This is a genomic window from Paracoccus sp. JM45, from assembly GCF_003590715.1.
In the GTDB taxonomy this organism is placed as follows: domain Bacteria; phylum Pseudomonadota; class Alphaproteobacteria; order Rhodobacterales; family Rhodobacteraceae; genus Paracoccus.
Map to the genome: position 1 here is coordinate 1 of NZ_QQVY01000013.1, position 57,671 is coordinate 57,671.

Below are 57,671 nucleotides of genomic sequence, written 5' to 3' on the forward strand. Positions count from 1 at the left end.
TTGAAAAATGGCAGAAGAATTACAACTGTCGCAGACCACATTCAGCATTGAGCAACCTCACCCCGATGGAATTTTTGCAGAGAAAGGCAATGGACAAGATGGCGGCCTAACGCCGAAGATTTAACCCCAAGGACTCCGCGCAAGGCTGGAGAAGACTTGGGGCTCAGGTCGGGCCGTCAACTTATTGACGTAGCAGAGCTAGGGCCTGTGGACAATCATACTTCCCATAGGTTTTGATTTCTGATTCAAATCTCCCAAACGGAGGTTGGGATGAACGAGCAGCGCTTTGTGGTGACGGATCGTGTGTGGCGGCGGCTTGAGCCGCATTTGCCGGGGAAAGCCAGCGACGCGGGGGCGACGGCAAATGATAACCGTCTGTTTCTGGAAGCGGTGTTCTGGCGCGTTCGCACCGGGTCTCCATGGCGCGATCTGCCGCCCGCCTTTGGCAATTGGAACAGCCAGTTCCGCCGCTTCCGCAGATGGGCGAAAGCAGGGGTTTTCGAGAGCCTTTTCATAACCATGAGTGGTGACCCCGACCTTGAATATGCCCTCATCGACGGCACCATCGTTCAGGTTCACCAGAAGGCAACCGGCGCAAAAGGGGGACTCAGGCTCAGGCCATCGGACGCTCGCGTGGCGGTCTGACGACTAAAATCGTCGCGCTTGTGGATGCGCTCGGCAATCTGATCCGTTTCCTATTATTGCCCGGGCAGGCACATGACACAAAAGGCGTCGCGCCTCTGATCCGTAACGTTCCCTTCGGGGCTCTTCTGGCAGACAAAGCGTTTGACGCGAACTGGCTTCTGGAAGAACTGGATGCACGTGGGGCACACGCCGTGATCCCACCGAAATCAAACCGAAAGCAACAGCGTAACTACGACGCAGACGCTTACAAGTGGCGCCATATGGTTGAAAACTACTTCGCAAAGATCAAGGAATTCCGAGGCATAGCAACACGCTATGACAAGACCGATTGCAGCTACACCGCCAATTGGAACCTCGCCGCAGCCTTGATTGCTTCAAGATGAATGTCCACGGGCCCTAGTTGTATGCTTCAAATATCTGCGACTTCCAATCAGTGTGAAGCGTTTTGCGATCAGGGAAGCTGGTGTTCGGCAAAGCTGATATCCTCGGCGGGAATATCCTGCATCAGTATTGAACGACGGTAGAGTGCTTCGTATCGGTCTAGCATCCTGTCTATGCTGAACAGTTCAGCAGCACGTGCGTGCACGGATAACCGGTCGATCTGCATTGCCTGCAACAATGCTTGGTCAAGGTCTTGTCCGTCTGCGGCAGCATAAGCCCCGCAGGGACCAATGACCTCGTGCACAGCGCCCCTGCGGATGGCAGCAACCGGGGTACCGCAAGCCATTGCTTCGATAGCGGCCAGACCAAATGGTTCCTCCCATTGCGGCGTAAATAGCAACGCAGATGCGCGGGAAAATTCGTCGGCAAGCTCATCGCTTACGATATGGCCACCAAAACGGATGTTATTGCTCAAAGCAGGGCGTACGGCAGACTCAAAGTAATCTGTATCTTCGACCACTCCGAAAATGTTCAATGGTACGCTGGCCTTTTGGGCCGCGCGTATAGCCAAGTGCGTACCTTTGTTCGGCGTTATCCGCCCTGCCCAAACGGCATTCCCATTACCCTCGTTCCGATACGTCCATGCGTTCAGATCGATACCGTTAGGTACGATATGGCAACTGTCAGGCGCACCTTCGGGCCAATAACCTGCCAGATGCGTGGATGAGCATCCGGTGATTTGGTGCCAAGGGGCGACGGCTTCGCGAACCGCGCGGCGCAAGACGTCGAATGGCGGGACATGCAACGATGTCACCATTGGTATTCGATCACGTCGCGCCATTCGGGGCGGATAGCGGTGTAAACCGTTGTTATGGACCACGTCAAAGTCCTGACTCGCAATCCATTCAAGGGCACCTTGATGAGATTGGTCCAGATAGTCGTTCAGCTTCGGGGTGCCGTGAAAGCGGTGCCACGGCATGTCGGCATCGTAATGGCGCGGCATCATCGCATGCAGGGGAACTTGCGGCGTGCTATCCCCCGCAGCAATCAGAGTTACGTCATGGCCTCTGCGTTTCAATCCGTGAACCAGATGCCAGCTATGCGCCTCCATCCCGCCCATAAAGGGGGGCGCGATCGGGTGACGGGGATGCGATAGAACCGCGATCTTCAGCGGGCGCATATCATTCCGCCGCTGGAAGCAAAAACGTTGACTGGTCACGTTCAACCTGCGCCGCGCGCTTGGCTGACAGTTCGGGGTCATTTTGCAGGGCGTCAATGACCCGACGCGTATTGGCGTAGGGCATATCCGACTGTTGCGCGCAAAGGTCAAAATCCGCCTGTACGGGCTGTCGGAGGACGGTCAGACCATCAGGATCATTGCGGATCAACCCCATCAGCTGGAACGCATATAACCAGTGCTCCATGGTCCGGTGTCCCCATTTTTCGGCAAATAAATCAGCATTGCGCATCACGGATTCCATATGGTGAACCGGAGGCATATAATGCGGGTGGTATTGGTGGAACACACGTCCCCCTTTAATCCACCAGATAGGAATATCGGCGTCCGACAGGTTGCGCCCGAAGTCCGTATCCTCACCGCCATAACCGGTGAAGCGTTCATCAAAGCGTGGGCAGGTTTCCCAATCGCTTCGATGCATGGCGAAGTTCAGCGACCAGAAGCAGCGGTAATCCGGACAAGGGGCAATTCCGGCAGCAGGTGGACCCTGACGATCCGAATGGCGCACAGAGACGCGATTGAAATGGTCAAAATCCAGCCCGTTTTGTGTGGCACCGTCGGGAAGGTACTGCACTTCGCCCATGAACAGGCCGTGACGGCCTTGCATACGGTCAAGATAGGTTGCCACGAAATCCGGTGCCGGAATGCAATCAACGTCGACGAACATCAGCACGTCACCGGTGGCAGCATCTGCAACGGTATTTCTTGCCGCCGCTAGACACAGATCGGCGCGCGACAGATTGATCTGACGGACAATGAAATCGGTTTCTGGCAAATCGGTATAGTCATCGGGCTGCATCACGCCGATGATCAGTTCGTCCACTGGATGGTTCTGTTGCTGGAAACCTTTGATGACGTTCTTCAGGTGGTTTTCACGTCCCGAAGCGATGGTAAGTGCAGAAATGCGCGTCATGAAAATACCTTGTCTTTTGTGGTTATCGGATCGGACCATAGCTTTGAGGAAAGATCCTCCAGCCATTGCGCCGTGCCAAGCGCAGGGTCGGTGTCTAGCAAAGCAGCCTGCGAATTCCTGTCGTGACGTTGGATCGCTTCGGCAATCGCCTGCTTCCATGCATGAGCGCTGGACGGCAAATGAGGCAGATGCAATGCTGCGCCCGCGATACCCAATGCTTGTGCCTTGAACAGCTGCTCATCGAAATAACGCCATTCGGGAACAGCGATCCAAGGAACACCAGCGGTCAAAACTTGGGCGCAGGTCGTATTGCCGGTCGAGGATACGACCAGATCAGCCGCTGCGATGTAAGTCGCCGGATCATCGACCCATCCCATGTTTTTCAGATTGCCGCCTTGCGTTGCATGCCATTCACCTTGCAGTTTGCCAATGGTCATCCACTGCCAGTCCGGAAACGCACGCGCCGCAACACCCAGAGGTGCGGACGAAAAACCGGTGCCCCCGCCCCCTGACACGACGATTGCCAATTTCCGGTCAGGCAGGCAGCCAAGCTTCTGGCGGGAAATATCGCGGTCTGGCAGGTTTGCCGATACGCCCAAGCCCGCAGCGAAATGGATCTTATCCAACCATCCACGCCATTCCGGTTGTGCCAGATGGCTTGAGAATGGCGCAAGCAAACCGACTGCCCCGTCATAGGCCGCTACATGTCCCGGATCACTGCGATCACCATGTTGCATGACCTTTACATGCGGGACGGAACATATGCGGGACAGCTGCGCAACCTCGGCACTGACATCACAGATCATCAGGGCGGGATTGGCCGTGCTGAACCAGTCTGCGATTACCGCCATCGCTTGCCGGATGCCCGGCCAACCAAGCGGGGCGCAGTGAAGGGTATCCGGTGTCCGCACGTGATCCATGTCACATTCCGCACCCTGCCGTTCAAAAAGCGATGGAATTTTGCGGATGTTCACGTGATCGGGCATGGCGGGGAAGATATCGTCACGCGCACAAAAAATGGTAACAGGTCGCGTAACCGGCAGCGCATTTACAATGGCTGCACAGCGTTCCGCATGGCCCCGTCCCTGATGATGCACGAAATAACCGAAAGGCTGCATTCCAGCGATATCACGCATGGTGAAGGTCCCCACCGATGACGCTGCCTGTCAGACCCAGTCTTTGCAGTCCGTCCAGCACCCCCGCAGCATGTGCAAAAGAACTGCGATAGATCGCGGGACCCGCGATATGCGCCAATTCGGAATACGCGTTCGATGGCAGAATCGACGCCCCGCCGACTGCAAGCATATCTGCGTCATTGCCACTGTCGCCTGCAGTGATGCAATCGTCCAACGTCAGGCCTATGCGCTTGGCTTCGAACGCCAAGGCTGCCGCTTTTCCGGCGTTTGCAGGAAGAATATCAATAAAGCGGCCGTGCGAAGCAATAACATGCGCGGAAAGTCCTGCTGTGTCTAACGCCGTACGCACAGATGACGCGTCATTTGCATCGCCCAGCAGGCTTAATTTCCAGCGGCGCTGTTCATAATGTTGTTGCCAGTGAAGCTTTAAACCCGCCAGACAGGCAGCAACATCTGACCTGATCCAATGCTGATCCAGATATGCAGCGTAATCCGGGCACAGATAGAGGTTCCCGCAGGCGCCATGCCGCCAAATCTCGCTTCCGACCGAGGTGATGAACACCTCAGGCTGCGGCAAAGACCAAAGATTCAAGACACGCCGCGCCTCGGTCACCGAACGACCTGTCGCGATGGCAAACATCAGATTGGTCGGCTTCTGCTGTCCATGCCAGTATCCGAACCGACGCGCGGCATCGTTACATCCTGTCAACGTACCGTCGATATCGCTGGCAAACAGCCGATCGACACCCTTAGGTGCCGTCGTTCGTGGCGTTTGCAAACGTTCGTAAACCAGCAGTGCCGCATCCGCCCACGTGTTCCAGCTGAACGAGGCTTTGGCGCGATGCTGCGCTTTCTTTGCCAGCCACGTTTTTCGCGGATGGTTCAGCATAGCAAGACAACCCTGTGCGATATCTTCCGGATCGCTTGGGTCGACCAGCTTACCCGCATCAAGCTCGGCCAGAATGTCGATCGGGCCACCGTTGCGCGTTGCGACAACCGGCACACCGGCCTGCGCTGCCTCTACAATGGTCAGACCGAACGGTTCATGCAACGCCGGATTCACAAAGGCCCCGCCTTCTGCTGCCAAGGCATAAAGCGACCGCAATTGCGCCCCGTCATGTCGTGCAGGCAAAGCAACTTTGCCCCAAAGATTGTGGCGGTCAATACAATCGAACAATCTCCGGATAACCAAGGATTGCTCTGCGGGGCCGGTTTCGGTTCCGTGGCGCAATCCGGCAAGAATGACCAGATTGCACTGCTGTTGCAGGTCCTTTGACCCCGCATAAGCCTCGACCAGCGCGATCAGGTTTTTCTTACGGACCGGGCGGGCGACAGCCAGCAAAACCGGCTTTCCGGGATCGCGCAAGAAGGGTGCAATCAATTTTTTCGCGGCCACTGTCCCGTTATCATTTGCCAAGGTCACGCCCGGATTTATCCGGTAGCTGCGTCCTTCACTGTCAGGACAATACGGGCGTAGCTGTGACTCAGCCTCATCGCGCGATGACACAATAATCGCGCCCGCCTTTGTCACGGCCTGACGTTCCGTGGCGATGCGCGATTGCAGGTCAGGGCGCGTGGCAGCGTCCGCTCCTTTTTGCAACGCCAGCGAATGGGGGGTATATACCCATGGAATACCAAACATTTTCTCGGCAGCATGGGCTAGTCGGGCAGCATCTGCAAAATGCGCGTGAATGACATCGGGCTGGTGGTCCATATCTGCAAGCAGCTGACAAAATGCGGCTTCCAGTGCGGGAATTTCCGCTTCTAGTGCTTCTTTGCTAAGATAGCCGGTGTTCTTTGTGAACAGACGGTGGATCGTGCACGACGGGGCGACCTGTTCAACTGCCTGATTGTGGACCGGATCCAGGCCGTCTTGTAAAAAGCCGCGTGTGACGATCTGGACAGATTGCACGGCGGGTTGGCAAGCCTGTGCCATGGCCGCCCCCAGCACATAGGCAATGTGGCCGCCGGTATCTTCGGTAATGCCATATTCGACCGGCGGCGCCTTCAAGCAACCACCCAAAGCGATGTGAAGAATCCGCATCCGCTGCCCCTCCGCTAAATATCAATGTGTTCAGGGACGGGCCAGTTCTGCCCGATATGTCGCTTAACCCCACAGCGGGCATCGGGTTCACGGTCAAGCAGTCTGATAAAAGTTAACCGTGAATTCCGGCCAAAGGACGGGACTATTTGCGATCTGCTGCGTTTAGGGCCGGAATCTGATAGGTAACGCAATGTCCCATCGCTATGTGTTTGTCGGCGGCCTGCACCGGTCCGGAACTTCGTTGCTGACCCGTTTGATCGGCAACCACCCGCAGGTGGCCAGCATTACGGACGCTCCGGTTCCTGAAAATGAAGGTTGTTATCTTCAGGGTGCCATTCCCCATACTGCCCGCCATGGCAGACCGATGCATTTTGCGACTGATCCGTCGCAGCATCTGCGGGAAGGTTGCCGTTTCGACAATCTGGACACCCGCCTGCGGATCGAGGCGGATTGGTGCCCGTGGTTCCAGCCGGACCGCCCGTGGCGTGTCGAAAAATCGCCGGTAAACCTTACACGCATGCGCCTTTACCAGCAGCTGTTCCCCCTGTCGCAGTTCATCATCGTTGTCCGCCATCCACAAGCCGTGGCGGCTGCGGTGGCCAAATGGTTGCCCGATCCCCCTGCCCGCTTGATCGATCACTGGATCAGGGCACATAAGCAGTTGCAAGAAGACCTGACCTATCTACATGCGGCAATGGTGGTCCGATACGAGGATCTTGTGACCGATCCCGACCGTGTCATGTCAGGAGTTTTTGCATTCCTGTCCCTGCCCCCGCAGGCAGTGGAAATGCAAATCCGCAACGGCAATGGTGATTACCCCGATACGGCGCCCATGCAGGAATTGCAGCGCAAGGCTGTTTTGGAATGGGAGTATGGCGATGGCATGGGGGTCCGGACAATTGCGCCTTATGTTACCCACCCGCTGCGTGCTGTGGCCGACAATGTCAGGCAGTGCCTGATACCAGCAAGCAACCCGATTTGACCCCTTTACCGACCGTTAGCCGCGAAGATGACCATCCGGGTTAATGCATCGCAGCTTGCGGTCTTCTGAAATCGCCTCAAGCGGGGGGCGTGCGGCGCTGCATTCCGCAAGGACATTCGGACAGCGTGATGCAAAGGGGCATCCCGAGGGGGGCGACATCGGGCTTGGCAGATCACCCGTCAGCAGGATGCGGTCGCGTCGACCCCTTTGCCTGATATCGGGGCTGGGAATGGCGCTTAGCAACGCGCGGGTATAGGGATGGCGCGGGGTTGCGAAAACCTGCGATGCGGGACCTTCCTCAACAATAATGCCCAGATACATGACGCAGATGCGGTCGGCGATGTGGCGGACAACGCTCAGATCATGAGAGATGAACAGATAGCTTAGCCCCAATTCGCGCTGCAGACGCAAAAGCAGGTTCAGGATCTGGCTCTGGATCGAGACATCAAGCGCCGACACAGGTTCGTCGCAGATGACCAGACGGGGTGACAGTGCCAAAGCACGCGCAATCACAACACGCTGTCTTTGTCCCCCCGAAAGCGCCGTTGGCCGCCTGTTGCGCTGATCGGGGTTCAGGCCGACAAGCGCCATCAGTTCGTCCACGCGCGGATCAATGCGGGCTTTGGACCATCCGTTGACAACCAGTGGTTCGGCAATGGAACGGGCGATCGACATGCGTGGGTTCAACGCGGCGACAGGGTCTTGAAAAATGACCTGCATATCCTGCCACAACGCGCGTCGTTCGGATTTATCCATCCGGCCAAGGTCGCGGCCCTCGAACAGGATCTTGCCTTCGGTGATGGGTGCCATCCCCAGTGCAGCATTGCCGGTTGTGGATTTTCCGCAGCCTGATTCACCGACGACAGCAACTGTCTGCCCCTGCTGGATGGTCAGGCTGATACCATCGACTGCGCGCGTCACGTGCTTGGGCTTTCCGAAACCGCCGGATTTGCCCGGCCAGTGCACTTTCAGGTCCTGAAATTCAAGCAAAGCGGTCATACGACTCTCCTGTCAGGGGGTGGAAACAGGCGGTGCGATGGTGGCCCGTTCCAAGCACGGGGCGGTTATTGCATTGTGCAGTTACGCGGTCACACCGCGTTTTGAAACGACAGCCCGTCGGCCAGTCCGAGGGGCTGGGCACATTGCCGGGAATGGCGAACAGTTCCTGCTTGGGCGGGTGGTCCAGCCGCGGGATCGTGCGCAGCAACATATCGGTATAGGGATGACGGGGCCTTAGAAAGATATCCTCAACCTCGCCCTGTTCGACGACGCGCCCGCCATACATCACGCAGACACGGTCCGCCATTTCGGCGACAATGCCCATATCATGGGTAATCATCAACACCGCCGTTCCATCCTGCGTGGCAAGATCGCGGATCAGATCCAGAATTTGCGCCTGAATGGTCACATCCAAAGCCGTCGTCGGTTCATCCGCAATCAACAGACGGGGCTTCGAAATCAGTGCGGCGGCGATCATCACCCGCTGGCACATACCGCCCGACAATTCGGCTGGCAGTTGATGCGCGCGGCGTTCGGGGTCGGGAATGCCGACACGGCGCAACATATCGACCGCCATTTTCGCCGCTTGTGCGGGCGTAGCCGTGCCATGGACGATCAGGCTTTCGGCCACCTGCGCACCGATCGGCATCAAAGGGTCCAGCGAAGATACCGGTTCCTGAAAAATCATCGCCAGTTCCTTTCCACGGATATCGGTCATATCGCGACCAGAGGCACCGTGGAAGGCCGTGCCATCGAAACTGATGCTGCCCCCCGTCACCTTCAGGGAATCCGCCAGAAGGCCGATAACAGACAGGGCGGTCAATGATTTGCCCGATCCGCTTTCGCCCACCAGCGCGACAACCTCGCCCGCGCGGACGTCCAGCGTGACACCATCGACCAGTTGCAGATCACCGGCCGAGACTGCCAGATCCTCGACTTGCAGCAGGCTCATGATGCGGCCACTGCGGCGGCCCACGGGCTGACCGGATGGACCGCCCCTGCGGCAGGACCACCATTGCTGCCCGCTTGCACCAGCGAAGGGATCGAAAATTGCACGGGATAGACCGTATCATCGGTCATCTGCACGGGATGATCCTCGCTGATGGCAGTGGCCACATCGGATGCCGCACGACGGTCGACAAGAATGGTTGCCGTGCTGGCGTCGATACGGGGCCGGTGCAGCGCCGCTTCGGGACTGTCGCCCTGATCGATCAGATAAGACAGGATTTGCAGGATTGCGGGAAAAATCTGGCGACCGCCCGCAGCCCCAAGCGCGATTTCCGGCTGGCCGTTCCGCGTGGCAATGACCGGCGACATATTCGCCAAGGGCTTGACCCCTGCCTTGATCGAATTGGGCTGACCTGCACGCGGGTCAAACCACATCATGCCGTTGTTCATCACGATACCGGTCTGGGGCATGACGACCTTCGACCCGAAGCGCGACAGCAGGGTATTCGTCAACGACACCATATTGCCCTTGCCATCAATGACCGACAGATGGCTGGTGCAATCCTCGCCCGCTGCGGCATGGCCAAGACGTTTCAATCGATGTTCATAGGATGCACGGCAGGCTGTCGCGAAGACCGCGGATTGCTGTGCGGCGCCAAGGTTCGACATATCCTGCTGTTCCAAGTGGTCCAGTGCCCGCAGCAGGCTTGGACCACCGGACAGGCCCGGGATCACATGGATATCGCGGTCGCGATAGGCTTGCACCTGCGGTGTCTTCCATTCTGCACGATAGTCGCGCAGATCTTCAGCAGAAAGAACAGACCCCTGCGCTGCAAGATCCTGAAGCAGCAGACGCGCAGTTTCACCTTCGTAAAAATCCTGCGGACCCTGTTCGGCCAGCCGCCGCAACGTTGCAGCCTTATGTGGCATGGGCAGCAATTTGGCCGCAGGCGTGTCGGGATGCGGACGCCGCACGGCAGGGTCCAGAAACAAGGCGGCCGCTGCCGGATTCTGTATCAGATTGGTGCGGTCAACGGCAAAGGCCAGATCGGCGAACCAGTCGACTGTCATTCCCCGTTCGGCAATTTCCAGTGCGGGGGCGATCACATCGCCCCATGACATGGTTCCGAACCGTTCCAGCCCTGCGGCCAGACCTGCCACCGCACCCGGTGTGCAGATCGACGTCCCGCCCGAGATATTCCGGTTGTCCTTAACCGCAGGCCAGTCAAACCAGTCGCCATCCGATCCACCCACCAAAGGATAATCGGACGGGTTGATTGCTTTCGGCGACATCAGGTTGAAATCCAGCGCATCGACCGCGCCGCCCGCCCCTGCGTGCAATAAAAAGCCGCCGCCGCCGATGCCGGACAACCACGGCTCGACCACTGACAGGACCAGCGCCGTGGTCACGGCTGCATCCATGGCATTGCCGCCCTGCGACAGGATTTTTGCGCCCGCCTGCGCGGCTTCGCGGTGCTGGGCTGCGACAATGCCGCCGGTGCTGTTGACCTGAGGTTTGCTGATCGACCATGTCTGCGCAGTCGTGATTGGTTTGGTCATTGGGAAAACCCCTTGGTGGTATCGTCGGGAATGCGGGGCAGCGAATGGTCGGGCTGATCCGTCAAGGTTTGATGATGGCGGGCAATATCCCCGCATGTGGCACACCAGATCGCATCGTCTTCGACCAACGGACGCCATAACGCTTCCAGTATATCGACACGGGCGGGACGGCCACTGATCCAGTCGTGGACGGTCATCATAAACAGGCCGCCATGGCGTAGCGTGGATTGCGCCTCGCTTTGCCATTGCGCGCCGATATCCAGATGGGAACGGGGCGGTTTATCGCCCGCGCCCAGAAACTTGAAATAGATCGCGTCATCGATATCCCAGCGAACCGGAATCTCGGTGATGCCATTAAGCGTATAGGGGACATCCTCGCCCATCAGCGACGAATCCCAAAGTTCCAAACGCCGCAGTTCTGCCAGCATATGCGGCGTCATTTCCCATGCAGGTGACCGGAAACCCTTTGGACGCTGCCCGACCTGCCGGACGAAAAGGTCGATCGAGCGTTCTAATGCCTCGGTGAATTGCTGGTCCGTTATGTCCCTGACCAATTCGTGACAATCTCCATGCAATGCGATCTCATGTCCGCGTTCCACCAGACCGGGCAAAAGATCGGGATTGTCCCGCGCGACGACAGCGGGCACGAAGAAGCTGCCCTTCAGTTGCAACCGCGCCATCATATCGGTCATTCGGGCCAGCCCCCGCCGCATCCCGTAAGCCCGATGTTCGGGCGTTGCGATCGTGTCAGGACGTCCGTCGCGCGTGGCCCACAGATAGGGGGCCATAGCATCGACATCGACGCTGAAACAGGCCGCAGCGCGCTTTCCATCAGGCCAGGGATAGGTGGCGGAGTTCCAGATCATAGGGGCGATTTCTTTTCCTGATAGACATCCAGACTGCCTGCCGAATTTCCGCCATCGACCGAAAGCGTCGCGCCGGTGACATTTCGTGCTGCATCGGATGCCAGATACAACGCGGCATTGCCGACATCCTGAGGTGTTGTTTCGACGCCTAATGGAATGGCCGCCATGACCCGATCTACATGTTCTTTCGGCAAGGCCGACACGGCGCTGCCTGCCGCAAATCCCGGTTCCAGCGCGTTGACGCGGATGCCGAATTCAGCCAGCTCTAGCGCGAAGCCTTTGGTCAGACGATCCAGCGCGGTTTTTGACATGCAATATGTCACCATGGTCCGCCGCATTTTCCGTGCCGCCCCCGAGGAGATGTTAATGACATTCCCCTTGTTGCCCGCCTCGATCATTTGAAGGGCAAAACCGCGTGTCAGAACGAATGGCGCCCGAAGGTTGACCGACATGATCCGGTCCCAATCGGCAACCTGCATGTCCAGCATGAAGGACGAAGGGTATAGCCCTGCGTTATTGATCACCACATCAGGCGCGCCCCATTTTTCCGCCACTGCAGCCAGCAGATGGTCCAGACCGGCATCGCTGGTCAGATCGGCCGCCACGGCAAATCCGGGCAGGTCATCCGTGGTCATATCCGTGCGGCAAACCTCGGCGCCGCATGCTTCGAACTGGTCGGCCAGTGCTTTGCCCATGATGCCGGATGCTCCGGTTACGACGACGCGCTTGCCCTTGAAGGCGGTTCCAAAGTCCATTTTCAGCGTCCTTTTCCGATAATATCGCTGACACGGTCACCAATCAGGTTAGCCGACAGCACCAGTAAAAACAGGGCAAGCCCGGGGAATGTAGCGATCCACCAAGCCGAGGTGACATAGTTGCGCCCTGTCGACAGCATTGCGCCCCAGCTTGCGGTTGGCGGCTGTACACCCAGTCCAAGGAAGGACAGGCCCGCCTCGAACAGGACCATCAGTCCGAATTCCAGTGTCGCGACGACAAGGATCGGGCTGATGATATTGGGCAGGATATGCAGCAGCAACGCGCGGGGCACCGAACAGCCCATTGACCGCGCGAGGGTGACAAAGGGTCGGCGGGCAATCGACATCGTCTGGCCATATGCCACGCGGGCATAGCGGGGCCATCGGGTCAGGGCCAAGACCAGAATGACATTGAAAAAGCTGGGGCCAAGAACTGCCACGGTAATAATTGCCAGCAGGATTGCTGGGATGGACAGGAAGATATCCACCAGACGCATCAGGATGGTTTCCGGCCATCCGCGCAAATATCCGGCCAGCATTCCGACCGTCACCCCGACAATGCCCGATAACAGTACCGAAAGAACCGCGACAGTGATCGAAACGCGCGAGCCATAGATCATACGGCTCAGGACGTCGCGTCCCAATTCATCCGTGCCCAGCCAGTATGTACCGCCGCGCCCCTCGTATCCGGGCAGTTTCAACCGGCCAAGAAGGTCCTGACGGTTCGGATCAAGGGGGGCGATCAACGGTGCCAGTATGGCCATCAGCACCATCAGCCCCAGCAGGATCGCAGGCCACCATGCCAGCAACTGGCCTGCAATATAACGCGACCGGTATCGTGTTGCGCTTGCCATTACTGGTTCCCCAACCGCACGCGCGGATCGACAAGTGAATACAGAATATCCGCGGTCAGATTGGCCAGAATGGTGACCCAGGCCCCCAACAGCACCACGGCCTGAACAACCGCAAAATCACGCGAGGCGATGGATTGCACTGTCAGCTGGCCCAGACCGGGCCATGCAAAGACAGTCTCGACAATGACAGCACCGGCAAGCAGCTGAGAGATTTCCAGCGCCGTGATCGAGATGACGGGAATGGCCGAATTGCGCAGCAGATGCTTGCGGACAAGACGTGGTGTCCTGACCCCGCGTGCGCGTGCCGAACGGATATAGTCGCGTCCCAGTTCATCGACCACAGCCGATCGCGTAATCCGCGCATAGGTTGCCAAAGACAGCAGGCCCAAGGCGATCGAAGGCATCACCAGATGTGCCAATGACCCCGTTCCGGACGGCGGCAGCCATTTTAGCCAGACGCCGAAAACAAGGATCATCATGATCCCGCTCCAGAATGTCGGCATCGATTGGCAGGCCAGCACCAGCCCCATGATCCAACGCGAAATGGCGCGCCCCCGTGTCAGCGCCATGATGACCCCGACCGGCAGGCCGATGGCAAATGCCACCAACAGTGCCCCGCCAGCCAGTTGCAGTGTTTGCGGAAACCGGCTGGCCAGTATCTCGCTGACCGGCGCATTCTGAATGAACGACCTGCCAAGATCGAAGCGGATCATATCGCCAAGAAACGACAGATACTGTTCGATCATGGGCCGGTCGAAGCCAAGCGTCTGGCGCATGGCTTCGAAATCCTTCTGGGTCGCTGTTTCAGGCAACAGCAATGCGGTCGGGTCTCCGGTCAGACGCTGGATAAAGAACACCAGCGTGATCACGCCGAATGCCGTCACCAATGCCTGAAACAGACGGTTCAGAAGGAAGGATGCCATCACTCGGACCAGGTCATGCGGTTCAGGAACAGGCTTTCGTTCGCGGTCGGGGTAAAGGTCAGATCAGACGCAGCACCATAAAGAACCGCCGCCTGATACATCGGCAGGGTATAATAGTTGTCGCGCACGATCTGGTGCACTTGGTTATAGGCGTCCTGACGTACCTGCGTATCAAGCGACCCGCGCGCCGTATCCAGCAGTTCGTCCAGCTTGGGGTCGTTCACGCGGCTCCAGTTGCTGCCGGAATGCAGCAGCGGATAGGCGATGCCATCGGCATCCTGACAGGCGCAGGACCACCGGCCAAAGCTTAGCTCGGCATTGTCTGCAGGGTCGGACCGGACAATATCCAGATAGGTGGGCATGTCGGTCACGCTGATCGAGACGTTAAAGCCGACATCATTCAGCATTTGTTGCAGCGCCTGGACAATGCGCTGGTCAAAGACAGGTGCAGTGGCGAATGTCGCAGGTGTTGCCGCGACATCGGCTTTGGCCGAGACAATTTCGGCGGCAGCTTCAGGGTCGAATTCCCATGGCGCGATGCCTTCGGCATAGCCGAAATGTGCAGGCGACGCCAATTGGGCAACCGAGACCTCACCCGCGCCCAGCAGGCCTTCGGTGATCCCGACAGTGTCGATTGCCATACTGGCGGCTTTGCGCAACTCGGGATCGTTGAACGGGGGCTTGTCCAGATTCATCCCCAGATAGGCCACGCGTTCGGTCGGGGCGGACAGCAGTTGCACATCATCCTGACCGGCCAGCTGCGTTGCGGCGTCGCTGTCCAGACCGACAACCAGATCAGCTGCACCCGCCTGCAGATCGGCCAAGCGCGTTGCTGCATCCGGAACAGCACGGAAGACCGCGGTTTCAATGCTGCCCGCATCACCCCAATAGTCATCGTTCCGCGTCAGGGTGACGGAAACACCACGGTTCCAGTCGGTGAACTTGTAAGGGCCGGAACCGACAGGTGCAGCGTTGAACGCATCATCCCCGACTTCTTCAACAACATGTTTCGGCACCACGGACAGCTTGACCAATTGCGCCAGCAGCGCCGGATACGGGCCATCGGTTGTCAGTTTGACGGTCACCTCATCCACGGCCTCCGCATCTGAAATCTGGTCGAACTGACCCAGTTGCGGCGATCCGAATTCGGGGTCGGTGATGCGTTTGATCGAAAAAACCACATCCTCGGCGGTCATTTTCTGGCCGTCATGAAAAATGACGTCATCACGCAAGGTCATCAGCATCTCGGTATCGCTAACCTGTTCCCATGACGTCGCAATCTGGGGAACAATTTTTCCTTCATTGTCACGCGTGACAAGATTGTCGAAGATATTGCGATAAACGTAATAGCTGTCAGGATTCCACTGGACCTGTGGGTCAAGGGACGACGGCTCTCCCGACAGGTCTACGGTCATATCCTTGGCAAACGCGGGCATCGCAAAGGTCGTCAAAGCGACACTGGCCAAAAGCAGTTTCAGGGTTGATTTCATGATATTCTCCTGTTGGTTGCAGCGTGTTTTTGCGTAATGCGCGCCGTCAGCCCGCTGCCCGGCATCAGCGGCGCGTCGTTTTTAAGAAGTTGGGTCAGGAAGTATTGTTCTTGCGCGGCAATTAGGGTCAAACGGGCCCGTTCGATCCCCGAGGGGTCATTTCCAAGCACGGCGGTCAACAGATCGAACACATCGTCACGGCGGAACAACGTTCCGCTGTCGCCTTCAAGGAAATGCGTAATTCTGGCCGAGTGATGCCAGAGTTTGCGAAGATGACGGGCGGTAAAGGGGTTCATAGCGCCCAGCAGCAGCCCGTCAATCCGGTCCACATGTTGGCGGACAGAACTTGTCGTTGTCACGCTTTCCCCACAACCCAGTGCCGTCAAAATGTCAGCGATCTGTTCCAGTTCCGTTCGTGCGTCGGATGACAGGCTGACCCGCGCCAATCCCGGTTCGACGATACGACGGGCTTCTAGTATGTTGCCGATCAACTGTCCGGTAATCGGTAAAACCTCCCATCCCATGCGCGCTTTGGGGGCGGCCCAACCGTCGAAGCCCAATCGCGTCAGCCCTGCCCTTGCTGCGGCGCGCGACAGGCCAAAACGCTCCATCACGTCGGCTTCAGTAATGATCTCGCCGGGGCGGATCTCGCACCAGATTGTGGCGACAAGCATACGATCCTCGGCAAAGCGCGACTTAGCATCAGGACTGGGCAACCCCCCGTCTGACAGGGCCGAACGCAACATAGGAGAGCTTGGATCGTACATAAAATATCAATCTGCTATCTTTAACATGTTAATAATGGATAACTGACATTTCATATCTGGCAAGAGGTTTTTGAAAAGAGGTTCGATATGCCGATAAATCTGTCTATTTTCGGAGCATTGAGTTTGCTGGGCCAGCATCTGATTGCCCGCCTAATCAGGGAGCCGGGTTTGAAAATTGCCAGTTTGCACGACCATCGCCATGATCAGTCGCTGAATGCCGTGCTATGGTTTGCCGATACAAACGCCCGCAATTTTACAGCGGGAATGCCCATCAAATCCCCCCTTGCGGTGCCCGAAGGCGATCTGATCCTGTCACATTGAGAATATGCCCGTCACAAGGGTCTGCTGATGGTGCCAGACGTCCTGATGCCGGACCCTACAGGTCATACACTGCTGGCGACGCCGAATTGTACCACCGCGATCTGTGCGCTGCCGCTGTTGCTATTGCACAGGGCGTTCGGGATCGAAGCGGTGCATGTCACGACACTGCAGGCGATCAGTGGCACCGATCTTCCGGGAATGCATGCATATCAGGCGCATGACAACGTCGTTTCCACCCTTCCCGGCGAAGCGCGGGCGTTGGAAACCGAAATGGCCCATATCTTTAATGATGCGTTTCCCGTCACTTGCATGGCGACACGGGTGCCGGTGTGGCGCGGTCATACAATAACGCTGATGGTTAAATTGCGGGAACAACCCGACGCCAATGCTGTACCACGGACGCTGCGTACCCACCGTCAGATCAGTCTGGCGAATGCACAGAATATCCTGCCGGTTTGGCAACCCGAATGTACTGATAACGAAGTGCTATGCACTGTCGAGGGCATCGAGGCTTGTCAGAATGGTTGGGTAAAAATGTCCCTGCGCGGCGATAATTTACAGGCCGCGACAACAGGGTTGATGGTCGCTTTAGTTCGAAGTCTGGTCTGAACGGCGAAGGGGCTACTGCCGGATGAGGATCGAATTGATGGCCACCGTTTTATTCGCTCCCCTTAAATTCTGAACGTAATTTCGTTGATCCCGTCAATGGAAACCAAAACTCCAAATTGCAAATCGTGCAAATGCATTCTAGCATACTAGATTACTGAGGTACGGGGGATAGTATAATGAGCGGCAGTTTCAAAGTTCTTATCGCAGGTACCGGTTTTGCCGGCCAAGGGCATGCCGAAGCCTTTCGCCATGCGGGCTGTGAAATCGTCGGGATTGTTGGTCGCACTGAAAAGGTCGTTCAGGATGTCGCCGCCAAAATGGATATTCCCTATGTAGGAACCGATTGGCAGCAGGCGCTGGATGTGTGTCGCCCCGATATTGTTGCCATTGCAACACCCGGCGGTGCCCATTTCGAGGCGATCAGTCTTGCGATTAAGGCAGGTTGTCATGTTTTCAGTGACAAACCCCTGACCGACAGCGGCGATACAGCGGTTTCGCTTTACCAGCTTGCCCAAGAACACAACGTCAGAACAGCCTATGCAGCCAGCTTCCGCTATGCAGCCAGTGTCCTGCATGCCAAACGCCTTGTGGCAGATGGCGCAATCGGTGCGCCCGTCGAGGTGGAATGCATTTCCCATTTCAATCTTGAACGGGACATTCCGTTCGGTTGGTCACATCGCAAGGAAGATGGTGGGGGGCGGTTGAACAACAATTTCACCCATACCCTGTCCGTTGTCACATCGGTCATCGGCGATAAAATCATCAATATTTTCGGTGAGGTCCGCGATGACATGGGCAAAGCCCCGATCGTCGAAGGCGTCCATAACTTCATGACCCGACGCGATTTCATTCCGAAGGACCTGTCTGATCCTTCCTTGCAATGGGGCGAAAGCAATGTCGAATGGTCCTATACCGTTCTAGCGCAGTTAGAGAGTGAATTTGCATCGCGTCCGGTTTCGGTCATGTTCAAGCATGGCGGGTTGGTGCCGCGTTTTCAGGACGATCATATCGTTTTTTATGGCACCAAGGGTGCGATCTATCTGAAGGGGCATTACGGCAGTGGCCAGTTGTCGATTTGGGGTCAGGACAAGACATGGCAACCCCTGCCCGTCCCCGAGGATATCGCCGCGACCATTCCCGAGGTCACCGGTGAAACAGAACAGAACTGGCATTATCTGGCGCGGGAATTTGTGAAGGATATTCAGGGTCAGGACGTTGCCCCCTATCCGACCTTCAAGGAGGGCAGCCAATACCAGCAGTTGATCGATATCATCCGGATGAACGATAACTGGGTTGACGTGGCGGATCTGTAAAGACCGGTCCTGTGCAATCAGGTCGATTATCTACGGATTTATAGTACAAGAGATCGCTTTCATGAAAATTACCGGTGCAAAGGTGTTCGTCGGCGGGCCTGGCAAGAACTATGTGACACTGAAGATCATGACCGATCAGGGTGTCTATGGTCTGGGCGACGCGACGTTGAACAATCGCGAAACGCTGCCTGCCGCCTATCTGCAGGATTACCTGATCCCGAACCTGATCGGGCGCGACCCCCGCAACAGCGAGGATATCTGGCAGTTCTTCTATCGCGGGGCCTATTTCCGGCGTGGTCCCATCGCAATGGCCGCCTTCGGTGCGATCGACATGGCCCTTTGGGACATCAAGGCAAAGTTGGCCGATATGCCACTTTTCCAGTTGTTCGGGGGCAAAAGTCGTGAAGGGGCAATGGTTTATGCCCATGCAACAGGGTCCGATCTGGAAGATCTGATGGACTCGATTTCCTATTATCAGGAACAGGGATATAAAGCTGTACGGGTCCAATGCGGCATTCCGGGCATGCCCACCGCCTGCTATGGTGTTTCGGAAACCAAGGGCGACGTCAAAAATTACATTACCGATTTCCGCGGTATTATCCCCAAGGAAGAGGTTTGGGATAGCGCGCTTTACATGCGGTATATGCCCCAAGCCCTTGCCCGGATCCGCGAACGTTTCGGGCCGGATCTTCATATCCTGCATGATGTTCATCATCGGCTTTTGCCACGCGAAGCCGCAGAGTTTGCCAAAGAGGTCGAACCCGTCCGTCTGTTCTGGCTGGAGGATCCCACCCCTGCCGATGATCAGGACGCATTGAAGTTCCTGCGCCAACATTCCACCGTTCCCATCGCCATAGGCGAGGTGTTCAATTCCATCTGGGATTGCCACGAGCTGATCCAGAACGAACTGATCGACTATATCCGTGTGTGTGTCAGCCTTGCTGGCGGGATTACGCATGTGAAACGCATCGTTGATCTTGCCGCGATGCATCATGTCCGCACCGGATTCCATGGTGCGCCAAGCCATTCGCCACTGTGCATGGCAGCGCAGGCCCATCTGAACGCATGGGCGCCGAACTTTGGCATTCAGGAATATCTAGTTCTTGGCACGCCCGAATGTGACGCGCTGTTCCCGTCAGATCACCGGATGGAAGGCGGAATGGTATATGTCAGCGATGCCCCCGGTCTGGGCGTCGATTTCGATGAATCCGAGGCAGAGCGCTATAGCTATAAACCCGGCAGCCATCCTGTGGTCCGGCTTGAGGATGGGACCCTGTGGAATTACTGACATTCCCATTCAGGACCGATGCCTGACACCCGTCATACAAGCCGGAATTAACTTATTAAAAAAACGGCGCGCAGATCACTGCGCGCCGTTTTTATATCAGCCCAGAATGCGGTTCAGCGTTTCCGAAGGACGCATCACAGCCTCTACTTTCGACGTGTCGGCATGATAATAGCCGCCAAGATCGACCGGCTTGCCACGATCAGCGCGCAGTTCTGCGACGATCTGTTCTTCAAGCTCTGTCAGGTCACGGGCGATGGGGGCGAATTCCTCGGCCAATGCGGCATCCGAATTCTGACGTGCCAAAGCCTGCGCCCAATACATCGCGAAGTAATAGTGGCTGTCGCGGTTGTCGGGATCACCTGCCTTGCGACCGGGTGAACGTTCGTTGTCCAGAATTCCCTGCGTGGCCGCCTCGACCGCCGAGGCAAGGGTCCGCGCTTTTTCATTGCCGGTTGCTTCGGCAAGGAAGGCAAGGCTTTCCCCAAGGGCGCAGAATTCGCCAAGGCTGTCCCAACGCAGGTGGTTTTCTTCGACCAGCTGCTGGACGTGCTTGGGCGCCGAGCCACCGGCACCCGTTTCGAACATTCCGCCGCCCTGCATCAGCTTGACGATCGACAGCATCTTGGCCGAAGTGCCCAGTTCCAGAATCGGGAACAGGTCGGTCAGATAGTCGCGCAACACATTGCCCGACACCGCAATGATGTCCTGACCTGCACGGATCGTTTCGAAGGACACGCGGGTGGCTTCGCGCGGGGCCATGATTTCGAAGCGGTCTTCGACGCCTGCTTCGGCCAGCATCGGCTTCAGATAGGCGATAAGTTCGCGGTCATGGGGGCGGTCCGCATCCAGCCAGAAGATGGCCTTGCAACCTTCCAGACGCTGGCGGTCGATGGCCAGACGGACCCAATCCTCGATCGGGGCTTTGCGGGTGGAACACAGACGCCAGATATCGCCTGCCTCGACGTTATGGTTGTGCAGCACATCGCCGTTGGCTGCGACCACGGTAACGGTGCCGGCATGGCGAATTTCAAAGGTCGTGGGGTGCGAACCATATTCCTCGGCCTTTTGGGCCATCAGGCCGATGTTCTGGACGGTTCCCGCAGTGCGCGGGTCCAAAGCACCGGTTTCCTTAAAATATTTGACGCTTTCGTCATAGACATCCGCATAGGAGGTGTCGGGAATAACGCAGGTGGTGTCAGCCTCTTTCCCGTCGGGGCCCCAGCCCTTGCCGCCTGCGCGCAGCAGCGCCGGAAGCGATGCGTCGATGATCACATCCGAAGGCACATGCAGGTTCGTGATGCCACGATCCGAATTGACCATATAAAGCGGCGGACGGCTTTCCATCAGCGCATCGATTTCGGCGCGGATTTCGGCGCCGTTCGGCATGTCAGCCACACGGGCCAGCAGGCTGCCAAGACCGCCATTGGGATCGGCACCGGCTTCGGCCAGGGCCGCGCCATACTTTTCAAAAACCGGACGCAACCATGCGCGCACGACATGACCAAAGATGATCGGGTCGGACACCTTCATCATCGTTGCCTTCAGGTGAACCGAAAACAACGTCCCGTCCGCCTGCGTGCGTTCGATTTCAGCGTCAAGGAAGTCACCCAGCTGCTTGACCGACAGGAAGCTGGCATCAACCACCGTGCCTTCGGGCAGCGACAACCCGTCCTTCAGCACGGTTTCGGTGCCATCGGCGTCGGTCAGAACGATGCTGACGGCACCGGCCTGATCACCCGTCAGCGTGACCGAGGTTTCGTTGCGGCGGAAATCGCCCTGCGGCATGGACGAAACACGTGTCTTGCTGTCCTTGGACCATGTGCCCATCGAATGGGGATGTGCCATGGCATAATTCTTGACGGCACGCGCGGCGCGACGGTCCGAATTGCCTTCGCGCAGAACGGGGTTCACAGCCGACCCTTTCAGCGCATCGTAACGGGCACGGATCGCGACTTCTTCGTCATTCGACGGATCACGCGGATAATCGGGCAGATCAAAGCCCTGTGCCTGCAATTCCTTGATCGCGCCGACCAGCTGCGGCACCGAGGCCGAGATGTTCGGCAGCTTGATGACGTTCGCTTCTGCGGTTTTGACCCATGCGCCCAGACCTGCCAGATCGTCCGATTGCGCCTGTTCCTTGGTCAACCGTTCGGGGAATGCAGAGATAATCCGCCCTGCCAGCGAAATGTCACGCGTCGCCACATCAATACCCGCAGCCGAGGCGAAACGTCGAATGATAGGCAGCAGTGACATCGAGGCCAGCTCGGGGGCCTCGTCGACTTTGGTATAGACGATTTGCGGAATGTCGTTCGTGTCTGACATGGTCTGTCGATCCTCGTTCTTTCCAGTTGCACCTTTGATACGGCGATCACGCGCGACGTCAATCTCTGCGGTGAAAATGAATGCTTTATCTGCAGGATTTTACCGGTTTTAGGTGTGTCATCACCGGCGGTTTCCGGCCACCTGTCGGGGCGGTCATTCCGGTCCACCGGACCTGTGCAGTCACGCAGGCGTGTGTCCCGCCGATGGAACGTCGCTCCGGTCATATGGTTGACAATGCGAAGATAAAATACCGGAGCATTTATGACCGATCAGCAGATTACGACAATCAATCCCTTTACCGAAGCCAAGCTGCAAAGCTATCCCCTGATGACGGTAGATCAGGCGACAAAGGCTGTCGAGGATTGCCATAAGGCGTTTCTGGACTGGCGGCTGGTGTCGTTAGAGGATCGGGCTGAAAAAATCCGGGCCATCGGTCAAGAATTGCGGAACTCGAAAGAGGAATATGCAAAGCTGATGACCGAGGAAATGGGCAAGCTGCTGTCGGATTCCCGTGACGAGATCGACCTTTGTGCAGCCATCTGCGACTGGACAGCTGATAACGGCCCCGATCAGCTGGCAGATGAAACCCGCGAAGTTATGGGCAGCCGCAAGGGCATTGTCACCTATCAGCCCACCGGCGTTATCTATGGGATCCAACCGTGGAATTTCCCGCTGTATCAGGCGGCACGATACACCATCGCGAACCTGATGGCGGGTAATGGCATCCTGTTGAAACACGCAGCCAACGTCACCGGCAGCGGCCTGATGTTGCGTGATGTGATCGAACGCGCAGGCCTGCCCAAAAACTTGTTTACGGTGATGTTGATCGACCATGACACTTCGGAAAAGATTATCGAACACAAACTGGTGCGCGGCGTGACCCTGACCGGCAGTTCGGCTGCGGGACGTATTGTTGCCGCACAAGCTGGCAAGGCACTGAAAAAAACCGTCTTGGAGCTGGGGTCGAATGACGCCTATCTGGTGCTGTCAGACGCGGACCTTGATCTGGCGGTAGAGACCTGCGTTGCCGGTCGTCTGTATAACAATGGCCAGACCTGTGTGAACGCAAAGCGGTTCGTGGTCGTCGATGCCATTTATGACAAGTTCATCGCCGCCTATACCGATGCGATGAAGCAGGTTGAACTTGGCGACCCGACCAAGGATGGCACCGGTCTGGGTCCAATGGCACGTAAGGATCTGCGCGACGGTTTGCATAAGCAGGTGCAAGACAGCATCGATAAGGGTGCAAAGCTTCTGTGCGGCGGTGAAATCCCTAACCGAGAGGGGTATTTTTACCCCGCAACGGTTCTGGACAACGTCCAGCCCGGCCAACCCGCCTATGACGAGGAACTGTTTGGACCGGTCGCTTCGGTCATCCGCGCAAAAGATGATGACGATGCCATGCGGATCGCCAACGACAGTGAATTCGGCTTGGGCGGCGGCATATTCTCGAAAGACGAGGATCGCGCGGTCGAACTTGCGACCAAGTATTTCGACACCGGTATGGTCTTTATCAACGGTTTCGACCTTGCCAAACCCTCGATGCCATTCGGTGGGGTCAAGAATTCAGGCTATGGTCGCGAACATGGTGGTTTCGGTATGAAGGAATTTGTGAACATCAAGGCAGTTACGTTGAAATGAGCAATCCAGAGGGCATACTGACCTGCGATGTCGCCGTCATCGGTGCTGGCACCGCAGGCTTGGCGGCTGAACGGGCCGCCCGTGACAAGGGCGCACGCACCTTGTTGATCGACTCTGAATTTCGGGGGACACTCTGTGCCAATACGGGTTGCATGCCCTCGAAATTGCTAATTGCGGCGGCGCAGGCCGCGCATAATATTACGAAAGCCCCGGTTTTTGGCGTGCAAAGCGGGGCCGTCGTAATTGATGGCCCCGCTGTTATGAAGCGCGTCCGCAAAGAACGGGACCATTTTGTTGCTGCCACCAAATCCAGCTTTGACGACCTGCCCGATGGTACAATGATCAGGGCAAAAGCACGCTTTATTAGCCCGAACGAATTGCTGCTGGATGACGGTCGCAAGATCACCGCAAAGGCAATTGTCATCGCGACAGGGTCGACACCTGCAATCCCGCCGACCTTCGAAGGGCTTGGCGACCGGATGTTGACGAATGAAACCATCTTTGAATTGCCCGACCTGCCCCGCAGCCTTGCTGTTATCGGCGGTGGCCCGATCGGGTTGGAACTGGCGCAGGCGATGGCGCGCCTTGGTGTCAAGGTCATGTTGTTCGATCAAAGCGACACCTTGGGCAAAGCCCGTGATCCAAAAGTAGGCCAAGCCTTGAAGGAGGCTGTCGGACGCGATGTCACATTTAGGTTGGGATGCGACACTGCTGCTACCATGGTAGGCGAAGATGTCTGCGTCAGCTGGCATGGTACCGCAGAGGGGCAAAAGGTCTTTTCACATGTGCTGGTCGCGGTCGGCCGGCCACCCAATCTGGACGGGCTGGCACTGGAACATTCAGGTCTGGCGTTGGACGATCATGGCACACCGCTGTTCAATCGCGAAACAATGCAATGCGGGGATGCGCCGATTTTTATCGTCGGGGATGCAGATGCCGATGCGCCACTTCTGCACGAAGCCTCGACCGAGGGGGCGATTGCCGGTGGAAATGCGGCGGACTTTCCAAAGGTCCAACCCGGACATCGCAGTACAGCTTTTTCAATGATCTTTACCGACCCGCCCCATGCTTCGGTGGGTGTCACGCCCGATGACGCTATTTGCGGGTGCGCGGATTATTCCGATCAGGGTCGCGCAAGGGCCGAGGCGCGTGCCGAGGGTTGCATGGCCATCTATGCCGATCCCCAAGGACGGTTGATCGGCGCCGATCTTTGCGTACCAGGCGCGGAACATTTGTCGCATCTTCTGGTTTGGGCTGTGGAGTCAAAGTGCACAGCGATGGATTTGCTGGCCATGCCTTTCTATCACCCGACGCTGGAAGAAGGGATGAAATCCGCCTTGCGACAGATCTGCGCGGCGGTCCATCAGCCTGAACCCTCAGCCCGCGATACCCGATGTCCACCCGGGGCCTAAACCCAGAAAGGTACATATGACCGAGGCGATACATGATTTTGGACAGGGCTTCTGGACCATCAGGGGCGATCTGAAAATGGGCGGTGTCCTGAACGTCGGCACCCAAGCCGCCCTGATACGTTTGTCAGATGGCGGTTTTGCCATGTTGGACAGCTATCCACTAACCGGCGCTATGCGCGACCGTGTCATTCAGTTGACCGATAAGGGACAGGAAGTGCGTGTGGTTCTGAACCTGCATCCATATCATACATTACATTGCGCGACGATCGCACGTGACTTTCCGAACGCCAAACTTTATGGATCAAAACGCCACTGGAACAAGCATCCGGACCTGACGTGGCAACCCGAACCTGTAGAAAGCCCCGCCGTCGCGGCGATGTTTGCTGATGATCTGTCGTTTTTCATGCCCGCAGGGATTGATTATATAAGCGATAATGAAAGCGTCCATGCGGGATCACTTTTGGCGTGGCATAAGGCCAGTCGGACATTGCATGTCGACGATACGATCAACCTGATCCCTGTTCCAAGACTGCTCAAACGGTTCTTTCCAAAACCGCGGGTTTTTCTGCATCCAACTATGTCAAAGGCCCTACTGCCCGAAACGGGTGCTGTACGTGATCTTCGCAACTGGGTTCAGGATATGGCCACGCAGTGTCAGGATTTGCGCCATCTGTGCGCGGCCCATTCGGGATTGCGCAGTTTTCAACCCGGCGAATTCAGCCAAGAACTTTTGGCCGCATTTCGCCGGATTGAAGATAAGTTGAACAAGGCGCAGGCTAACCGACACTGATGACAGCGGTAGCTGTCGGGAATTGTGCCAGCTCAGCCGTAACCGTGACGGGACCCGTGTTGCCGGTCAAACGCAGCCACATCCCTGTGGTACCACCTTGTAACATGCGCAATTCTGGACCGACCAGTTTAGCAGGACCATCAACGGACACTTTCACCGCACCATCAAGGAAGGGCAAGCGATTGCCAGCCTGATCCAAAGCCCGCAACATGATACGCAGATCGATATCCGGATCCGCCGGAACACGGTCCAGATCAGGGTCGATTTGCAGGACCGTCGGCAGTGGATCGGCGACGAAGTCACGCGTTGCCACGGTTTTGCCATCGAGATAGCCGGTGATGCGACCGGGATGCCAGCTCATCCCCCAAAGGCCCAGTTCCTCGGCACTGATATGGCGGTGGTCGATAATCACCGGAGGATGCGGCAGATGTGGAAAGCGTTCGCGATCCGGTCCAACGCGACGGGTGACGCCGGCACATTCGAATTCAACCTCGTCACAGTTGGTCAGGATAATCAGAGGCAGCACGCCGCCGATATTGCGTTCACCTCGCGCCCAGAAGGTCACAGGCTCCAACACCACACCTTCTGATGGTGGTTTCTGGCTTCCATAGGCGTGGGCCGCGAATTTCGGTTCGCGCCAGATGTCCATCACACCATGATGACAGATACGGTCGCCCGCTCCGAAATCCTTATGCGTGTTGTAATCGAACATGCACCAGCCGATGGACCCGCTGATATTGGGATCGCCATGGGCGGCGTTCAGCACATCCAGATGACGCAGCACATGCTCCATCTGCCGCAATTCGGGGTCTTGTGCTTTGGTCGGGAACATATGGCCGTTATATTCCGTGACCAGATAGGGCACCGGTGTTTTAAGACCCGTCACCTCGGCCGGACTACGCAGGGCGGTGCGGGGCCGGTTGATCAGGGGCAGTTCGGATTCGTCCAGAATGAAATCATTCATCGTATAAACATCTTCCAGCAGTTCGCTTTCCGGAAGATAGCGCACACCGCCAGTCGAACGGGTCGGGTCCAGTTCACGCGCCACCGCATTGGTGCGGATATAAAAATCGTGGTTGTCCTGACTTTCGTTGATCCGCACGCCCCAGATCACAATGCTGGGGTGGTTCCAGTCACGGCGGATCATTGCCTCGACGTTCTTGACCGAGGCATCCTGCCAGGCTTCGTCACCGATATGCTGCCAACCGGGGATTTCCTCGAAAACCAACAGGCCGATTTCATCGCAACGGTCCAGAAACCACGGGCTTTGCGGATAGTGCGAGGTGCGGACCATATTGCAGCCCAGATCTTCACGCATGATCTCGGCATCGCGTTCCTGCGCATGGCGACCGGCAGCATATCCCGCATGGGGGAAGCTTTGATGACGGTTCAGCCCGCGCAGCTTGACCGGTTCTCCGTTCAGCAAGAACCCTTGCGGCGTCCATTCGGCGGTGCGGAAACCGACACGATGGGTGGTGACATCGCCGCTGTCGGGCAACGTCAGTTCGACCGTGTAAAGTGCAGGATCATCCATCGACCATAGACGCAGACCGGCCAGACCCGACATGGTCAGTTCGCCTGTCCCCTCGGTCGCGGCAATCTGCGCGCCATCGGAATCCAGAAGTCGTGCCACAACCGGACCGGCGGTGGTGGTTTCCGGCACCACGACCACGGTCTTTGCATCGGCCAACGCATCCGGTGTCAAAACGCGCGCGTTGACCAGCTGACGTTCAGGCAGCACCCGCAACCAGACGTCACGATAGATGCCTGCATAGGTCAGGTAATCGATCTGTGCCCCGAAAGGCGGAATGGCGGGGTTCTCGGACCCGTCCACCCGCACCGTGATCAGATTGTCGCCAACCGTCAGGTGATCGGTCAGATCGGCCCAGAACGGCGTATAGCCATCGGCATGGGCCGCCACTTGCGTGCCGTTGACCCAGACCACGCTGTCGGCCATTGCGCCATCGAATTGCAGCTGAACGCGCTTGCCTGCCCAAGCATCATCCCACGTCAGGTGACGCTGATAGGTGAAGGGCCGTTGATAGGCTGTTTCATCGAAATAGCTTAGCGGTAGATCGACCGCGTTATGGGGCAAGGTAACGGTTTCACCATCGCGCAGCTTGGCAATATGCCCGTCGTCAAAGCCGTCCGAAAAGACCCAGCCGTCGTTTAGTTTCAGAACCTGTCTCATGCTTACCACTCTGCGAAGCTGCCGTCGGCGTGACGCCAGACGGGGTTGCGCCAACGGTGACCTTCGTCGGCGGCGCGACGGACCTTCGCCTCATCTACCTCGATGCCAAGGCCGGGGCCTTGCGGGATGGCGACAAAGCCATCCTCGTATTTAAAGACGGTCGGATCGACCAGATAATCCAGCAGGTCGCTGCCTTGGTTGTAATGGATACCAAGCGATTGTTCCTGAATGAATGCGTTATAGCAGACTGCATCCAGTTGCAGGTTCGCAGCCAGTGCAATCGGCCCCAGCGGGCAATGCAGGGCCAATGCAACGTCATGCGCCTCGGCCATCGCCGCGATGCGATAGGTTTCAGTAATACCACCCGAATGGCTGGGGTCGGGCTGGATGATGTCGACGAACCCACCCTTCAGGATTTCCTTGAAATCCCACCGCGAATACAGCCGTTCGCCAAGCGCAATCGGGGTCGAACAATGATTGGCGATCTCGCGCAGCGCCTCGGCATGTTCGGACAGAACCGGTTCCTCGATGAACATCAGGCGGAAGGGCTCCAGCTCCTTGGCTAGCACCTTCGCCATCGGGCGATGTACGCGACCATGGAAATCGATGCCGATGCCGAAGTCGGGGCTCATTTCCTCGCGGATAGCCTGCACGCGGGCCAGAACCTCATCGACTTTAGCGTGGCTATCGACGAATTGCATCTCCTCGGTGCCGTTCATCTTGACTGCGGTAAAGCCGCGATCACCGCAATCACGCGCCATGCGGGCGGTGTCGCCCGGACGGTCGCCGCCGATCCAGCTGTAGACGCGGATCCGGTCGCGCAACTGACCACCCAGCAGGCTGTGGACCGGCACACCAAGCGCCTTGCCCTTGATGTCCCACAGTGCCTGATCGATGCCCGCGATGGCCGACATGTGGATGCCGCCGCCGCGATAGAAACCGGCGCGATACATGACAGTCCAGTGGTCCTGGATCAGCGCGGGGTCGCGCCCGATCAGGTAATCGGACAGTTCCTCGACGCAGGTGGCGACGGTGGCAGCGCGGCCTTCAAGGACGGGTTCGCCCCATCCGCTGATGCCCTCATCGGTGCTGATCTTCACAAAGCACCAGCGCGGAGGAACGATGAAAGTTTCGATTTGGGTGATTTTCATGATGGCTCAGTCCAAAAATGCAGGGACAGTGTGGTGGTGACCTGTCAGAAAAGCGTCAGCGACAAGGCGCAGGGGCGACAGGTCCAGATCACTGTCGCCAGTGGAAACAAGATCGCGGAAACGGGCATAGAGGCGGGCATATTCCGCATTTTCACCCTGTGCGACGGTTTCACCATCAACGGTGAAGCGTGCGCCACCCTGATCAAGCACAGCAACACCGGCATCTGTGTCGAAGCTGATCTGCCACAGTTCGGCGCCTTGCTGGCGCCAGTCCAGTCGGGCGGTCACGGGGTGGCCTGCGTCCATCGTCAATTCGGCGGCGATGGGGGTCTGGCGGTTTTCGGGTATATGCAGATCGGCACCGGTCAGACGCACCGGATCAGGCAGAACCTTGGTCAGTATCGACAGCGCGTTAATGCCTGGATCAAAAACCCCAAGCCCGCCTGGTTGCCAGATCCAGTCCTGACCGGGATGCCATTTGCGGACATCCTCGGCCCAGTCGATATGGGTGGCGTGGATGTTACGATCGGCCAGCCAGTCGCGGGCCTGATCAACAGCGGCGGCTTCGCGCGAATGCCACGTGGCGAATATGGTCAGGCTGCGGGCGTTGGCCTCGGCGGCCAGCAGTTCCAGTTCCGACAGGGTGGCGCCTGGGGGTTTCTCCAGCATCAGGTGGCAATCGGCGCGCAGCACCGCCATCGCCTGTTCGAAACGCCCCTGCGGCGGCGTGCACAGCGACACCGCCTGCACGTCATCTTCCGATTCCAGCAGTTCTTCGATTTCGGTATAATTCGACACGCCGTCCAACCGCGCATTGCGGCTGGCCACGGCTGTCAGGGTGATGCCTTCGGTCGCTGCGATGGCCGGCAGATGTTGGGCGCGGGCGATGGTGCCAAGCCCGACAATGGCAAGGGACAAATCGCTCATCTCAGGCGCTGCCCCGTTTCGGCGTCAAAGAAATAGGCATGGGCGGGATCAACTGTCACACCCACCGTTCCACCACCGGCGGGATCAAGACGATGCGTCGTCTGGACCACCAGCTTTTCACCCGATGGCGCGGTCAGATGGACATAAGTAACGCCGCCCAGATTTTCAGCCATATCAATGCGAAAATCACCTTGATCGGTCAGTTGCAGGATGTCTGGGCGCAGGCCGACCTCGACCTTGCGACCTTCCATCAATGTGGCGGATTGGCGGTCAAGGGGCGCGCCGAAGGCTTTGGTGACAACACGTCCGTCCTGCACCTGACCTTTGACGAAATTCATTGCGGGACTGCCGATAAAGCCCGCGACAAAGCGGTTGTCGGGATCGTCATAGAGGTCCATCGGCGTGCCGACCTGTTCGACCTTACCCGCACGAAGCACGACGATCTTGTCTGCCATGGTCATCGCTTCGACCTGATCATGGGTCACATAGATCATCGTTGCTTTGATTTCGCGGTGCAGGCGGGCGATCTCGGCACGCATCTCGACCCGCAATTCGGCATCAAGATTCGACAGCGGTTCGTCGAACAGGAATACCTTGGGGCCGCGCACGATAGCGCGTCCAATGGCAACACGCTGACGCTGCCCCCCCGACAGGGCGGCAGGCTTGCGGTCTAGCAGCGGGTCCAGTTTCAGAATACGCGAAGCTTCGGCAACCTTCGCCGAAATCTCGGTCTTGGGGTGGCGGTTCATCTTCAAACCGAACCCCATATTCTGGGCGACCGTCATATGCGGATAAAGCGCATAGGTCTGGAATACCATCGCCACGCCGCGGTCTGCGGGTTCGGCGTCGGTGACATCCTCATCCTCGATATGGATCTGGCCGTCGCTGGTTTCTTCCAGACCGGCGATCATACGCAACAAGGTGGACTTGCCGCACCCCGAGGGTCCGACAAAGACGCAAAACTCGCCTTGTTTGATATCAAGATCGACGCCGTAGATGACCCTTACAGGGCCGAAATCCTTGGTGACGCTGGTCAACTGGACGCCGGACATGGCAACCTCATGCTTGCTTGTGTTCGGGAAACCGCCATGTTTCGGCGGTCGCGGCGATCTGCGCCGCAGCTTCTTTAACGGGACCCGCCAGCGCCAGAAGCTGGTCGCGGCTTGTCACATCAGTCGTGGTGGTCACTGAAATCGCCCCGATGACGCGGCCATTTCCAGAAAGGATAGGCGCGGCCATACAGGCGATACCGATTTCATGTTCTTCATCATCAAGGGCAAAGCCCTGATCCCGGATGCGCGCCAGTTCAACACGCAAGGCATCCGGCGTGGTCAGTGTTTTCGAGGTATGGGCATGAAAAGACTGCCGTGCCAATGCATTAACCAGCTGATCTTCAGGTAGATATGCCAGCATCGCCTTGCCGACACCCGTGCAATAGGCGGGACCTACTTTGCCCGATTGCGCTAACATCTGCACCGGCTGGCGGGCATTGCGTTTATCGACGTAAAGGACCGCGCCATTGTCCAGTTGCGCCAGGTGGACCGTCTGGCCCAGATCACGCGACAGCCGGTCCAGAACCCCTTGTGCAATGGGCGCAAGACTGGACTGCGCCCATGCCGAATGGGCCAGACGCACCAGACGCATACCGGGCGCATAGGTCTGGCGGATATCGTCAAAAGCCAGCATTTCCTGACGGGTCAGGACCTGAAGGAAGCGGTAAAGTGTCGCCTTGGGCAGGCCCGCAACCAGCATAATCTCGGCAAAGCGCGCCGGACGGCCGAATTCGGCGACAAGGTCCAGCACGGCCAATGTACGGCCGACTGTCCCGTCTGATGTCTCTCGCTCGACCACAGTCACGCCAGGCCTCCTCCCCCTCGCATTGCCGTTATTGACACGCTAATCGATTCGCATCATAGTTTCAATATTCAAAACTGGGTTTCATTATTTGGAACCAAATGGGGAGGAGACCATGGTTTTATCGAATAAGGGCCTGCTGCTGGCAGCGCTGTTGGCCACCACAGCACCTGCCTTTGCCCAAGCCCGCGAATTGGTGTTCAACACCGATGCATCCGACCCCGCCCCCAAGGCGGCATTCGAACAACTGATTGCGGATTTCGAGGCCGAGTATCCCGACATCACGGTCAAGGTGAACATCTTCGATCACGAAGGCTATAAAACCGCGATCCGCAACTTTCTGACTGCAGACGCGCCCGATCTGGCGAACTGGTATGCGGGCAACCGCATGGCGCCCTTTGTTGCGGCGAACCAGTTCATGGATGTGTCCGATGTCTGGGAAGAAAACGGCCTGAACGACAGCCTGCATTCTGCAGCGTCGGCGATGACCATCGACGGCAAGCAGTGGGGTGTTCCTTATACCTACTACCAGTGGGGCATCTATTATAACAAGGATGTCTATGCGAAGGTTGGCGTTGAACCCGCTGATAACTGGGAAGATTTCCTTGCCAATTGTCAAAAGTTCAAGGATGCGGGCATCGACTGCGTCACGACAGGCTCGAAGGCGCTTTGGCCCATTGCCGGTATCTTCGATTATATGTCGCTGCGGACTAATGGCTATGACTGGCATATGCAGCTGACGCGCGGCGAAATTCCCTGGACAGATGACAAGGTCAAAGCCGTCTTTGCCGAATGGGAAAAGCTACTGCCTTATACATCGCCCAACCATGCTGCGATCGACTGGCAGGATGCGGTGTCGAATATCGTTCAGGGCAAGGCGGCCAATTACGTCATGGGCAACTTTGCCGTGGCACCCTTCCTTGACGGCGGCATGACCGAAGAAAATCTGGGCTTCATGCCCTTCCCGACGATCAATGCCGATATTCCCCGCGCGGAAGAAGCTCCGACCGACACGGTCCATATTCCCGCCGGTGCCAAAAACCCCGAGGATGCCAAGCTGTTCCTTGCCTTCCTTGCACGTCCTGACGTGCAGACGAAGATGAACCAGACACTTGGCCAGCTGCCGATCAATGCCGAAAGCTCGGTCGGGGATGACCCCTACCTGCAAGCGGGCTTCGATCTGCTGTCGACCGCCGACGGCGGCATCGCACAGTTCTTCGATCGCGACGCTTCGCCGGAAATGGCCAAGGTCGGGATGGAGGGGTTCCAAGAATTCATGGTTCGCCCTGAACGTCTGGACGGCATCCTTGAACGGCTTGAACGCACGCGTCAGCGCGCAGCACGGTAAGACCCGTCGGGCGGACATGAATGGTCCGCCCGATTTCCCCGATTTCCCACCCGCATGCCCGGAGGTCCAAGATGACCGCCCTTCCCGACATTCACCCGCCCAAAGCACGCCCCCGCCGGCGTCGCAGCAGCCTGACCCCATGGCTGTTCCTTGCGCCGGGTCTGTTGATGTTTGCCGTCTATGTGTTGATTCCGATTTTCCAATCCGTCTGGGTGTCGTTCCATGATTGGGACGGGCTTGGTCCGATGAAATGGATCGGACTGGCCAATTACTCCGAGCTGTGGTGGGACGATGCTTTCTATACCAGCCTGAAGAACAACGTCCTCTGGCTGGCGCTGTATCTGCTGGCCGTGCCGCTTGGGCTGCTGATTGCGGTGTTCCTGAACCAGACGGTAAAGGGCATCCGCATCTATAAATCGCTGTTTTTCTTCCCCTTCGTGATCAGTCAGGTCGTCGTCGGCCTGATCTTCTCATGGTTCTATGCACCCGGATTCGGGCTGTTCTATGTTTTGATCGAATGGTTGAGCGGAACCGGCGTCGCAATTCTGGCGGACGAGCGTTACGTCACCTACGGCATCATCGCGGCGGGCCTCTGGCCTCAGATCGCCTATTGCATGATCTTGTATCTAACCGGCCTGAACGCCGTCGCCCCCGACCAGATCGAGGCCGCGCGTCTGGATGGTGCCAAGGGTTGGCGGATGCTGTGGCATGTTGTTTTGCCGCAATTGCGCCCCGCGACCTTCATTGCGGTCGTCGTCACCGTCATCGGTGCGCTGCGCAGCTTCGATCTGGTCAGCATCATGACCTCGGGCGGGCCGTTCGGGTCCAGCCGCGTGCTGTCCTATTACATGTATGAACAGGCGCTGTCGGAATACGGCTATCGCATGGGCTATGGCGCAGCCATCGCCGTGGTGCTGTTCGCCATCATGATGATCTTCATTACGGGCTTCATCTGGAAGATGTGGCGCGACGAGAGAGGGCTGTAATCCGATGTTCCCCCGTCCCATCCAGACCATGTCCCCTGCCTTCCAGCGCGGCTATAAAATCGCGCTGCCAATCATGCTGATCCTGTGGCTGCTGCCCTTGCTGGGGGTGGCGCTGACATCGCTGCGCCCATCCGGCGATTTGGCGGCGGGCAACTACTTCGGCATGCCCTCGCGCATCGCGTTCGAGAATTACGTCGATGTTTTCCGCAATTCGCCCATCGCGCAATATTTGCTGAACAGCTTTCGCATCACCATCCCCACAGTGATCGGCGCAGTCGGGCTGTCCTGCCTGACCGGCTATGCGCTGGCGGTTTATAAGTTCCGGTTGTCGCTGGTGGTATTCTTTATGTTCGTGGCAGGCAACTTCGTGCCCTTCCAGATCCTGATGGTGCCTGTGCGCGACCTGACGGTAAACATGGGCCTTTATAACACCGTCACCGGCCTTGCCCTGTTCCACATCGCTTTCCAGACGGGGTTCTGCACGTTGTTCATGCGCAACTTCATCAAGGCCTTGCCGCGCGAATTGATCGAGGCTGCACGCGTCGAGGGCGTTAACGAATGGCAGATCTTCTGGCATATCGTCCTGCCTTTGGTGCGCCCCGCCATCGCGGCGCTGTCGGTGCTGGTCTTCACCTTTATCTGGAACGACTATTTCTGGGCGATGGTGCTGACCACCGGTGCTGAAACGCAGCCGATCACGGCGGGTCTGAACAGTCTGAACGGCCAATGGGTCGCGGCGTGGCATCTAGTGTCTGCGGGGTCGATTCTGGCGGCGATGCCTCCGGTCCTGATGTTTTTCCTGATGCAGCGGCACTTCATCGCCGGTCTGACTCTGGGGGCCGTGAAATGAGCCTTTGGCGTATCGATACGCCTGCCCAAACATTGGTTCTGGGCAGCGATGGCGGGATGGCATGCTGCCATTACTGGGGTGCGCGCCTGCCCGCCGATCAGGACTTGGCTGATCTGGTCGCGGCTGGCACAGGCGGCATCACCGGCGGGATGCTGGATCAGCTGCCGCCCTTGTCCCTGCTGCCCGAGGCGCGGCGCAGTTTTCCGGGCCAGCCGGGGCTGGTCGCTTTTGACACCGATGGCACGCCCTTGGAACCGGCTTGGGCGCTGCAATCCGCCGATCAGCATGATGGGCTGACGCTGGTTCATGCCGCAGACGGCCTGACCCTGACCCACCGCATCCGTGCGCAACCGCACGGGTTGGTCGCCATCACCGCCAGCCTGACCGCCGATCGCCCCATCCGCCTGCATTGGATGGCCGCCGCCGCCCTGCCCGTCGCACCGCATATCGATCAACTGACCGAATTGGCCGGACGCTGGACACGCGAATTCCAGCCCGTGACCAGCGATCTGGACCACGGCGCACGCATCCGCGATGCCCGCACGGGCCGTTCGGGGCATGAAAACCCGCCGCATCTGTGGCTGGCCACCGCTGGCACCACCCATACGCGCGGCGAGGTGATGGCCCTGCATTACGGCTGGTCCGGCGGTCACCGCATGGTGGTCGAGGCCCTGCCCGAGGGTCGCCGCCAGATCCAGCTGGGCCATGCATCAGGGTCTGAACGCGCACCCGCCACACGTTTTGACAGTGCTGAAATGCTGCTAGGCCGCGGAGATGCCGGCCTGAACAGTGTCTCTATCCCGTTCCAGCGTGCCATTCGCGACCGCCTGCCCCATGCCCGCCAACCACGCCCCGTTCATTATAACGGGTGGGAGGCGATCTATTTCCGCCACGACGCCGATGAATTATCCGAAATTGCCGCCCGCGCAGCGGCGCTTGGCGCCGAGCGTTTTGTGCTGGACGACGGCTGGTTCGGGCGGCGTGATGATGACACAACATCGCTCGGTGACTGGCAGATCGACCGGCGCAAGCATCCGCATGGTTTTCAGCCGCTGATCGACTGCGTTCAGGAACTGGGCATGCGCTTCGGCCTGTGGGTCGAGCCCGAGATGATCAACGAAGACAGCGACCTGTTTCGCGCCCATCCCGAATGGGTGCTGGGGCCTGCCGATCAGATCAGGGGCCGCGATCAGCTGCATCTGGACATGACCCGCGCCGACGTGCGCGACCATCTGTTCACGCGGCTGGATGCGATCCTGCGTGATTGGGACATCGATTACGTCAAATGGGACCACAACCGTCTGACGCCCTTCCCCGATGCAGGGCAAACGCGTGGCGTCTATGACCTACTGGACCGGCTGCATGCAGCGCATCCGCTGGTGGAGATCGAAAGCTGCGCGTCGGGCGGGGGGCGTATCGACGCGGGCATCCTGACCCGCTGCCCCCGCGTCTGGCTGTCCGACAGTAATGACGCGCTGGAACGCCTGCGCATCCAGCATCAGGCGGCGGTGTTTCTGCCTGCGGTTGCCACCGGCAGCCACGTGGGGCCGCGCGACTGCCACACCTCGGGAAGGGTGCTGCCGATGGCGCTGCGGGCATGGACCGCAGCGCAGCGCTATATGGGGTTCGAAATGGACCCGCGCGAACTGACCGACGACGAAGCCGAAACCCTGACCCGCATTACCGCGTGGTGGAAAGCCAACCGCGACTGGATGCTGGGTGGTGATATCTGGCGGCTGGACCGTCCCGATGGGGCGGTGGCAGAAATGCAGATGGCGGCTGATGGATCACAACTGGTGATCTTCGCAGCGACCTTGGAAAGCCCTGTCGCCGTCCAACCGCCCGCGCTGCGTCTGACGGGGCTTGACCCAACGGCGCGGTACCGGCTGCGGATGATCGAAAAGCCACTGGGGCATCATACGTCCCAAACAGCAATCTGTCAGGGTGATGTCACCCTGACCGGTGCCGCGCTGATGGCACAGGGGGTTGCCCTGCCACCAGCCTTCCCGCAAACCATCGCCGTCATTGAAGGAATGCGTGTGTGACTGCCGAAATAGACTGGATTGCCGCCGATTGGGGCACGACGAATTTGCGGCTCTGGGCGATGTCCGGCCGCGATGTGATCGAACGACGCAGCTCGGATCAGGGGATGGGCGTTCTGGGGCCGGATGAATTCGCAGCGGTGCTGGAACAGGCGACAACCGGCTGGCCTGCCGTGCCGGTCATCGCCAGCGGCATGGTCGGATCACGTCAGGGCTGGATCGAGGCCCCCTATGCTGCCGTTCCTTGTCCTGCGACACCGCAAATGGTGGCCGTTCCCGATGATCCGGGCGGCCGGCCGGTGCGGATTATCTGTGGCATCCGTCAGGACAATCCCGCCGATGTCATGCGTGGTGAAGAAACGCAGATTGCCGGTCTTCTGTCGCTGTCGCCTGATTTTGACGGGATCGTCTGCCTGCCCGGAACCCATACGAAATGGGTCCGTGTATCGGCCAAGGAGATCTGCAACTTTAAAAGTCTGATGACCGGTGAATTATTTGCCCTGATCGCCGGCCAATCCGTTCTGCGTCATTCCTTAAGTGGTCAGGAATGTGATCAGGATGCTTTCCTTGGTGCGGTTTCAGACGCCATGGCCCGCCCGGAACGAGGCTACGGCGGCCTGTTCCAATTGCGCGCCGAAGCGCTGTTGACGGGACTGGACCCTGCCGTTGCGCGCGGCCGCCTGTCCGGCACCCTGATCGGATGGGAAATGGCCGCCGCAAAACCATGGTGGCTTGGATGCGAAGTTACCATTATCGGCGCACCCGCGCTGTCGTCGCTTTATGAACAGGCGCTAAAGGCGCAAGGCGTTCCGGCCGCTTTGATGTCGGTCGAGGATGCGACCCTTGCCGGACTTTACGCAGCATATCAGCAATTCAAGTCATCCTGACCGAAAGGCCCCCGCCATGTCCCGTCCATTGATTGCCATCCTGCGTGGCCTTACCCCGCCCGAGGCCCCTGCAATTGCCCGTGCACTGATTGACGCAGGCATCACCCGTATCGAGGTTCCCCTGAACTCTCCGGATCCGCTGGACAGCATTGCGTTGCTGGCGCGTGATTTCGGGGATCAGGCGCTGATCGGCGCGGGGACCGTCCTGACGCCCGAACAGGTTCAAGCCGTCGCGGACGCCGGTGGCCGAATGGTGCTGTCGCCCAATTGCGACGCGACAGTCATCAAAGCAACACGGGAGGCTGGCATGAAAAGTTTTCCCGGCATCATGACCCCTTCCGAAGCTTTTGTCGCACTTGGTGCGGGGGCATCGGGATTGAAGCTGTTTCCGGGCGAACTGATCGGCCCGAAAGGTTTGCGCGCAATGCGGGCGATCCTGCCCGCCGGCACTGAAATGTGGGCCGTTGGCGGTGTATCCGCCGACAATATGGCTGAATGGATGCAAGCGGGTGCCGCAGGATTCGGTATCGGATCATCGCTCTATAAGCCGGGTGATGATGCAGCAGCTGTCGCTGCAAAAGCAAAGGCCATGGTTTCGGCGTGGGATCGGGTGGCAGCATGATGTTCGATGATACCCCCTGCGAGCTGGGGGAAGGTGCGCTGTGGCACTCCGATCTGAATGCATTGATCTGGTTCGATATCCTGTCCAAACGGATATATCTAAAGCCATTGGGGGGCGAACGCCGCCACTGGGATTTTCCGGACCATGTCTCGGCTGCGGGGATTGTGGATGCTGACCGTCTGGTAGTCGCGTCCTCGCGGGCATTGATGCTGTTCGATCTGCGCGACGGGTCGTATCAGGATCTGGTCGCGCTAGAGGCAGACAACCCTGTCACCCGATCCAACGATGGTCGCGCCGACCCGCAGGGCGGCTTCTGGATCGGCACGATCGGATTGAATGCCGAAAAAGGCGCGGGGTCTATCTGGCGCTTTTACGCCGGTGAATTGCGCTGCCTGTTCGACGGCATCACGATCACCAATGCGATCTGCTTTGCCCCGGAAGGGGAAACCGCCTATTTCACCGATACCGCCACCGGAATTATCATGCGGGTCGCATTGGACACCGATGGATGGCCTGCAGGCGATGCCGAACCCCATATCGATCTTACCACCGAAGGCCTTAATCCCGACGGAGCGGTGATTGACGCGGATGGCGGCCTTTGGACCGCACAGTGGGGTGCAAGCCGCGTAGCCCGATACAACCGTCAGGGGCAGTTCGACCGCGCGATTGCGTTGCCGGTCGCCCATGTGTCCTGTCCGGCATTCGGGGGGCCGGATATGGACACGATTTTCGTAACCTCTGCACGGCAGGGACTGGACATCCCGGGCCCGCAGGACGGCTGCACCTTTACCATGCCGGCCAATTGTACAGGTCAAATGGAAAACCGCGTGCGTCTACCCTGAACAATCGGCAGTTGCATCCATCGCCGGACCAGCTTGACCGGTGTTGCCCGATATTGCGGCAACACCGGTTTTTTCCAGTGTCACTTGCCTGTTGTCGAGCGCTGGTCTGCCGCATTGGTCGCAAAAGCCGATAGCTCTGGCTTTGCGGAAAATACGGTGAACTTCGGCTATAGAAAACAAAGCTTTCTTGGCGTAAGCTGGCATGCGTAAGTGGCAAAACCACTGTATGGCGAGTATACCTGTGCGAATTGAGGGAATTTCGATGACAAAATGGGCGCTTATCACCGGAATTACCGGGCAGGACGGTTCTTATCTGGCAGAGTTGCTAATGGAAAAGGGTTAAGAAGTCCACGGTATCAAGCGCCGGTCATCCTCGCTGAATACGCAGCGCATCGACCACATCTATCAGGATCCGCATGCCGAAGGCGCGCGGATGTTCTTGCACTATGGCGATCTGGGGGACACCTCCTCGGTCATGCGGATCATGGAAGCAGTTCGTCCGGACGAGGTCTACAATCTGGGCGCGCAATCGCATGTGGCAGTCAGCTTCGAAACGCCGGAATATACGGCCAACGTCGACGCGCTTGGAACTCTGCGCATTCTGGAAGCCATCCGTTTTCTAAAGCTGGAAAAGAAGACCAAATTCTATCAGGCCTCCACCTCGGAGCTTTATGGCGAGGTGCAGGAAATCCCGCAGCGTGAAACGACGCCTTTCTATCCGCGTTCGCCCTATGCCGTGGCCAAGATGTATGCCTATTGGATAGCGGTGAACTATCGCGAAGCTTACGGAATTTATGCCTGCAACGGCATCCTGTTCAATCATGAATCCCCCGCCGAGGCGAGACGTTTGTTACGCGCAAGATCACGCGCGGCATGGCGAATATCGCACAGGGTCTGGACGAATGTCTGTATATGGGCAACATGGAGGCCTTGCGTGACTGGGGCCATGCGCGCGATTACGTCCGCATGCAGTGGATGATGCTGCAACAGGAAACGCCGGAAGATTTTGTCATTGCGACCGGCGTTCAATACTCGGTCCGTCAGTTTATCGAATGGTCGGCGGCCCATGTCGGCATTACCCTTCGGTTTGAGGGTCAGGGCGAAGCCGAAGTCGGCATCGTAGCATCCGTCGTTGGCGAAGATGCCCCCGGCGTGACGGCAGGTCAGGTCATCGTGCGCGTTGATCCCCGCTATTTCCGCCCGACCGAGGTCGAAACCCTGTTGGGTGACCCAAGCAAAGCGCGCGAAAAGCTTGGCTGGGTTCCGGAAATTACCACGCAGGAAATGTGTGAAGAAATGGTTGCCGAAGACCTGAAAGCTGCGCGTCGCTATGCCCTGCTGAAAACGCATGGCTATGACATCCCGCTTTATCAGGAAAGCTGAGGCCAGATATGACACGGATTTTTGTGGCCGGTCATCGTGGTATGGTCGGCAGTGCGATCACCCGCCAATTGCAGGCACGCCGTGACGGGGGTGAAGATCTGGAACTGATCACCCGTACCAGCAGCGAACTGGATCTGACCGAACAGGCGGCTGTGCGTGATTTCATGCGCAGCGAACGGCCCGATGCGGTCATTCTGGCAGCTGCCAAAGTCGGTGGTATCCATGCCAACAACACCTACCCCGCCGAGTTCATCCACAAGAACCTGATGATCGAATGCAATGTCATCCACGAGGCATATGCTTCGGGGGTGACGCGTCTTTTGCAACTGGGGTCCAGCTGCATCTATCCGCGCGAAGCAGCGCAGCCCATCCGCGAAGATGCATTGCTGACCGGCATACTTGAACCGACAAACGAACCCTATGCCATCGCCAAGATTGCAGGGATCAAGCTCTGCGAAAGCTATAACCGGCAATACGGCACGGATTACCGGTCGGTGATGCCGTCGAACCTCTATGGGCCGGGGGATAATTTCGAGCCCGAAAATAGCCATGTGATGCCGGCATTGATCCGCCGCTTCCACGAGGCGGCGCGCGACGACAAGGAACAGGTTGTCATGTGGGGCACGGGGAAACCGCGCCGTGAATTCCTGCATGTGGATGATATGGCGCGGGCATCCTTGTTCGTCTTCGATCTGGACCGCGAAACCTATAAAACGAACACCGAACCGATGTTGTCGCATCTGAATGTGGGCAGCGGCACAGATGTGTCGATTGGGGAATTGGCACAGCTTGTCGCCCGCGTAACGGGTTATAAGGGCCGGATCGAGAATGACCTGACGCGACCCGATGGAACTATGCGCAAGCTGATGTCCTCGGACAAGCTGATGGCAATGGGATGGCAGCCCCAGGTCGATCTGGAACGTGGCGTTGCCGATACATATCGCTGGTTTCTTGAAAACCGTCTGGATTGAATAGCATGGCAGACCCCCAAGGCAAGCTGATCGCGTTTCGGGCCGACCGGATGGGCGGACGGCTGATCGCGGTTTTGAATACGTTGCGTTTCGCCCGCAGCTTTGATCTGCCTTTTGTCATTCACTGGCGCGACAGCGACGGGCTTGGCGACGGGACCGAGCTTTTTTCGGAAGACTTCGTACGCGATCATTTCATCGACAAGCTTACCTACCAGCAGATGAAGGCCAATGCGACTGCCATCACCTCGGTCATTCAAAGTTCGTCCGAAAAGGCATTCAGGGCGAATTTCGATGATGGAATGCATGTGTTGCTGGACCCGCCCTTCGATGTTCTGAAAATGCCGTTCGAGGATGAGGAAGAAGTCAACCGCACGTTCCGCGCGGTGGTCGATGATCTGCCCCTGAACCCCGTTCTGGCACACCATCTGGACGCCCTGCGCACCAAGCTGAAGGATGTCCGCCGGACTGTCGCATATCATATCCGCCGCGGCGATCTGACCAGCGATTTGCGCGCAATGAACCGTGCATGGCCGAATAAATTTGTGCCGGATGAATTTTTCGAAACGCATATCCGGTCGAATCTGGATGGAAATGGCGCACGGACGATCTTGTTCAGCGACAATAAAAGCGTGCTGGACAGATATACCCGCATGTTCCCGGACCTTCTGACATTTTCGAAGGTGGTAGACACCAGTGCATTAACCGAGGTTCAGCGCGATGCGCTGGAGCTTTTTGCAATGTCGCTGTCGGATGTGATTGTTGCACCACCATCATCGGCCTTCAGTTCCACCGCCAAGACAATTGGCGGTGGCGATTTCCGTGATGTGGAATCCGAAATTACCCCCGAAGAACGCCATAATGCGCTGGATGTTCTCGCCGCCCGCCTGAAGGATCAGCCGGAGTTGTTCGCGAATGCGGGTGAGATCGGTCAATATCTTGTCTATGCATGCGAGCATCTGGTCGGCACCGGTCGTCGCAGCGAATTTGTCGATCTGGCGCGCCAGCATATCAACGCAGGCCTGAACATCGCCTTCATCTATGCGATGACCTTTCAGGAAATGTTCTTTAATGGTCAGTATCAGGCCATTTGCGATCTTCGCCCCGCGGTCGATCGTGGCTTTGTAACCTTCCAGCGCAGCTTTGCACAGATCGTCCTCTATCACGGATTGGCGCTTTTGATGCTGGGCCGCAAGGAAGAGGCGATGGCGCAAATTACCTCGGCGTTTTGGCACGAACCGGTCGAGGGCGAGATTAATGCCCTGGCAGGATTATTGCGTGGACAGGGCGATTTTCACGACGGTAATTTCTGGGTCACCGACACACATATCGAACAGCTGTTTCCGAACCGGTTCATCGTCGATCACATCCGCAATTTCTATACCGCGCCGGTCGAGGCAGGCGTTCTGAAATTCGACAGGATGGTGCCGACGAACCGTGTCATGGTCTGGGAATGGCCTGATTTTACACGGTCAGATCTGCGAAGCCACTATAAATTCCGCGGGCATTTCCGATCGATCCTGACGACTTTAGAACGTCGTGTCTGGTCTGATGACGTCAGACCGCATCTTGACAGCTTTACAGGTATGATCGCCCTGCGCGAAGGTGATTTACCATTAGCCGAGGAATTGATCCTGCGGGCGATTGTGGCGAAACCGGATGTTGCGCTGTTCTATAAGCGGCTGGCCGAGTTGCGTCACGAGCAGGACCGCAACGACGACGCGCTGGAGGCGATGGATCGGGCAATCGCGCTTGCGCCGCAGGTATCTATTTTCCGCGCAATGCGGGGATTGTTCCAATGGCGTTCGGGCGATGCCAAAGGGGCGGCGACCCTGCTGATTGATCTTGTCGAGGAAGATCGGCTGAAATTTCCTTCGGTCTATTTTCTGGCCGCGGATGCCGCCTCGGACGCAGGACGTAAAGAAGACGCCATCCGGAGGTTGGAAGAGGGTCTTGCAGCCTCGCCTTTGCACTGGCGACGTCAACATGCGCTGGCCGAACTGAAGGTCGACTGTGGTGACGCCAAGGGTGCCCAGGCTATTCTTGACTGGGCGCTTCAATGGGCCGACGATCATCCCCCGTTGGTTATGCTAAAATCCGACCTGCTGGTAGACAGCGGCAGGACAGATGAAGCGCAGGCGTTGCTGGAACGGCTGATGGCACGTTATCCGGACAAACGGCAATATGTCCGTCGGCATAAGAAACTGACAAAGTTGTAAGAACGAGGTCGGCCAAAGCGCCGTCCCGCTCAGGAGAACGAATATTATACATAGTAAAAGCAGGGTCGGTAACGCGCATTTTCTGGTCTATTCTAACGGAGTAGAGCCGTTTTCGACAAATGCCGATGATTACTGCACGTCAGCACTGAATGTCGGTTTCGACAGCGCCGAACATATTACCGAGGCCCAGCTGAAACAAACAGCTTTCTGGAACGAAAACAGTTTCATTCTGGAACAGGAACGTGGGGCTGGTTACTGGCTGTGGAAGCCGTGGTTCATTCTGAACAAACTGCGCGAAGTCGGGCCGGATGATATCGTCATCTATAACGACGCAGGGCGCTATGGCGCAGGAAGTTTTCACCAGTTTCCGTCATTCCCTCATGCAGCGGTCGAACTTTGTGCGCTGACGCCCAAGCGGTTTATTCACGGGTTTATCTCTAACTGGCAAATCCAGGGGCATTACACAAAACGCGATGCTTTTATCCTGATGGATGCGGACACTGACGAACAACGGCTTGCGGCACAAGTTTGCGCGGGCCCCTTGTTATTCATGCCGTCGAAAGAGAGTTTCGAATTTCTTGAACAGTCGCTGGAATATTGCAAAGACCCGCGCATCCTGACCGATCAACCGGACGAGACCGGCAAACCATACGAGGTTTTTCGCGATCACAGGCATGACCAATCGGTGGGCTCTATTCTGGCGCATAAGACCGGTGCCCATTATTTCGATTTTTCGGAAAACGGTGCATTCGGCGCTGCGGAAGACGTTTGTCAACGTAACCGGCACGTGCCCCACCTTCAGACACATATCGGCTATGTCTCCTTGATTGCCGCACGTGCGATGCCGGATGATTTTCTGGCGCGCGACGAACCGGATCTGTCGGAATTGTCGCATCTGGTCCGAAACCTGACGCCGGGAGAGCCTGTGCCCGTACACCCTGATAAGGTCCCGCAACCGGTCCTGTCTGCCGAATTGGAAGAACTACTGAAGAGCCCGGAGCCGACGCTATGTCGCGATCACCTCCATCTGGCAATATCCGACAACCGTACCACCAGTTCGCGGCTACATGTTTTGAACAAGAATATTGAGGAGGCCTCTTTCTTCTGGGACCTTGCAATTAAGGCATTCCGTGATCGTGCCACTGCCATGCATACCCGTGGAACGCCGCCAACAATGGAGAATGTCGAACGACTGGCCGTGGGCGCCATACGCGATGCAGAGGGCCAGACGCCCGATCTGCGCCGTCGTGTAATGTCAGGCTTTGTCTGGACGCTGTTTTCCGACGATGCCCGCGCTATCTTCAAATCGGCACATAAGAACGTCAAATCCAGCAAAGGTTCGGTGGCGATGGAGCGCTTCGTGGTTCTTCTGGACGAATTGGACTTTTTGCCTATCGATACAGAGGTCGAGGGCAAGGATAAAATCCTGTCCGAGGAGGTGTCGAGACGCCTGATGGATTGGATGCTTGTGGCTCACGTACCAGCTATCACGGACACATCCAACGGTTGATGTATGTCGCGTGCCGTTGACGGCTGCGGCAGGGGTGCTAACTCTTAACCTGATCGCAAGGCCCGAGGTGAGTATGCAGATAGAAAAGACAGCGCTGCCGGGCGTGATAATTATCACGCCCGTACGTCACCGCGATGCGCGCGGCTTTTTCAGCGAGAGCTGGAACCGAAAGACATTTGAAGACGCAGGCCTGCACCTTCCCGATTTTGTTCAGGACAACCATTCCTTGTCGCGGGACGCCGGTACTGTCAGGGGATTGCATTATCAGGCGCCACCGCATGCGCAGGGCAAGCTGGTACGCTGCGGGCGGGGTGCTCTCTATGATGTAGCGGTGGATATTCGGCGCCATAGCCCGACTTGGGGCCATTGGGTCGGCGTTGAGCTAAGCGAAGACAATGGTCGTCAGCTGTGGATACCGGCCGGCTTTCTGCACGGATTTGTCACCCGCCGGGATGATACGGAAATTGTTTACAAGTGTACCGATTGCTACAATCCAGCCAGCGACGGTTGCGTTGCCTGGAATTCGCTAGGTATCGACTGGGGTGCTACGACCCCGATACTGTCCGCCAAGGATCTGGCGGCCCCCAATTTCGATGACTGGACATCACCTTTCAAATGGCAACCGACATGAAAATCCTGATTACCGGTGGTGCAGGCTTTATCGGTTCTGCAGTCGTGCGATTGGCCATCCGGCGTGGGTATCAGGTGGTCAATGTCGACTGTCTGACCTATGCGGCGAATTTGGCCAATGTGGCCAGTGTCGCCGGCCACCCAGATTATGTTTTCGAAAAAGCCAATATAAACGACAGATCCGCGCTTGATCTGATCTTTGCGCGGCATCGTCCGGACGCCGTCATGCATCTTGCAGCCGAAAGCCATGTCGACCGCTCGATCGATGGGCCTGCGACATTTATTGATACAAATGTCATGGGCAGTTTCCACCTGTTAGAAGCCGCGCGTGCCTTCTGGACGGCTTCAGGGCGGCCATCCGGATTTCGCTTCCACCACGTCTCGACCGATGAGGTTTATGGCAGTCTGGGTAAGACCGGTAAATTTACCGAAACCACGCCCTATGATCCCCGCAGCCCGTATTCCGCCAGTAAGGCTGCATCCGATCATCTGGCACGCGCATGGTTTGAAACATATAAACTTCCGGTTGTGATAAGCAATTGCTCTAACAACTATGGACCGTATCATTTTCCAGAAAAACTCGTTCCGGTGGTAATATTGAATGCAATATCCGGTAATCCGGTTCCGGTTTATGGTAATGGAAAGAATATCCGTGACTGGCTTTATGTCGAAGACCATGCCGATGCACTTTTAACGGTATTAAAAAAGGGCACACCTGGCGAAAAATATAACATCGGTGGCGTAAACGAGGTTAGTAATATTGAGCTGGTCCGTTTAATACTTTCGCAATTGGATGTACTTATTCCGCAGAAACTTTCTTATTTAAACTTGATTAAATTTGTCGAGGACAGGCCGGGGCATGACAGGCGTTATGCGATTGACCCGTCTCGTATCCGGCACGAGCTGGGGTGGGAGCCTTCTGTCACTTTGTCAGAGGGCATCCGAAAAACAGTCGAATGGTATTTGAACAATCGCGACTGGTGGCAGCCGTTACTGGCACGCCATAGTGTGAACAGTCGATTGGGATTATCCTGATGCAGGGATTGGTTGTTTTTGGCCGAACAGGTCAGGTTGGATGTGAACTGGCCAGACTTGCCCCTGATGCAACATTCCTTGACCGCAATGATGCGGATCTTCGCGATCCGACGGCATGTGAGCTAGCAATCAAAGAGGCACGGGTTGTCATCAACACAGCGGCTTATACGGCCGTAGATCGCGCGGAAGCAGAACCTGCCTTGGCCTATGCGATCAACGCCGACGCCCCTGCGGCGATGGCCAAAGCGTGTAAAGCAAATAATATTCCGTTCATCCATATCTCTTCGGACTATGTTCTGGATGGAACCGGAGATACCGCGCGCAACGAAAGCACGAAGCCGGCGCCAAAGAATGTCTATGGAACTTCAAAATTGGCAGGCGAACAGGCGGTCATGGAACTGGGGGGGCAATGGGCTATTCTGCGAACGTCGTGGGTTTTTTCAGCCAACGGAAGTAACTTTGTGAAAACGATGTTGCGCCTTGGTCGGCAGCACAGTGAAATAAAAGTTGTTGTGGATCAATTTGGTGGGCCTACCCCGGCGCGCGATATTGCGAATGCGCTGCTTGTGATGGCAGAGGTAATGCAAAAGGATCCAAGCGCTGGTGGCATCTATCACTTTGCAGGATATCCCGACGTAAGTTGGGCCGATTTTGCGGCAACCGCTTTGCAGATGTCTGGACTGGATTGTCAGATCACCCCGATCACCACAGCGGAGTATCCGACACCGGCTGTGCGACCGTTGAACTCTAGGCTCGATTGCCGCCTGATCGAAACCGCCTTTGGCATAGCAAGACCTGACTGGCGGCAAAGTTTGACGCAGATCATTACGCAACTGGACCAATCATGACCGATCGCAAAGGCATTATCCTTGCCGGAGGAAGCGGCACGCGGCTTTATCCCATCACGCTTGCCGTTTCAAAGCAGCTACTACCAATCTATGACAAGCCGATGATCTATTACCCGATTACAGTTCTTATGCTGTCGGGGATACGCGACATTGCGATCATCACGACATCGCATGATCAAGCGCAATTCCAGCTACTTCTGGGCGATGGCAGCCAGTGGGGACTGAACTTTACCTATATTATACAGCCTTCGCCAGACGGGTTGGCCCAGGCTTATTTGTTGGCATCTAGCTTTCTGGACGGTGCACCGTCGGCGATGGTGCTAGGGGACAACATCTTTTTCGGGCACGGTTTGCCCCCCCTTCTGTTGCAGGCAGACAGTCGCAAAACAGGAGGTACGGTCTTTGGATATCACGTCCGGGACCCCCAACGTTACGGCGTGATCGACTTCGACGATCAGGGGACCGCCCGAAGCATCGTCGAAAAGCCAAAGCTGCCCCCATCTTCCTATGCGGTCACCGGCTTATATTTTTTGGATGGGACCGCCCCAGACCGCGCAGCTGCCGTCAAGCCTTCTGATAGAGGCGAGTTGGAAATAACATCACTGTTGGAAACCTATCTTTGCGAAGGGCTACTGTCTGTCGAAAAGATGGGGCGTGGTTTCGCATGGCTGGACACGGGAACATATGAAAGCCTTCTGGATGCCGGAAACTTTGTTCGGACGCTGGGGAATCGCCAAGGCTTGCAATCGGGTTGTCCAGAGGAAATCGCTTTCAACGCAGGGTGGATAAACGCAGACGAATTGACCATACGAGCTGAATTATTTGTAAAAACAGAGTATGGCCAATATCTTGAAAAGTTGTTGGATGAGACAAGGGACGTATATAATTATTGAAACAACCTCAGATAGAAATCTTATATTAATTACAACCGGATTTTAGTAACTTTCGCAAATTCCATTATTGCGTTTAAAATTTTAAATAATTGCAAATAATCTTATCCGAAGGTTAAGTATCCTTCGGGCAGGCCCGTGCCATTCGAGGCTCAAGGCCGATCGGGTTCGCTTTAAGTTGGCGAATTCCGATAAACAGGGGGGGGATATTATATATTGGAAAGCTATATAAACTGTGAATGAAGCGCATAAAATCGCGCAGTCAATATATATATTCACCTTAAGATCTTGAAATATGGACCTGCCTTCGGGCTGGATTCCTTGTCCAAGGACCCCATCGGTTCGATTTTTACCAAGTATTGTTTTTATCAGTGGAGAAAAGACATGACTACGATAAACGGAACTACGGGCGCTGATGTCCTGACCGGAACCGCAGATGCAGATGCAGACGTCATTAGTGGCGCAGGTGGCAGCGACAAGATCAAAGGCATGGATGGCAACGACGTTCTTAACGGTGGTGCTGGATCCGATTTGCTGGAAGGCGGCGCGGGCCGCGATACTCTGGCTGGTCAGTCAGGCGATGATACCCTGCGCGGCAACGACGGTAATGACCATCTGTTCGGCGGTGTTGGCAAAGACGTTCTGGATGGTGGCGCTGGCAACGATAAAATGTATGGCGGCCAAGGCAATGACAAACTGTTCGGCGGTGACGGTGCTGACATCCTTGACGGCGGCCATGGAAACGACGTGCTTTCCGGCGGCGGCGGCGGCGGCGGGGACGTTCTGGACGGCGGCCATGGCAAGGATATCCTCGACGGTGGCGCTGGTGCAGATACGCTGACGGGCGGCGCTGGTGCTGACACGTTCATCTTCCACAACGGCGGCGGAAAAGACACTTTTGTCGATTTTACCACCGGTGGCGCAAGCGACACCCTGCAGCTGTCTATGAAACTGTTCGATGGCATGTCGATGACAGCCGAGGACGTCATCAGTACCTATGGAACATCAGTCGATGGCATGGCTGCACTGGACTTTGGCGATGGCGATATGATCGTGTTCCAGAACATGGCCGATCTGGCCGCTTTGGCAAGCCATATCGAATTCATCTGATCGATGGTTTGCAATCTGGTCGGGCGGTGTGTCACAGCACCGCCCAATTTTCTATGCGCGCCCTAGAAGATGCCGTAGTCTGACAACCCGTGCCGGCCGGTCGGCAAGATAACTTTGTTCCAATATATCGATAACTGCCGCTGCTTCGGCACGATGGCCAATGCTTACCCTTGCCTCGAATATTGCTTCCAGCAATGCTTCATAGGGGCCAAAGCGGGCTTCGATGGCCAATAGGCCACGAAGTTACTGCGTATCCGAAACCGGCTGATCCCGATTGCGCTGAATTTTCAGCCAACCAAGCCCCATTTGCCCATGATCATTCCTGCACTTGCGCAAGATGGCATGCGCGGCGGCTGGATCATCACGTCGGAAATAGGCATCAAAGAACCCCCGCAGTTGACCACTATCTTTCATATGTAAAAACGGCGTATGGGCGGCGAACGGCAATGGCCACCGGCTTAGCTTACGCCCCGCGTTCCGGACCAAGGGAACATGCGCGCTGTCCAATGCAAAAAATGGATCATATAGGATGTGGTGAACCAGTTCCGGATTAAGCGACGGCCTTAAGGGGTGAATGACGCGTGATTGTTCGACCACCTGCTGGAACCGTGTTTCCCATGGTGCCCAAGCGGGATCGACATAGATCAAAGGGGCCGCGGCCAGTAACCGATCCATCTTCAGGAATTGCGCGGCAAGGATGGCCCCTGCCCCGCCCATCGCCGCACCGACACCACATAAGGCGACTTCGCTGCCAACAGCCCGGTACAATGCCTCGCAAGCATCTGGAAATTCGGGCGTCTGCCACCAGTGGTTCTTCTTCGCGATGAAACCCGAATAGCCCATGTCGAAATCATGAGCCATTCCCGGCAAAACCGGCTTATGCGGTGGTTTCGCGGCCCAATGGGAAAAGGCCAGCAACATTCTGGACCGATCGGCACCGCGCATCACGACGCGAAGGTCATACCCCTCATAGATGATGGTCAAGCGACCGCCATCCTTATCGATATCGCTCATGGAAGACGTCCCGAGATCACTATGCCGTCGTCAGTGGCATGCCGCACATTCTGCGTCCAGAGGCAGCGCGATCACAGATCGATTGCGATCCGCCCCCTCGGGTTCGAACAGCAGGCCAAAATCCAGCCCTCGGCTATGTCATCATCGCTGATCCCGCCGTTATGGATCATGTGAACCTCGCCTGCGGTTTTGCGTATCTTGCAGGTGCCGCACAGGCCGAAGGTGCAGCCGGACGGAATGTTCAAACCGGCACGTTTCGCGACGGCCAGAACGGTATCTGTCTCAGCGCAGGCCGCTGTCACACCACTTGCAGAAAAGGTAATCTGGGCCCGCGCATCCTCATCAGGGGCAGCGTCGTCAATGACGGGCGCGTCGGATTCGGTCTGGACTGGGGCGCCGAAGCTTTCCTGATGATACATTTCCATATCATAACCAAGTGAGGTCAGCATTTCCCGAACCGCCTGCATGAAGGGTTCGGGACCGCAACAAAAGACCTCGCGCTCTAGATAATCGGGGGCCATGAGGCCTAGCATCAATTGGTTCAGGCGGCCTTGGTATCCGGTCCATGTGGTATAGGGTTCGGGTTCTTCAACCGTGAAGCGCAGCTGGATTCCCGGCACACGGGCGGCAAATTGTTCCAGTCGCTGACGGAAGATGATGTCTGACGGGCGCCGTGCAGCATGAAGAAAGGCAATATCGGCGTTTTGCGCGTGGTCCCATGCCCAAGTCGTCATGGACATCATCGGCGTGATTCCGGACCCTGCCGAAATGAACAGATATTTCTGTGCCGGATGACGATGGAAGCTGAAGATACCCGCGGGCCCATAAGCTTTGATCTGCATACCGGGGCTTAGGTGATCCAGCATCCATCGGGTCCCGATCGAGGACGCCTGTGCCTTGACCGTCACCGAGATCGACAATGGCCGCGAAGGCGATGACGAGATTGTATAGGTCCGCTGCACATTCCCGCCTGCCACCGGCAGGTCCAATGTGATAAACTGGCCCGGCTGGTAATCGAACCACGCCCCCGAGGGCGCACGAAAGATGAAGGTGGCGGTGTCCACGGTTTCCGGCACGACCATGACGCATTCCAGCGGCTCGTCCTCGGACCAGGGTTCGGCATTCCAGTTCAGTCGGGGTTTCTTCATCACGTCACTCTGCCGCGTGTTGCATTCCAAGGCGTGCGGACATCAGGCCGCAATACCAGTCGACAAAATGGATCACCCCGGCTTCCTGGGTGGGGGAATAGGGGCCGGGCTGATAGGCCGGTGACAGGATGCCCTTTTGGTTTTCCTCGACCACCTGCCGGTCTTCGTCGTTGGTATCCAACCAGACACGGGTCAGATCCTCGATCGTGTAGTCGACACCTTCCACCGCATCCTTATGGACCAACCAATTGGTGGTGACCTGCGTTTGGGTGGCATTGATCGGCAGAATGCGAAAGACAATGGCATGATCCGCCAGAAAATGGTTCCAGCTTGAGGGGAAGTGATACAGCATCAGGCTGCCGGCATCATTCCATGGCATCCGGCCCATGCGGCGCGACACAGCCGCTTTGCCGGACATCGTAAAGCTTTCCTGATCGTCCATCAGGGGCACGCGCGCCATCCGCCATTGCATCTGCGGATCATTGGTAAAGCGTGCCGGAAGATCAGCGGCATCACAACGCGCCCAGTGATCCATGATTTCAGGACTGGCGGCATGCGGGCCATCCATGACGGTCATCAAAGGATCATCGGAATACGTCCGGCACAGTGACGGGTGCGACCCGCCGCAGTGATAACACTCGCGGTTGTTTTCCAGCACCAGCTTCCAGTTGCCATTTTCGACGATGGTACTGGAATGGGCAATCTTGGCATCTGCCAGACCTGATGGCGCAATAAAGCGGATGACGTTCTGGGCAAACTCGCTGATCGAAGGCGGAATTTTGGCCAGACAGATAAAGACCATTCCCGAAAGGTCGATACAATGGACGGGCATAAGGCTGTATTTCGAAGGATCGAATGTCGGCCCCATGTCACGTGCAAAGACAAGCTTGCCAGTCAGGTCATAAGTCCATTGATGATAGGGGCACACCAGTTTGGGGTTCGTCCCGTTCGCGGTCGCACATAGCCGCTGTCCTCGGTGGCGACAGACGTTGTGGAACGCAAGGATACGGCCATCCTCGCCACGGGTGACAATTACCGGAAAGGCCCCGACCTGAAGCGTGGTATAGCTGCCCGCCTTTGGCAATTCGCAAGACGGTCCCGCGAACAGCCATTCCCGATACCAGATCTGGTCCAGATCATCCTGATACGCCTGCGCCCCGCAATAAAGATCATGCGGCAGTGCATGGCCAGTTAAACGGGATGCGATCAGTTCGGCAGTCGAGGGTGCATATGTCATAACACAGACCGTTCCTTGGACGCAAAGCATGCGCTTTCACCCCCAGATTACGGTGCGGCGTATTATGACTTGGCAGATTTGCGACATTCGGATTGCGGAAACAGACATCCGGCGTGAAATGCCAAGCCCTAAAGATAGCCTGCCGAACGCAAGCGTGCGTGTTGTTCACCCGAATGCGGGCCAACGTGCTTCATGAGCTGTCGCAATTCACCCACCATATTGTCAGGGCGCATGTTGTTGACGGTATGGAACAACGAACTGTCGCGAAGCTCCTCGGACATGGTGCTGGTCAGATAGCCCTGATTACGCGGAACGGCCCACAGCCAGCGACCGGCTTGCCTATGCAGGTTTGCATGGCGCAAATCAACGAAACCCGCCGCATCTTCGATCTGCTGCAGGCGCGGCAGATTGCTTCCTAACTGGCATGCGGTTCCAGTCCCCAGCATGTCGACCTTCATAAGGTGTGGGGCCCGTTTGTGGAACATCCAGTTTTTCCACCCACCTTCGCCGTGATCATTTTTAGCAACCCAAGCGCTGCCAAGATATCCAAGAATATGCTTATCGGCAGGTAGCACATCAAAAAAAGAGGTGGTCTGTGCCACATAATCGGGCGGATAGACAATATCGTTGTCAATGGTAAAGACGATATCGTTATCGGCAGGCTCGAACGCATATTTCCCTGCATCCTTCAGATCACGGTCGGGTATCAGGACCTCAATTTTCAGATGGCATGCAAGATCATCAGGAACGTCATCATAGCCGTTCAGGCAGATGAACAGGCGGTCCACTTGTGGCAGGATCGAGTTCACAGTCTGCATTAAAATTCCCGCGCGCGGCGGAAAACTGGCCAGATGTGCACGGATCATGGAGCCACCCTCAGGGTTTCACTAAGGATGGACATTGCCAGTGCAGGACCGTAGCGGTCAACTGTTCAGTCCCAATAGGCGGCGGCCATAAAATCGCGCTTCGCAATTCCCCGATCCAGAAGATGCTTGCGGGCATTACGCGCATCACTGGCCCGCCCCGCAAACCAGACATAGCCATCCTGCGGTAGCTCAAAACCGGCAAGGGCAGCCAGCAGATCGTCAGATTGCGAAACGCGCGGATCATCGGTCAAAGCGCCCAGATCTGCCTGACTGGCTGTGATGAAGGCACGCACCGGTCCCGGAATCATAACCGTCGCCAGTTCCAGAATACGCCGGATGGCTGGCAATGCCGTCTGGTCTCCGAATAATGTCAGGGCAGGTGCTTTGGGGCACCAACCGCCGCCCGGTCCGATAATCGCAACCTGCGTCCCCGGTGCCACCGTATCGGCCCAATCACAGGTCGGGCTGCCATTATGCCGGAAAATGTCGAATTCAATCCAATCACCACCCTGCGCGGCGACGGTATAGACGGGGCGGTGAAGCGCATCGTCACCCTCGGGCCAGATTGTCCGTCCGGTCGGCCCGACACGCGGCCAGACCGGAACACGACCCTTTTGCGGTAAAAGCAGGCGAAAATGCAGGCTGTCCTGACCAAAGCGGGCGGCATCATCCCCAGTCAGGCGCACACGCATGAAATTGGGCGAAGGCAGATTGATATCTGCCACCGTCATCACGGACAGACCCGGTGCCAATGCCCCCTCATCGACGTGATCCCATGCGATATCCAGACCGGCCTCGGCAAAGATTTCGGTGGCGCTGTCCTGTAGATTGCCGATCAAACGTAGTTCGGGGGCCAGCAACTCGACGCGAGCGCTGTCGGTTTCGGCCGTCAGCCGAACCTCGCACCCCCAGACAAACAGGCTAAGGATGCCCGCCGTTTCAACCAGTGGTGCATCCCATGCACTGGCCCGCGCACGCAGCGCAACTGCAGCAGCACCCGAGGCGCGAGGAATAACACCGGCACGGCGGTGGCTGGACATAAGCGACATGGCGGTCCTTTCGGTTAGGACATTCCTGATATGACCAACCTAATTTGTCAACTAAACAGGCGGCGCATAGGAATTATTGTTAAAACGAATAATGGAATATTTTTTCAAAATACTTGGCAAACGGCTGGCTCTGTCGTATCCACAATGTGACGCAATCTGCGGCGGACCTGCAATCCGGCCGCAACCGGAGGGAAAAAACATGGATGCCAGCACGACGGTCTATCACGGGCTAGAGGTCGATACCGGCTTTGCCCGCTTTGTCGAAACACAAGTATTGCCCGGAACAGGTGTTGATGCCGATCGCTTCTGGAAAGGCTATGCCCAACTGCTGGCCGAATGTGCAGACGAGAATGCCGAACTGCTGGCCCGCCGCGAAAAGCTGCAATCGCAGATTGATGACTGGCATCGTGCGAACCAGCCAATGGACCCTGCCGCCTATCGCGCTTTCCTCACGGATATCGGCTATCTGGTGCCCGAACCCGCAGCTTTCACAATCGACAACGGTGATGTCGATCCCGAGATCGCGTCGCTCTCCGGCCCCCAGCTGGTTGTTCCGGTCAGCAATGCCCGCTTTGCCTTGAATGCGGCAAATGCGCGTTGGGGATCGCTTTATGACGCGATGTATGGCTCGGACGTGATGGGCCCTGTACCAACAGGTGGTTTTGACACTGCGCGTCGCGATGCCGTAGTTGCCAAGGCTGCAAAGTTTCTGGACGAGACTTTCCCGTTGGCGGTCGGCAGCCATGCTGATGTCACCGAGTATGCCCTGAACGGGGATAAGCTGCAGGTAACGGTGGATGGACAGACGGCTGGCCTTGCCGATCCGTCGCTGTTTGTTGGCGTCCGGAAAGACGGTGCCGATACCGCCTATGTGCTGCGTCACAACGGTTTACATGTCGAACTGGTGATCAACGCGGATCATCCGATTGGGGCCGCATCGGCCAGCGGCTTGCGCGATGTGGTCATGGAATCCGCCCCGACCGCCATTCAGGATTGCGAAGACAGCGTTGCTGCCATTGATGCTGCCGATAAGATCGGCGTCTATGGTAACTGGCTGGGTCTGATGAAAGGCGATCTGACCGAAAGCTTTGACAAAGGCGGCAAGACCATGACGCGGCGTCTGGCCGATGACCGCCAGATCACCCGACCCGATGGCAGCATCTTAACCCTGCCCGGTCGCGCCTTGCTGCTGGTCCGCAACGTCGGGCATCTGATGACCACCGATGTCGTTCGCCTGAACGGCAAGCCCACCCCCGAGGGGTTGATGGACGCTATGGTCACCACGGCCTGCGCCATTCATGACCTCAAGCGCACCCACGGATTGGGCAACAGCCGCAAGGGCGCGATTTATATCGTCAAACCCAAGATGCATGGTCCCGATGAGGCTGCATTTGCCGACCGTGTCTTTACCCGTGTCGAAGAGGTTCTGGGACTTGCACCAAATACGGTCAAGCTGGGCCTGATGGACGAAGAACGCCACACCAGTGCCAATCTTGCGGCCTGTATCCATGCAATCCGCAATCGTATTGTTTTTATCAACACCGGCTTCCTTGATCGCACTGGGGATGAGATCCATACCTCGATGCAAGCGGGGCCGTTTGTCGGTCGTGACGGCATGAAAAACTCGGTCTGGCTGAAAGCATATGAGGATCGCAACGTGCTGATCGGCCTTGCCGCCGGTATGAAGGGACGGGGCCAGATCGGCAAAGGTATGTGGGCGAAACCGGATGCCATGGCCGAAATGCTAGAGGTCAAGATCGGCCACCCAAAATCCGGTGCAACCACCGCTTGGGTGCCCAGTCCGACCGCAGCCACGTTGCATGCGATGCATTACCACATGGTCGATGTCGCAGCACGGCAGGCAGATA

50 protein-coding genes and 2 pseudogenes (1 of these 52 running past the window's edge) are annotated in these 57,671 nt (G+C 57.3%); 27 read left to right on the top strand and 25 right to left on the bottom strand.

Features of this window, described 5'->3' with window-relative positions; genetic code table 11:
* On the top strand, window positions 1–110 hold a 110-nt coding region (locus DWB67_RS18645; protein WP_147385937.1), incomplete at its 5' end, for an integrase core domain-containing protein.
* A gap of 160 nt (window positions 111–270) precedes the next feature.
* Window positions 271–1,028: pseudogene (locus DWB67_RS13955) on the top strand (IS5 family transposase).
* Between the two features lie 68 nt (window positions 1,029–1,096).
* On the opposite strand, the gene DWB67_RS13960 reads toward DWB67_RS13955, so the two are convergent.
* The 4 genes from DWB67_RS13960 to DWB67_RS13975 are packed head-to-tail and all read right to left on the bottom strand — an operon-like array spanning window position 1,097 to window position 6,356.
* Window positions 1,097–2,206 carry a glycosyltransferase family 4 protein gene (locus DWB67_RS13960; RefSeq protein WP_220475140.1) on the bottom strand — a complete coding sequence of 370 codons (1,110 nt, stop codon included), beginning with the start codon at window positions 2,204–2,206 and terminating at the stop codon, window positions 1,097–1,099.
* 1 nt (window position 2,207) lies between these two features.
* Window positions 2,208–3,176 carry a glycosyltransferase family 2 protein gene (locus DWB67_RS13965; protein WP_119808164.1) on the bottom strand — a complete coding sequence of 323 codons (969 nt, stop codon included), beginning with the start codon at window positions 3,174–3,176 and terminating at the stop codon, window positions 2,208–2,210.
* Window positions 3,173–4,312, bottom strand: a complete 1,140-nt coding sequence (locus tag DWB67_RS13970) for a glycosyltransferase (RefSeq protein ID WP_119808165.1) — start codon at window positions 4,310–4,312, stop codon at window positions 3,173–3,175. The genes DWB67_RS13965 and DWB67_RS13970 overlap by 4 nt, the downstream gene beginning before the upstream one ends.
* A complete protein-coding gene (locus DWB67_RS13975) occupies window positions 4,305–6,356 on the bottom strand; it encodes an HAD-IIB family hydrolase (RefSeq protein ID WP_119808166.1) in 2,052 nt (683 codons plus the stop codon). The genes DWB67_RS13970 and DWB67_RS13975 overlap by 8 nt, the downstream gene beginning before the upstream one ends.
* A 190-nt stretch (window positions 6,357–6,546) precedes the next feature.
* Between DWB67_RS13975 and DWB67_RS13980 the strand changes: the two genes are divergently transcribed.
* Complete coding sequence (locus tag DWB67_RS13980; protein ID WP_119808167.1) at window positions 6,547–7,338, top strand: sulfotransferase; 792 nt, start codon at window positions 6,547–6,549, stop codon at window positions 7,336–7,338.
* 15 nt (window positions 7,339–7,353) lie between these two features.
* Here DWB67_RS13980 and DWB67_RS13985 read toward each other — a convergent pair whose 3' ends face one another.
* Genes DWB67_RS13985 through DWB67_RS14025 form a run of 9 tightly spaced genes read right to left on the bottom strand, consistent with a single transcriptional unit; the run spans window position 7,354 to window position 16,449 of the window.
* Window positions 7,354–8,337, bottom strand: a complete 984-nt coding sequence (locus DWB67_RS13985) for an ABC transporter ATP-binding protein (protein ID WP_119808168.1) — start codon at window positions 8,335–8,337, stop codon at window positions 7,354–7,356.
* Window positions 8,321–9,289 carry an ABC transporter ATP-binding protein gene (locus DWB67_RS13990; RefSeq protein WP_119808220.1) on the bottom strand — a complete coding sequence of 323 codons (969 nt, stop codon included), beginning with the start codon at window positions 9,287–9,289 and terminating at the stop codon, window positions 8,321–8,323. Before DWB67_RS13990 ends, DWB67_RS13985 begins: the two co-directional genes overlap by 17 nt.
* Entirely contained in the window at window positions 9,286–10,845 is a 1,560-nt protein-coding gene (locus tag DWB67_RS13995; RefSeq protein WP_119808169.1) for a gamma-glutamyltransferase family protein, read from the bottom strand. Before DWB67_RS13995 ends, DWB67_RS13990 begins: the two co-directional genes overlap by 4 nt.
* Window positions 10,842–11,711 carry a polysaccharide deacetylase family protein gene (locus DWB67_RS14000; RefSeq protein WP_119808170.1) on the bottom strand — a complete coding sequence of 290 codons (870 nt, stop codon included), beginning with the start codon at window positions 11,709–11,711 and terminating at the stop codon, window positions 10,842–10,844. The genes DWB67_RS13995 and DWB67_RS14000 overlap by 4 nt, the downstream gene beginning before the upstream one ends.
* Window positions 11,708–12,466 carry an SDR family NAD(P)-dependent oxidoreductase gene (locus DWB67_RS14005; protein ID WP_119808171.1) on the bottom strand — a complete coding sequence of 253 codons (759 nt, stop codon included), beginning with the start codon at window positions 12,464–12,466 and terminating at the stop codon, window positions 11,708–11,710. The genes DWB67_RS14000 and DWB67_RS14005 overlap by 4 nt, the downstream gene beginning before the upstream one ends.
* Before the next feature lie 2 nt (window positions 12,467–12,468).
* On the bottom strand, window positions 12,469–13,320 hold the full coding sequence (locus DWB67_RS14010) for an ABC transporter permease (RefSeq protein ID WP_119808172.1): 852 nt from the start codon (window positions 13,318–13,320) through the stop codon (window positions 12,469–12,471).
* Entirely contained in the window at window positions 13,320–14,243 is a 924-nt protein-coding gene (locus tag DWB67_RS14015) for an ABC transporter permease (RefSeq protein ID WP_119808173.1), read from the bottom strand. The genes DWB67_RS14010 and DWB67_RS14015 overlap by 1 nt, the downstream gene beginning before the upstream one ends.
* Complete coding sequence (locus tag DWB67_RS14020) at window positions 14,243–15,733, bottom strand: ABC transporter substrate-binding protein (protein ID WP_119808174.1); 1,491 nt, start codon at window positions 15,731–15,733, stop codon at window positions 14,243–14,245. Before DWB67_RS14020 ends, DWB67_RS14015 begins: the two co-directional genes overlap by 1 nt.
* Complete coding sequence (locus DWB67_RS14025; RefSeq protein ID WP_220475141.1) at window positions 15,730–16,449, bottom strand: hypothetical protein; 720 nt, start codon at window positions 16,447–16,449, stop codon at window positions 15,730–15,732. Before DWB67_RS14025 ends, DWB67_RS14020 begins: the two co-directional genes overlap by 4 nt.
* 138 nt (window positions 16,450–16,587) lie before the next feature.
* On the opposite strand from DWB67_RS14025, the gene DWB67_RS14030 reads away from it, so the two are divergent.
* The 4 genes from DWB67_RS14030 (at window position 16,588) to manD (ending at window position 20,031) form a co-directional block, all read left to right on the top strand.
* Window positions 16,588–16,821, top strand: coding sequence for a hypothetical protein (locus tag DWB67_RS14030; protein ID WP_119808176.1), 234 nt, complete (start codon window positions 16,588–16,590; stop codon window positions 16,819–16,821).
* Window positions 16,822–16,848: 27 nt separating this feature from the next.
* Window positions 16,849–17,430: an Asd/ArgC dimerization domain-containing protein gene (locus DWB67_RS14035; protein WP_119808177.1), complete on the top strand. Its 582-nt coding sequence runs from the start codon at window positions 16,849–16,851 to the stop codon at window positions 17,428–17,430.
* A gap of 176 nt (window positions 17,431–17,606) precedes the next feature.
* Window positions 17,607–18,743 carry a Gfo/Idh/MocA family protein gene (locus DWB67_RS14040; RefSeq protein ID WP_119808178.1) on the top strand — a complete coding sequence of 379 codons (1,137 nt, stop codon included), beginning with the start codon at window positions 17,607–17,609 and terminating at the stop codon, window positions 18,741–18,743.
* A gap of 61 nt (window positions 18,744–18,804) precedes the next feature.
* The gene (gene manD / locus DWB67_RS14045; RefSeq protein ID WP_119808179.1) at window positions 18,805–20,031 is read left to right on the top strand and encodes a D-mannonate dehydratase ManD; all 1,227 of its coding nucleotides are present in this window, start codon (window positions 18,805–18,807) and stop codon (window positions 20,029–20,031) included.
* Window positions 20,032–20,127: 96 nt separating this feature from the next.
* Here the strand turns inward: manD and DWB67_RS14050 are convergent, their stop codons facing one another.
* Entirely contained in the window at window positions 20,128–22,353 is a 2,226-nt protein-coding gene (locus DWB67_RS14050; protein ID WP_119808180.1) for an NADP-dependent isocitrate dehydrogenase, read from the bottom strand.
* 261 nt (window positions 22,354–22,614) lie between these two features.
* On the opposite strand from DWB67_RS14050, the gene DWB67_RS14055 reads away from it, so the two are divergent.
* The 3 genes from DWB67_RS14055 to DWB67_RS14065 are packed head-to-tail and all read left to right on the top strand — an operon-like array spanning window position 22,615 to window position 26,196.
* Window positions 22,615–23,994: an NAD-dependent succinate-semialdehyde dehydrogenase gene (locus DWB67_RS14055; protein ID WP_119808181.1), complete on the top strand. Its 1,380-nt coding sequence runs from the start codon at window positions 22,615–22,617 to the stop codon at window positions 23,992–23,994.
* Window positions 23,991–25,406, top strand: a complete 1,416-nt coding sequence (locus tag DWB67_RS14060) for a dihydrolipoyl dehydrogenase (protein WP_119808182.1) — start codon at window positions 23,991–23,993, stop codon at window positions 25,404–25,406. The genes DWB67_RS14055 and DWB67_RS14060 overlap by 4 nt, the downstream gene beginning before the upstream one ends.
* 16 nt (window positions 25,407–25,422) lie before the next feature.
* Complete coding sequence (locus DWB67_RS14065; protein WP_119808183.1) at window positions 25,423–26,196, top strand: hypothetical protein; 774 nt, start codon at window positions 25,423–25,425, stop codon at window positions 26,194–26,196.
* Here the strand turns inward: DWB67_RS14065 and DWB67_RS14070 are convergent.
* The 5 genes from DWB67_RS14070 to DWB67_RS14090 are packed head-to-tail and all read right to left on the bottom strand — an operon-like array spanning window position 26,183 to window position 32,322.
* Window positions 26,183–28,387 (bottom strand): glycoside hydrolase family 2 TIM barrel-domain containing protein, encoded by a 2,205-nt coding sequence (locus DWB67_RS14070; RefSeq protein ID WP_119808184.1) that lies wholly within the window; start codon window positions 28,385–28,387, stop codon window positions 26,183–26,185. The two genes, DWB67_RS14065 and DWB67_RS14070, sit on opposite strands and share 14 nt — an antisense overlap.
* 2 nt (window positions 28,388–28,389) lie before the next feature.
* Window positions 28,390–29,538 carry a galactonate dehydratase gene (gene dgoD / locus DWB67_RS14075; RefSeq protein ID WP_119808185.1) on the bottom strand — a complete coding sequence of 383 codons (1,149 nt, stop codon included), beginning with the start codon at window positions 29,536–29,538 and terminating at the stop codon, window positions 28,390–28,392.
* A gap of 6 nt (window positions 29,539–29,544) precedes the next feature.
* Window positions 29,545–30,465 carry a Gfo/Idh/MocA family protein gene (locus DWB67_RS14080; RefSeq protein ID WP_119808186.1) on the bottom strand — a complete coding sequence of 307 codons (921 nt, stop codon included), beginning with the start codon at window positions 30,463–30,465 and terminating at the stop codon, window positions 29,545–29,547.
* Window positions 30,462–31,517, bottom strand: coding sequence for an ABC transporter ATP-binding protein (locus DWB67_RS14085; RefSeq protein WP_119808187.1), 1,056 nt, complete (start codon window positions 31,515–31,517; stop codon window positions 30,462–30,464). The genes DWB67_RS14080 and DWB67_RS14085 overlap by 4 nt, the downstream gene beginning before the upstream one ends.
* Window positions 31,518–31,524: 7 nt before the next feature.
* On the bottom strand, window positions 31,525–32,322 hold the full coding sequence (locus DWB67_RS14090) for an IclR family transcriptional regulator (protein WP_119808188.1): 798 nt from the start codon (window positions 32,320–32,322) through the stop codon (window positions 31,525–31,527).
* Between the two features lie 112 nt (window positions 32,323–32,434).
* On the opposite strand from DWB67_RS14090, the gene DWB67_RS14095 reads away from it, so the two are divergent.
* The 7 genes from DWB67_RS14095 (at window position 32,435) to DWB67_RS14125 (ending at window position 39,896) form a co-directional block, all read left to right on the top strand.
* A complete protein-coding gene (locus tag DWB67_RS14095) occupies window positions 32,435–33,667 on the top strand; it encodes an ABC transporter substrate-binding protein (RefSeq protein WP_119808189.1) in 1,233 nt (410 codons plus the stop codon).
* Between the two features lie 71 nt (window positions 33,668–33,738).
* Window positions 33,739–34,653: a carbohydrate ABC transporter permease gene (locus tag DWB67_RS14100; protein ID WP_119808190.1), complete on the top strand. Its 915-nt coding sequence runs from the start codon at window positions 33,739–33,741 to the stop codon at window positions 34,651–34,653.
* Window positions 34,654–34,657: 4 nt separating this feature from the next.
* Window positions 34,658–35,503, top strand: a complete 846-nt coding sequence (locus DWB67_RS14105) for a carbohydrate ABC transporter permease (protein ID WP_119808191.1) — start codon at window positions 34,658–34,660, stop codon at window positions 35,501–35,503.
* On the top strand, window positions 35,500–37,548 hold the full coding sequence (locus DWB67_RS14110; RefSeq protein ID WP_119808192.1) for an alpha-galactosidase: 2,049 nt from the start codon (window positions 35,500–35,502) through the stop codon (window positions 37,546–37,548). Before DWB67_RS14105 ends, DWB67_RS14110 begins: the two co-directional genes overlap by 4 nt.
* A complete protein-coding gene (locus tag DWB67_RS14115) occupies window positions 37,545–38,432 on the top strand; it encodes a 2-dehydro-3-deoxygalactonokinase (protein WP_119808193.1) in 888 nt (295 codons plus the stop codon). The genes DWB67_RS14110 and DWB67_RS14115 overlap by 4 nt, the downstream gene beginning before the upstream one ends.
* 16 nt (window positions 38,433–38,448) lie before the next feature.
* Window positions 38,449–39,054: a 2-dehydro-3-deoxy-6-phosphogalactonate aldolase gene (locus DWB67_RS14120; RefSeq protein WP_119808194.1), complete on the top strand. Its 606-nt coding sequence runs from the start codon at window positions 38,449–38,451 to the stop codon at window positions 39,052–39,054.
* Window positions 39,054–39,896 carry an SMP-30/gluconolactonase/LRE family protein gene (locus tag DWB67_RS14125; protein ID WP_255418684.1) on the top strand — a complete coding sequence of 281 codons (843 nt, stop codon included), beginning with the start codon at window positions 39,054–39,056 and terminating at the stop codon, window positions 39,894–39,896. The genes DWB67_RS14120 and DWB67_RS14125 overlap by 1 nt, the downstream gene beginning before the upstream one ends.
* Here DWB67_RS14125 and DWB67_RS18190 read toward each other — a convergent pair.
* On the bottom strand, window positions 39,888–40,181 hold the full coding sequence (locus tag DWB67_RS18190) for a hypothetical protein (RefSeq protein ID WP_220475144.1): 294 nt from the start codon (window positions 40,179–40,181) through the stop codon (window positions 39,888–39,890). The two genes, DWB67_RS14125 and DWB67_RS18190, sit on opposite strands and share 9 nt — an antisense overlap.
* Here DWB67_RS18190 and gmd point away from each other — a divergent pair.
* The 9 genes and pseudogenes from gmd (at window position 40,159) to DWB67_RS14175 (ending at window position 50,489) form a co-directional block, all read left to right on the top strand.
* Window positions 40,159–41,279 (top strand): annotated as a pseudogene (gene gmd / locus DWB67_RS14130) (GDP-mannose 4,6-dehydratase). The gene DWB67_RS18190 and the pseudogene gmd overlap by 23 nt on opposite strands.
* Window positions 41,280–41,287: 8 nt before the next feature.
* Complete coding sequence (locus DWB67_RS14135; RefSeq protein ID WP_119808196.1) at window positions 41,288–42,250, top strand: GDP-L-fucose synthase; 963 nt, start codon at window positions 41,288–41,290, stop codon at window positions 42,248–42,250.
* Between the two features lie 5 nt (window positions 42,251–42,255).
* Window positions 42,256–44,466: a tetratricopeptide repeat protein gene (locus tag DWB67_RS14140; protein ID WP_119808197.1), complete on the top strand. Its 2,211-nt coding sequence runs from the start codon at window positions 42,256–42,258 to the stop codon at window positions 44,464–44,466.
* Between the two features lie 550 nt (window positions 44,467–45,016).
* Window positions 45,017–45,976, top strand: a complete 960-nt coding sequence (locus tag DWB67_RS14150; RefSeq protein WP_220475142.1) for a hypothetical protein — start codon at window positions 45,017–45,019, stop codon at window positions 45,974–45,976.
* A gap of 73 nt (window positions 45,977–46,049) precedes the next feature.
* Complete coding sequence (gene rfbC, locus DWB67_RS14155) at window positions 46,050–46,607, top strand: dTDP-4-dehydrorhamnose 3,5-epimerase (protein ID WP_119808200.1); 558 nt, start codon at window positions 46,050–46,052, stop codon at window positions 46,605–46,607.
* Window positions 46,604–47,641 carry a dTDP-glucose 4,6-dehydratase gene (gene rfbB, locus DWB67_RS14160; protein WP_119808201.1) on the top strand — a complete coding sequence of 346 codons (1,038 nt, stop codon included), beginning with the start codon at window positions 46,604–46,606 and terminating at the stop codon, window positions 47,639–47,641. The genes rfbC and rfbB overlap by 4 nt, the downstream gene beginning before the upstream one ends.
* The gene (gene rfbD, locus DWB67_RS14165) at window positions 47,641–48,489 is read left to right on the top strand and encodes a dTDP-4-dehydrorhamnose reductase (protein WP_119808202.1); all 849 of its coding nucleotides are present in this window, start codon (window positions 47,641–47,643) and stop codon (window positions 48,487–48,489) included. Before rfbB ends, rfbD begins: the two co-directional genes overlap by 1 nt.
* On the top strand, window positions 48,486–49,382 hold the full coding sequence (gene rfbA / locus DWB67_RS14170; RefSeq protein ID WP_119808203.1) for a glucose-1-phosphate thymidylyltransferase RfbA: 897 nt from the start codon (window positions 48,486–48,488) through the stop codon (window positions 49,380–49,382). Before rfbD ends, rfbA begins: the two co-directional genes overlap by 4 nt.
* A 381-nt stretch (window positions 49,383–49,763) precedes the next feature.
* On the top strand, window positions 49,764–50,489 hold the full coding sequence (locus DWB67_RS14175; RefSeq protein WP_119808204.1) for a calcium-binding protein: 726 nt from the start codon (window positions 49,764–49,766) through the stop codon (window positions 50,487–50,489).
* A 243-nt stretch (window positions 50,490–50,732) separates the two neighbouring features.
* On the opposite strand, the gene DWB67_RS14180 is transcribed toward DWB67_RS14175, so the two are convergent.
* The 5 genes from DWB67_RS14180 to DWB67_RS14200 all read right to left on the bottom strand — a co-directional run bounded on the left by DWB67_RS14180 (window position 50,733) and on the right by DWB67_RS14200 (window position 55,803).
* On the bottom strand, window positions 50,733–51,503 hold the full coding sequence (locus tag DWB67_RS14180) for a hypothetical protein (RefSeq protein WP_119808206.1): 771 nt from the start codon (window positions 51,501–51,503) through the stop codon (window positions 50,733–50,735).
* 71 nt (window positions 51,504–51,574) lie between these two features.
* A complete protein-coding gene (locus DWB67_RS14185; protein ID WP_119808207.1) occupies window positions 51,575–52,651 on the bottom strand; it encodes a hybrid-cluster NAD(P)-dependent oxidoreductase in 1,077 nt (358 codons plus the stop codon).
* A gap of 4 nt (window positions 52,652–52,655) precedes the next feature.
* A complete protein-coding gene (locus DWB67_RS14190; RefSeq protein ID WP_119808209.1) occupies window positions 52,656–53,888 on the bottom strand; it encodes an aromatic ring-hydroxylating dioxygenase subunit alpha in 1,233 nt (410 codons plus the stop codon).
* Window positions 53,889–54,016: 128 nt separating this feature from the next.
* Window positions 54,017–54,754 carry a hypothetical protein gene (locus DWB67_RS14195; RefSeq protein WP_119808211.1) on the bottom strand — a complete coding sequence of 246 codons (738 nt, stop codon included), beginning with the start codon at window positions 54,752–54,754 and terminating at the stop codon, window positions 54,017–54,019.
* Window positions 54,755–54,819: 65 nt separating this feature from the next.
* The gene (locus DWB67_RS14200) at window positions 54,820–55,803 is read right to left on the bottom strand and encodes a siderophore-interacting protein (RefSeq protein WP_119808213.1); all 984 of its coding nucleotides are present in this window, start codon (window positions 55,801–55,803) and stop codon (window positions 54,820–54,822) included.
* 199 nt (window positions 55,804–56,002) lie between these two features.
* Between DWB67_RS14200 and DWB67_RS14205 the strand changes: the two genes are divergently transcribed.
* On the top strand, window positions 56,003–57,671 hold the 5' portion of the coding sequence (locus tag DWB67_RS14205; protein ID WP_119808222.1) for a malate synthase G. 491 nt of this gene lie beyond the right edge of the window; the window shows 1,669 of its 2,160 coding nt (coding positions 1–1,669); its start codon is at window positions 56,003–56,005; its stop codon lies off the right edge, out of view.

Coding starts and splice junctions, on each gene's coding strand:
- DWB67_RS14040 (WP_119808178.1), top strand. CDS start 17,607: ATGAGCGGCAGTTTCAAAGTTCTTATCGCAGGTACCGGTTTTGCCGGC.
- DWB67_RS14100 (WP_119808190.1), top strand. CDS start 33,739: ATGACCGCCCTTCCCGACATTCACCCGCCCAAAGCACGCCCCCGCCGG.
- DWB67_RS14135 (WP_119808196.1), top strand. CDS start 41,288: ATGACACGGATTTTTGTGGCCGGTCATCGTGGTATGGTCGGCAGTGCG.
- DWB67_RS14200 (WP_119808213.1), bottom strand. CDS start 55,803: ATGTCGCTTATGTCCAGCCACCGCCGTGCCGGTGTTATTCCTCGCGCC.
- DWB67_RS13980 (WP_119808167.1), top strand. CDS start 6,547: ATGTCCCATCGCTATGTGTTTGTCGGCGGCCTGCACCGGTCCGGAACT.
- dgoD (WP_119808185.1), bottom strand. CDS start 29,538: ATGAAAATCACCCAAATCGAAACTTTCATCGTTCCTCCGCGCTGGTGC.
- DWB67_RS14010 (WP_119808172.1), bottom strand. CDS start 13,320: ATGGCAAGCGCAACACGATACCGGTCGCGTTATATTGCAGGCCAGTTG.
- DWB67_RS14030 (WP_119808176.1), top strand. CDS start 16,588: ATGCCGATAAATCTGTCTATTTTCGGAGCATTGAGTTTGCTGGGCCAG.
- DWB67_RS14120 (WP_119808194.1), top strand. CDS start 38,449: ATGTCCCGTCCATTGATTGCCATCCTGCGTGGCCTTACCCCGCCCGAG.
- DWB67_RS14020 (WP_119808174.1), bottom strand. CDS start 15,733: ATGAAATCAACCCTGAAACTGCTTTTGGCCAGTGTCGCTTTGACGACC.
- rfbD (WP_119808202.1), top strand. CDS start 47,641: ATGCAGGGATTGGTTGTTTTTGGCCGAACAGGTCAGGTTGGATGTGAA.
- DWB67_RS14070 (WP_119808184.1), bottom strand. CDS start 28,387: ATGAGACAGGTTCTGAAACTAAACGACGGCTGGGTCTTTTCGGACGGC.
- DWB67_RS13970 (WP_119808165.1), bottom strand. CDS start 4,312: ATGCGTGATATCGCTGGAATGCAGCCTTTCGGTTATTTCGTGCATCAT.
- DWB67_RS14080 (WP_119808186.1), bottom strand. CDS start 30,465: ATGAGCGATTTGTCCCTTGCCATTGTCGGGCTTGGCACCATCGCCCGC.
- DWB67_RS14105 (WP_119808191.1), top strand. CDS start 34,658: ATGTTCCCCCGTCCCATCCAGACCATGTCCCCTGCCTTCCAGCGCGGC.
- DWB67_RS14005 (WP_119808171.1), bottom strand. CDS start 12,466: ATGGACTTTGGAACCGCCTTCAAGGGCAAGCGCGTCGTCGTAACCGGA.
- DWB67_RS14050 (WP_119808180.1), bottom strand. CDS start 22,353: ATGTCAGACACGAACGACATTCCGCAAATCGTCTATACCAAAGTCGAC.
- DWB67_RS14035 (WP_119808177.1), top strand. CDS start 16,849: ATGGTGCCAGACGTCCTGATGCCGGACCCTACAGGTCATACACTGCTG.
- DWB67_RS13975 (WP_119808166.1), bottom strand. CDS start 6,356: ATGCGGATTCTTCACATCGCTTTGGGTGGTTGCTTGAAGGCGCCGCCG.
- DWB67_RS14085 (WP_119808187.1), bottom strand. CDS start 31,517: ATGTCCGGCGTCCAGTTGACCAGCGTCACCAAGGATTTCGGCCCTGTA.
- DWB67_RS14190 (WP_119808209.1), bottom strand. CDS start 53,888: ATGACATATGCACCCTCGACTGCCGAACTGATCGCATCCCGTTTAACT.
- DWB67_RS14055 (WP_119808181.1), top strand. CDS start 22,615: ATGACCGATCAGCAGATTACGACAATCAATCCCTTTACCGAAGCCAAG.
- DWB67_RS14140 (WP_119808197.1), top strand. CDS start 42,256: ATGGCAGACCCCCAAGGCAAGCTGATCGCGTTTCGGGCCGACCGGATG.
- DWB67_RS14095 (WP_119808189.1), top strand. CDS start 32,435: ATGGTTTTATCGAATAAGGGCCTGCTGCTGGCAGCGCTGTTGGCCACC.
- DWB67_RS14000 (WP_119808170.1), bottom strand. CDS start 11,711: ATGATCTGGAACTCCGCCACCTATCCCTGGCCTGATGGAAAGCGCGCT.
- DWB67_RS14060 (WP_119808182.1), top strand. CDS start 23,991: ATGAGCAATCCAGAGGGCATACTGACCTGCGATGTCGCCGTCATCGGT.
- DWB67_RS14150 (WP_220475142.1), top strand. CDS start 45,017: ATGCCGTCGAAAGAGAGTTTCGAATTTCTTGAACAGTCGCTGGAATAT.
- DWB67_RS13990 (WP_119808220.1), bottom strand. CDS start 9,289: ATGAGCCTGCTGCAAGTCGAGGATCTGGCAGTCTCGGCCGGTGATCTG.
- rfbA (WP_119808203.1), top strand. CDS start 48,486: ATGACCGATCGCAAAGGCATTATCCTTGCCGGAGGAAGCGGCACGCGG.
- manD (WP_119808179.1), top strand. CDS start 18,805: ATGAAAATTACCGGTGCAAAGGTGTTCGTCGGCGGGCCTGGCAAGAAC.
- DWB67_RS13995 (WP_119808169.1), bottom strand. CDS start 10,845: ATGACCAAACCAATCACGACTGCGCAGACATGGTCGATCAGCAAACCT.
- DWB67_RS14125 (WP_255418684.1), top strand. CDS start 39,054: ATGTTCGATGATACCCCCTGCGAGCTGGGGGAAGGTGCGCTGTGGCAC.
- DWB67_RS14110 (WP_119808192.1), top strand. CDS start 35,500: ATGAGCCTTTGGCGTATCGATACGCCTGCCCAAACATTGGTTCTGGGC.
- DWB67_RS14180 (WP_119808206.1), bottom strand. CDS start 51,503: ATGAGCGATATCGATAAGGATGGCGGTCGCTTGACCATCATCTATGAG.
- DWB67_RS14195 (WP_119808211.1), bottom strand. CDS start 54,754: ATGATCCGTGCACATCTGGCCAGTTTTCCGCCGCGCGCGGGAATTTTA.
- DWB67_RS13960 (WP_220475140.1), bottom strand. CDS start 2,206: ATGCGCCCGCTGAAGATCGCGGTTCTATCGCATCCCCGTCACCCGATC.
- DWB67_RS14175 (WP_119808204.1), top strand. CDS start 49,764: ATGACTACGATAAACGGAACTACGGGCGCTGATGTCCTGACCGGAACC.
- DWB67_RS13965 (WP_119808164.1), bottom strand. CDS start 3,176: ATGACGCGCATTTCTGCACTTACCATCGCTTCGGGACGTGAAAACCAC.
- DWB67_RS14185 (WP_119808207.1), bottom strand. CDS start 52,651: ATGAAGAAACCCCGACTGAACTGGAATGCCGAACCCTGGTCCGAGGAC.
- DWB67_RS13985 (WP_119808168.1), bottom strand. CDS start 8,337: ATGACCGCTTTGCTTGAATTTCAGGACCTGAAAGTGCACTGGCCGGGC.
- DWB67_RS14015 (WP_119808173.1), bottom strand. CDS start 14,243: ATGGCATCCTTCCTTCTGAACCGTCTGTTTCAGGCATTGGTGACGGCA.
- DWB67_RS14065 (WP_119808183.1), top strand. CDS start 25,423: ATGACCGAGGCGATACATGATTTTGGACAGGGCTTCTGGACCATCAGG.
- rfbC (WP_119808200.1), top strand. CDS start 46,050: ATGCAGATAGAAAAGACAGCGCTGCCGGGCGTGATAATTATCACGCCC.
- rfbB (WP_119808201.1), top strand. CDS start 46,604: ATGAAAATCCTGATTACCGGTGGTGCAGGCTTTATCGGTTCTGCAGTC.